Source organism: Flavobacterium sp. PLA-DH12, from assembly GCF_059511845.1.
The window spans coordinates 57,672-115,342 of record NZ_JCAMPD010000014.1 but is presented as its reverse complement, the minus strand read 5'-3'; the positions used below and the strand labels follow the sequence as shown (position 1 = coordinate 115,342).

Annotated in this window: 58 protein-coding genes (1 of these 58 only partly in view); 39 read left to right on the top strand and 19 right to left on the bottom strand. The window is 33.5% G+C overall.

Annotation, left to right across the window (positions count from 1 at the left end):
* From AC5ZCW_RS21595 to AC5ZCW_RS21525, 15 genes are all read left to right on the top strand, one after another.
* A protein-coding gene (locus AC5ZCW_RS21595) for an NADP-dependent malic enzyme (protein WP_343543132.1) crosses the window boundary here: on the top strand, positions 1-893 show its 3' end. It extends 1,399 nt beyond the left edge of the window; 893 of the gene's 2,292 nt are visible here — the last part of the coding sequence; the start codon falls outside the window, past its left edge; its stop codon occupies positions 891-893.
* Positions 894-970: 77 nt separating this feature from the next.
* Positions 971-1,552, top strand: coding sequence for a Holliday junction branch migration protein RuvA (ruvA, locus tag AC5ZCW_RS21590; RefSeq protein WP_177210942.1), 582 nt, complete (start codon positions 971-973; stop codon positions 1,550-1,552).
* Positions 1,553-1,577: 25 nt separating this feature from the next.
* Entirely contained in the window at positions 1,578-8,807 is a 7,230-nt protein-coding gene (sov, locus tag AC5ZCW_RS21585) for a T9SS outer membrane translocon Sov/SprA (RefSeq protein ID WP_496121664.1), read from the top strand.
* An 86-nt stretch (positions 8,808-8,893) separates the two neighbouring features.
* Positions 8,894-9,274, top strand: coding sequence for a glycine cleavage system protein GcvH (gene gcvH, locus AC5ZCW_RS21580; RefSeq protein WP_177210940.1), 381 nt, complete (start codon positions 8,894-8,896; stop codon positions 9,272-9,274).
* On the top strand, positions 9,267-9,650 hold the full coding sequence (locus tag AC5ZCW_RS21575; RefSeq protein WP_281631156.1) for a VanZ family protein: 384 nt from the start codon (positions 9,267-9,269) through the stop codon (positions 9,648-9,650). Before gcvH ends, AC5ZCW_RS21575 begins: the two co-directional genes overlap by 8 nt.
* Before the next feature lie 114 nt (positions 9,651-9,764).
* Positions 9,765-10,508: a deoxyribose-phosphate aldolase gene (deoC, locus tag AC5ZCW_RS21570; protein WP_496121661.1), complete on the top strand. Its 744-nt coding sequence runs from the start codon at positions 9,765-9,767 to the stop codon at positions 10,506-10,508.
* A 19-nt stretch (positions 10,509-10,527) separates the two neighbouring features.
* On the top strand, positions 10,528-12,651 hold the full coding sequence (locus AC5ZCW_RS21565; protein ID WP_496121660.1) for an energy transducer TonB: 2,124 nt from the start codon (positions 10,528-10,530) through the stop codon (positions 12,649-12,651).
* A 158-nt stretch (positions 12,652-12,809) separates the two neighbouring features.
* Positions 12,810-13,712 carry a heme o synthase gene (gene cyoE, locus AC5ZCW_RS21560; protein WP_281631159.1) on the top strand — a complete coding sequence of 301 codons (903 nt, stop codon included), beginning with the start codon at positions 12,810-12,812 and terminating at the stop codon, positions 13,710-13,712.
* Between the two features lie 2 nt (positions 13,713-13,714).
* Positions 13,715-14,302 carry a cytochrome c oxidase subunit 3 gene (locus AC5ZCW_RS21555; protein WP_177210935.1) on the top strand — a complete coding sequence of 196 codons (588 nt, stop codon included), beginning with the start codon at positions 13,715-13,717 and terminating at the stop codon, positions 14,300-14,302.
* Positions 14,303-14,344: 42 nt separating this feature from the next.
* Complete coding sequence (locus AC5ZCW_RS21550) at positions 14,345-15,328, top strand: cytochrome c oxidase subunit 3 (RefSeq protein WP_177210934.1); 984 nt, start codon at positions 14,345-14,347, stop codon at positions 15,326-15,328.
* 19 nt (positions 15,329-15,347) lie between these two features.
* On the top strand, positions 15,348-15,698 hold the full coding sequence (locus AC5ZCW_RS21545; RefSeq protein ID WP_177210933.1) for a cytochrome C oxidase subunit IV family protein: 351 nt from the start codon (positions 15,348-15,350) through the stop codon (positions 15,696-15,698).
* Between the two features lie 79 nt (positions 15,699-15,777).
* Positions 15,778-16,419, top strand: coding sequence for a hypothetical protein (locus tag AC5ZCW_RS21540; RefSeq protein WP_496121658.1), 642 nt, complete (start codon positions 15,778-15,780; stop codon positions 16,417-16,419).
* Positions 16,420-16,430: 11 nt separating this feature from the next.
* Positions 16,431-17,117, top strand: coding sequence for an SCO family protein (locus AC5ZCW_RS21535; protein WP_496121656.1), 687 nt, complete (start codon positions 16,431-16,433; stop codon positions 17,115-17,117).
* A 2-nt stretch (positions 17,118-17,119) separates the two neighbouring features.
* Positions 17,120-17,662 (top strand): DUF420 domain-containing protein, encoded by a 543-nt coding sequence (locus AC5ZCW_RS21530; protein WP_496121655.1) that lies wholly within the window; start codon positions 17,120-17,122, stop codon positions 17,660-17,662.
* Positions 17,652-17,915, top strand: a complete 264-nt coding sequence (locus tag AC5ZCW_RS21525; protein ID WP_496121654.1) for a hypothetical protein — start codon at positions 17,652-17,654, stop codon at positions 17,913-17,915. Before AC5ZCW_RS21530 ends, AC5ZCW_RS21525 begins: the two co-directional genes overlap by 11 nt.
* Positions 17,916-17,937: 22 nt before the next feature.
* On the opposite strand, the gene AC5ZCW_RS21520 is transcribed toward AC5ZCW_RS21525, so the two are convergent.
* Positions 17,938-19,344 (bottom strand): DUF4403 family protein, encoded by a 1,407-nt coding sequence (locus tag AC5ZCW_RS21520; protein ID WP_496121653.1) that lies wholly within the window; start codon positions 19,342-19,344, stop codon positions 17,938-17,940.
* Between the two features lie 177 nt (positions 19,345-19,521).
* Here AC5ZCW_RS21520 and AC5ZCW_RS21515 point away from each other — a divergent pair, with 177 nt between their 5' ends.
* The 8 genes from AC5ZCW_RS21515 to tsaB all read left to right on the top strand — a co-directional run bounded on the left by AC5ZCW_RS21515 (position 19,522) and on the right by tsaB (position 27,702).
* The gene (locus tag AC5ZCW_RS21515; RefSeq protein WP_177210927.1) at positions 19,522-20,223 is read left to right on the top strand and encodes an ABC transporter ATP-binding protein; all 702 of its coding nucleotides are present in this window, start codon (positions 19,522-19,524) and stop codon (positions 20,221-20,223) included.
* On the top strand, positions 20,216-21,460 hold the full coding sequence (locus AC5ZCW_RS21510; protein WP_281631164.1) for an ABC transporter permease: 1,245 nt from the start codon (positions 20,216-20,218) through the stop codon (positions 21,458-21,460). The genes AC5ZCW_RS21515 and AC5ZCW_RS21510 overlap by 8 nt, the downstream gene beginning before the upstream one ends.
* 2 nt (positions 21,461-21,462) lie before the next feature.
* Entirely contained in the window at positions 21,463-22,728 is a 1,266-nt protein-coding gene (locus AC5ZCW_RS21505) for an ABC transporter permease (RefSeq protein WP_177210925.1), read from the top strand.
* A gap of 37 nt (positions 22,729-22,765) precedes the next feature.
* The gene (locus tag AC5ZCW_RS21500) at positions 22,766-23,887 is read left to right on the top strand and encodes an efflux RND transporter periplasmic adaptor subunit (RefSeq protein WP_066032780.1); all 1,122 of its coding nucleotides are present in this window, start codon (positions 22,766-22,768) and stop codon (positions 23,885-23,887) included.
* Positions 23,888-23,971: 84 nt separating this feature from the next.
* Positions 23,972-25,423, top strand: a complete 1,452-nt coding sequence (locus AC5ZCW_RS21495; RefSeq protein ID WP_343543115.1) for a TolC family protein — start codon at positions 23,972-23,974, stop codon at positions 25,421-25,423.
* A gap of 6 nt (positions 25,424-25,429) precedes the next feature.
* Positions 25,430-26,722: an efflux RND transporter periplasmic adaptor subunit gene (locus AC5ZCW_RS21490; RefSeq protein ID WP_496121651.1), complete on the top strand. Its 1,293-nt coding sequence runs from the start codon at positions 25,430-25,432 to the stop codon at positions 26,720-26,722.
* 13 nt (positions 26,723-26,735) lie between these two features.
* A complete protein-coding gene (locus AC5ZCW_RS21485; protein WP_343543112.1) occupies positions 26,736-27,005 on the top strand; it encodes a hypothetical protein in 270 nt (89 codons plus the stop codon).
* 22 nt (positions 27,006-27,027) lie between these two features.
* Positions 27,028-27,702 (top strand): tRNA (adenosine(37)-N6)-threonylcarbamoyltransferase complex dimerization subunit type 1 TsaB, encoded by a 675-nt coding sequence (gene tsaB / locus AC5ZCW_RS21480; RefSeq protein ID WP_343543111.1) that lies wholly within the window; start codon positions 27,028-27,030, stop codon positions 27,700-27,702.
* 6 nt (positions 27,703-27,708) lie between these two features.
* On the opposite strand, the gene AC5ZCW_RS21475 is transcribed toward tsaB, so the two are convergent.
* The 3 genes from AC5ZCW_RS21475 to AC5ZCW_RS21465 all read right to left on the bottom strand — a co-directional run bounded on the left by AC5ZCW_RS21475 (position 27,709) and on the right by AC5ZCW_RS21465 (position 30,063).
* Entirely contained in the window at positions 27,709-28,521 is an 813-nt protein-coding gene (locus tag AC5ZCW_RS21475) for a mechanosensitive ion channel family protein (RefSeq protein WP_177210921.1), read from the bottom strand.
* A gap of 87 nt (positions 28,522-28,608) precedes the next feature.
* A complete protein-coding gene (locus AC5ZCW_RS21470) occupies positions 28,609-29,019 on the bottom strand; it encodes a YtxH domain-containing protein (RefSeq protein WP_343543108.1) in 411 nt (136 codons plus the stop codon).
* A 144-nt stretch (positions 29,020-29,163) separates the two neighbouring features.
* Complete coding sequence (locus AC5ZCW_RS21465; RefSeq protein WP_111376655.1) at positions 29,164-30,063, bottom strand: NifU family protein; 900 nt, start codon at positions 30,061-30,063, stop codon at positions 29,164-29,166.
* 143 nt (positions 30,064-30,206) lie between these two features.
* Between AC5ZCW_RS21465 and AC5ZCW_RS21460 the strand changes: the two genes are divergently transcribed.
* Positions 30,207-31,196 (top strand): PorP/SprF family type IX secretion system membrane protein, encoded by a 990-nt coding sequence (locus AC5ZCW_RS21460; RefSeq protein WP_496121649.1) that lies wholly within the window; start codon positions 30,207-30,209, stop codon positions 31,194-31,196.
* A gap of 11 nt (positions 31,197-31,207) precedes the next feature.
* A complete protein-coding gene (locus AC5ZCW_RS21455; RefSeq protein WP_496121648.1) occupies positions 31,208-31,726 on the top strand; it encodes a gamma carbonic anhydrase family protein in 519 nt (172 codons plus the stop codon).
* Positions 31,727-31,840: 114 nt separating this feature from the next.
* On the opposite strand, the gene AC5ZCW_RS21450 is transcribed toward AC5ZCW_RS21455, so the two are convergent.
* The 6 genes from AC5ZCW_RS21450 to AC5ZCW_RS21425 all read right to left on the bottom strand — a co-directional run bounded on the left by AC5ZCW_RS21450 (position 31,841) and on the right by AC5ZCW_RS21425 (position 36,683).
* On the bottom strand, positions 31,841-32,554 hold the full coding sequence (locus tag AC5ZCW_RS21450) for a LytR/AlgR family response regulator transcription factor (protein WP_343543104.1): 714 nt from the start codon (positions 32,552-32,554) through the stop codon (positions 31,841-31,843).
* A gap of 107 nt (positions 32,555-32,661) precedes the next feature.
* Positions 32,662-33,372 (bottom strand): dioxygenase family protein, encoded by a 711-nt coding sequence (locus AC5ZCW_RS21445; protein WP_343543103.1) that lies wholly within the window; start codon positions 33,370-33,372, stop codon positions 32,662-32,664.
* A gap of 11 nt (positions 33,373-33,383) precedes the next feature.
* Positions 33,384-34,499 carry a sensor histidine kinase gene (locus tag AC5ZCW_RS21440; protein WP_496121646.1) on the bottom strand — a complete coding sequence of 372 codons (1,116 nt, stop codon included), beginning with the start codon at positions 34,497-34,499 and terminating at the stop codon, positions 33,384-33,386.
* Positions 34,500-34,829 carry a DUF4907 domain-containing protein gene (locus tag AC5ZCW_RS21435; RefSeq protein ID WP_496121645.1) on the bottom strand — a complete coding sequence of 110 codons (330 nt, stop codon included), beginning with the start codon at positions 34,827-34,829 and terminating at the stop codon, positions 34,500-34,502.
* Positions 34,819-35,826 carry a Kelch repeat-containing protein gene (locus AC5ZCW_RS21430; RefSeq protein ID WP_496121644.1) on the bottom strand — a complete coding sequence of 336 codons (1,008 nt, stop codon included), beginning with the start codon at positions 35,824-35,826 and terminating at the stop codon, positions 34,819-34,821. Before AC5ZCW_RS21430 ends, AC5ZCW_RS21435 begins: the two co-directional genes overlap by 11 nt.
* A gap of 14 nt (positions 35,827-35,840) precedes the next feature.
* Entirely contained in the window at positions 35,841-36,683 is an 843-nt protein-coding gene (locus tag AC5ZCW_RS21425; RefSeq protein ID WP_496121643.1) for a DUF6268 family outer membrane beta-barrel protein, read from the bottom strand.
* A 231-nt stretch (positions 36,684-36,914) separates the two neighbouring features.
* Here AC5ZCW_RS21425 and AC5ZCW_RS21420 point away from each other — a divergent pair, with 231 nt between their 5' ends.
* Together AC5ZCW_RS21420 and bamG are read left to right on the top strand one after the other, a co-directional pair.
* Positions 36,915-38,240: a DUF4270 family protein gene (locus AC5ZCW_RS21420; protein WP_496121642.1), complete on the top strand. Its 1,326-nt coding sequence runs from the start codon at positions 36,915-36,917 to the stop codon at positions 38,238-38,240.
* Entirely contained in the window at positions 38,241-39,476 is a 1,236-nt protein-coding gene (gene bamG, locus AC5ZCW_RS21415; protein ID WP_496121640.1) for a BamG family beta-barrel-assembly machinery protein, read from the top strand. It abuts the gene before it with no gap.
* 4 nt (positions 39,477-39,480) lie between these two features.
* Here bamG and murI read toward each other — a convergent pair whose 3' ends face one another.
* The 8 genes from murI to AC5ZCW_RS21375 form a co-directional block, all read right to left on the bottom strand.
* A complete protein-coding gene (murI, locus tag AC5ZCW_RS21410; RefSeq protein ID WP_177210904.1) occupies positions 39,481-40,257 on the bottom strand; it encodes a glutamate racemase in 777 nt (258 codons plus the stop codon).
* 149 nt (positions 40,258-40,406) lie between these two features.
* Positions 40,407-40,910, bottom strand: coding sequence for an OmpH/Skp family outer membrane protein (locus AC5ZCW_RS21405; protein ID WP_170830271.1), 504 nt, complete (start codon positions 40,908-40,910; stop codon positions 40,407-40,409).
* 14 nt (positions 40,911-40,924) lie between these two features.
* Positions 40,925-41,962, bottom strand: a complete 1,038-nt coding sequence (locus AC5ZCW_RS21400) for an OmpH/Skp family outer membrane protein (RefSeq protein WP_343543092.1) — start codon at positions 41,960-41,962, stop codon at positions 40,925-40,927.
* Between the two features lie 42 nt (positions 41,963-42,004).
* Complete coding sequence (locus AC5ZCW_RS21395) at positions 42,005-44,752, bottom strand: BamA/OMP85 family outer membrane protein (protein ID WP_343543091.1); 2,748 nt, start codon at positions 44,750-44,752, stop codon at positions 42,005-42,007.
* Positions 44,685-45,425 carry an undecaprenyl pyrophosphate synthase gene (uppS, locus tag AC5ZCW_RS21390; protein ID WP_343543142.1) on the bottom strand — a complete coding sequence of 247 codons (741 nt, stop codon included), beginning with the start codon at positions 45,423-45,425 and terminating at the stop codon, positions 44,685-44,687. Before uppS ends, AC5ZCW_RS21395 begins: the two co-directional genes overlap by 68 nt.
* Position 45,426: 1 nt before the next feature.
* Positions 45,427-46,119, bottom strand: coding sequence for a type IX secretion system protein PorG (porG, locus tag AC5ZCW_RS21385; RefSeq protein ID WP_343543090.1), 693 nt, complete (start codon positions 46,117-46,119; stop codon positions 45,427-45,429).
* A 173-nt stretch (positions 46,120-46,292) separates the two neighbouring features.
* Entirely contained in the window at positions 46,293-47,177 is an 885-nt protein-coding gene (locus AC5ZCW_RS21380; RefSeq protein ID WP_281631182.1) for an NAD kinase, read from the bottom strand.
* A gap of 98 nt (positions 47,178-47,275) precedes the next feature.
* Positions 47,276-47,935: a CBS domain-containing protein gene (locus AC5ZCW_RS21375; RefSeq protein WP_281631183.1), complete on the bottom strand. Its 660-nt coding sequence runs from the start codon at positions 47,933-47,935 to the stop codon at positions 47,276-47,278.
* A 115-nt stretch (positions 47,936-48,050) separates the two neighbouring features.
* Here AC5ZCW_RS21375 and AC5ZCW_RS21370 point away from each other — a divergent pair, with 115 nt between their 5' ends.
* The 8 genes from AC5ZCW_RS21370 to AC5ZCW_RS21335 all read left to right on the top strand — a co-directional run bounded on the left by AC5ZCW_RS21370 (position 48,051) and on the right by AC5ZCW_RS21335 (position 54,696).
* Positions 48,051-48,764 (top strand): pyridoxine 5'-phosphate synthase, encoded by a 714-nt coding sequence (locus AC5ZCW_RS21370; RefSeq protein ID WP_496121638.1) that lies wholly within the window; start codon positions 48,051-48,053, stop codon positions 48,762-48,764.
* 26 nt (positions 48,765-48,790) lie between these two features.
* Complete coding sequence (locus tag AC5ZCW_RS21365) at positions 48,791-49,555, top strand: alpha/beta fold hydrolase (protein WP_496121637.1); 765 nt, start codon at positions 48,791-48,793, stop codon at positions 49,553-49,555.
* A gap of 54 nt (positions 49,556-49,609) precedes the next feature.
* Complete coding sequence (locus tag AC5ZCW_RS21360) at positions 49,610-49,954, top strand: phage holin family protein (protein ID WP_177210895.1); 345 nt, start codon at positions 49,610-49,612, stop codon at positions 49,952-49,954.
* Between the two features lie 113 nt (positions 49,955-50,067).
* On the top strand, positions 50,068-51,390 hold the full coding sequence (locus AC5ZCW_RS21355; protein ID WP_496121636.1) for a trigger factor: 1,323 nt from the start codon (positions 50,068-50,070) through the stop codon (positions 51,388-51,390).
* Positions 51,391-51,712: 322 nt separating this feature from the next.
* Positions 51,713-52,387, top strand: a complete 675-nt coding sequence (gene clpP, locus AC5ZCW_RS21350; protein ID WP_201998525.1) for an ATP-dependent Clp endopeptidase proteolytic subunit ClpP — start codon at positions 51,713-51,715, stop codon at positions 52,385-52,387.
* A 168-nt stretch (positions 52,388-52,555) separates the two neighbouring features.
* A complete protein-coding gene (gene clpX / locus AC5ZCW_RS21345; RefSeq protein WP_177210893.1) occupies positions 52,556-53,788 on the top strand; it encodes an ATP-dependent Clp protease ATP-binding subunit ClpX in 1,233 nt (410 codons plus the stop codon).
* 124 nt (positions 53,789-53,912) lie between these two features.
* Positions 53,913-54,563 carry a murein L,D-transpeptidase catalytic domain-containing protein gene (locus AC5ZCW_RS21340; protein ID WP_496121634.1) on the top strand — a complete coding sequence of 217 codons (651 nt, stop codon included), beginning with the start codon at positions 53,913-53,915 and terminating at the stop codon, positions 54,561-54,563.
* Positions 54,564-54,567: 4 nt separating this feature from the next.
* A complete protein-coding gene (locus tag AC5ZCW_RS21335) occupies positions 54,568-54,696 on the top strand; it encodes a hypothetical protein (RefSeq protein WP_496121632.1) in 129 nt (42 codons plus the stop codon).
* Positions 54,697-54,724: 28 nt separating this feature from the next.
* Here AC5ZCW_RS21335 and AC5ZCW_RS21330 read toward each other — a convergent pair whose 3' ends face one another.
* Positions 54,725-55,690 (bottom strand): GlxA family transcriptional regulator, encoded by a 966-nt coding sequence (locus AC5ZCW_RS21330; protein ID WP_343543078.1) that lies wholly within the window; start codon positions 55,688-55,690, stop codon positions 54,725-54,727.
* Positions 55,691-55,831: 141 nt separating this feature from the next.
* Here AC5ZCW_RS21330 and AC5ZCW_RS21325 point away from each other — a divergent pair, with 141 nt between their 5' ends.
* The 4 genes from AC5ZCW_RS21325 (at position 55,832) to AC5ZCW_RS21310 (ending at position 57,656) form a co-directional block, all read left to right on the top strand.
* Positions 55,832-56,242 (top strand): VOC family protein, encoded by a 411-nt coding sequence (locus tag AC5ZCW_RS21325; RefSeq protein WP_343543076.1) that lies wholly within the window; start codon positions 55,832-55,834, stop codon positions 56,240-56,242.
* 36 nt (positions 56,243-56,278) lie between these two features.
* On the top strand, positions 56,279-56,683 hold the full coding sequence (locus AC5ZCW_RS21320) for an SRPBCC family protein (RefSeq protein ID WP_343543075.1): 405 nt from the start codon (positions 56,279-56,281) through the stop codon (positions 56,681-56,683).
* A gap of 120 nt (positions 56,684-56,803) precedes the next feature.
* Complete coding sequence (locus tag AC5ZCW_RS21315) at positions 56,804-57,214, top strand: VOC family protein (protein WP_177210886.1); 411 nt, start codon at positions 56,804-56,806, stop codon at positions 57,212-57,214.
* Position 57,215: 1 nt separating this feature from the next.
* A complete protein-coding gene (locus AC5ZCW_RS21310; protein WP_496121631.1) occupies positions 57,216-57,656 on the top strand; it encodes an SRPBCC family protein in 441 nt (146 codons plus the stop codon).
* Positions 57,657-57,671: the final 15 nt, after the last annotated feature.

Here is a 57,671-nt window from a genome sequence, read left to right as displayed (position 1 = left end):
GATTCCCAGTTTTATTAGGAAACAAAGAAGTGATTTTAGAATTAAAAGCAGAACTTGGTTTTGATGCTGATCTTGAAATCATTGACCCTAAAACAGATGAAGAAACTGAAAGACGTAACAGATTTGCTAAATCATTTTGGGAAGCAAGAGGAAGAAGAGGGGTTTCTAAACTAGATGCAGAAAAATTCATGCGCGAAAGAAACTATTTTGCTGCAATGATGGTTAATGAAGGAGAAGCTGATGCAGTGGTTACAGGACATTCTAGAAGTTATCCTTCTGTTGTAAAACCAATGATGCAGTTAATTCCAAAAGCGCAAAATGCTTCGCTTATTGCAACCGCAAACATGATGCTTACATCTCGTGGTCCAATGTTTTTATCAGATACTGCAATAAACATTAATCCGTCTGCTCAAGATTTGATTAATATTGCGATTATGACTTCTAAAACAGCAAAAATGTTCGGAATTGAGCCTGTTATTGCAATGGTTTCATTCTCAAACTTTGGTTCTTCAACTAGCGAAAGCGCTTCAAAGGTTAGAGAAGCTGTAGCTTATCTGCATAAAAATCACCCAGAATTAATTGTTGATGGAGAAATTCAAGCAGATTTTGCTTTAAATCCAGAAATGCTTCAAGAAAAATTCCCTTTCTCTAAATTAGCAGGAAAGAAAGTAAATACCTTGATATTCCCTAATTTGGAATCGGCAAATATCACTTATAAATTATTAAAAGAATTGTATAAAGTGAATTCTATTGGACCAATTATGATGGGTATGGGCAAACCAGTTCACATTTTCCAATTAGGTGCAAGCGTAGAAGAGATGGTAAACATGGCAGCTATCGCTGTTATTGATGCACAAGAAAAAGAAAGTAAAAAGAATAAAATAACACAATAAATCTTCTAAGAGGGATTCAACATATTTGTCGTAGTTTTATGGCATTTTTGTTATATTTGATACTAAGAATTATATTTATGATAGCACATTTGCAAGGTAGATTAGTAGAAAAGAATCCTACAGAGGTTGTAATTGATTGTGGCGGAGTAGGTTATCAGGTAAACATATCGTTGCATACCTTCTCTTTAATTCCAAATTCTGAAAATATAAAATTGTATACGCATCTTCAAATTAAAGAAGATGCGCATACTTTATATGGTTTTGCCGAAAAATCGGAAAGAGAAATTTTTAGAATGCTGCTTTCTGTTTCAGGAATTGGAGCAGGAATTGCAAGAACAATGCTTTCGTCAATTGAACCAAAGCAAATTATAAACGCCATCGCATCTGGAGATGTAGGCGTAATCCAGTCTATAAAAGGGATTGGAAACAAAACGGCACAAAGAGTTATACTTGATTTAAAGGAAAAAGTTGTTAAATTATACGATATAGACGAAGTTTTTGCTGTTCAAAACAATAGAAATCGAGATGAAGCGTTATCTGCTCTAGAAGTTCTTGGCTTTGTGCGAAAAGCTTCTGAAAAAGTGGTAGAAAAGATTGTGAAAGAAGATCCTGAAGCTACCGCAGAAACAATTATCAAAAAGGCTTTAAAAAGTTTATAAATTTCATTTTATATAAAAGAATTCTATGCGTAAAATTTGTATTTTGTTGCTGGTATTACTCTGCGGTAATGTTTTGCGTGCACAGGTTACACCGGTAGCTCAAGATACAACAAAAACTCAATTTTCAGTAGGTAAGATAGATATCGAAGATCCGCCAAGTGTACTTTCGGCATATAGATACGATCCTATTACAGACCGTTATATTTACACCACTTCAGTAGATGGTTTTTCTATTAATTACCCTTTAATTTTAACTCCAAAAGAATACGAAGATTTAGTTCTAAAAGAATCGAGGCGAAATTATTTTAGAAAAAAATCGGATGCTATTGACGGTAAAAAAGCTGGAGCCGAAGCAGCAAAAAAAGATTTATTACCAAGATATTATATCAACTCGAGTTTATTCGAAAGCATCTTTGGAAGTAATACCATAGATGTAAAGCCCACAGGTTCAGTAGAAATGGACTTGGGTATGCGTTACACAAAACAAGATAATCCTTCATTTTCGCCAAGAAACAGATCTTCCCTAACTTTTGATTTTGACCAAAGAATCAGTATGAGTTTAATGGGGAAAATTGGAACCCGTCTTGAAGTAAATGCCAACTACGACACTCAATCAACATTTGCTTTTCAAAACTTATTTAAACTAGCTTATACACCTTCAGAAGATGATATTGTTCAGAAAGTTGAGGTGGGTAATGTGAGCATGCCTCTTAATAGTACGCTTATTCGAGGTGCTCAAAGTTTATTTGGGGTCAAAGCGCAACTGCAATTTGGTAAAACAACTGTTACAGGAGTTTTCTCAGAACAAAAGTCTCAAACCAAAAGTATAGTCGCAGAAGGTGGAGGAACTGTACAAAACTTTGATTTATTCGCATTAGATTACGATAATGACCGACATTTCTTCTTGTCACAATACTTTAGAAACAAGTATGATACTTCATTAAAAAACTATCCATTAATAGACAGCCGTGTTCAAGTTACAAGGATTGAAGTTTGGGTAACCAATAAGCAGAATAGAATAACGACAGGAAATAATAACTTAAGAAATATTATTGCGCTTCAGGATTTAGGAGAAGGTCAGGTTTCTGGGGTTCCGGACAACCAAGTGGTTGTAATTACAGATCCAACGGGTTTCTTTAATAATCCTGTTGACTCCCCTACAGATAACACGAACAATAAATATGATCCTGCAGCAATTGGAAAACCTGGAAGTTATTTAAATTCTAATATTAGGGAAATTGTAACAGCAAAATCAGGATTTAATAATGCCAACGTAAATGAAGGTACAGATTACTCTGTTCTAGAAAATGCTAGAAAATTAACAACACAAGAATATACTTTTAATGCACAGTTAGGTTATATCTCATTGCAACAGCGTTTGGCCAATGACGAAATTTTGGCAGTTGCGTTTGAATATACTGTTGGAGGAAAAGTGTACCAAGTTGGGGAATTTGGAAGTGATGGTGTAGATGCAACTGTGGTTACAGGAAACAACAATGCCAATCAGGCAATTGTTACGCAGAGTTTGGTATTGAAAATGCTGAAAAGCAGTTTGACAAACGTACAGAATCCAGTTTGGAACTTGATGATGAAAAACGTGTATCAAATTCCGCAGGCATACCAAATCAAACAAGAAGATTTTAGGCTGAATATTCTTTATACAGATCCTTCACCAATAAATTATATAACACCAGTTCAAGGAACTCTTTTTCCTGACGATGATCCTGTAAATCCTAATCCAAGTAATTATTACATTACAAAGACACCATTGCTAAATGTTTTTAACTTAGATCAGTTAAATTACAATAATGACCCACAAAAAGGCGGAGATGGTTTCTTTGATTATGTTCCAGGTGTTACCGTAGATGTGCAGAATGCACGAATTATTTTCACCACAAAAGAACCTTTTGGAGAACTTTTATTTAAGAAACTTCAAATTACTGGTTCAGCAGAGAATTATAACGATCCAACTACATATAACCCGAACCAGAAGAAATACGTTTTTAGGAACATGTATAAGAATACTCAGGCGGGGGCTTTGCAGGATAGTGATAAAAACAAATTCTTATTAAGAGGAAAATACAAATCTTCGGGCAGTAACGGTATTCCTATTGGTGCTTTCAACGTGCCGCAGGGATCTGTAGTGGTAACAGCTGCCGGAAGAGTTTTAGTAGAAGGTATTGATTATAGTGTAGATTATCAATTAGGAAGAGTGCAGATATTAGATCCATCACTTCAGGCTTCTAATACCCCGATTGAAGTTTCGTTAGAAAACAATTCAATCTTTGGACAGCAAACCAGAAGATTTATGGGATTCAATATTGAACATAAAATTTCTGAAAAATTTGTTGTTGGAGGAACGTTTTTAAAAATGACAGAACGTCCTTTTACGCAAAAATCAAGTTATGGGCAAGAATCTGTAAATAATACTATTTTTGGTTTCAACGGAAATTATGCAACAGAAGTTCCATTTTTAACAAGATTGGCTAATAAACTGCCAAATATAGATACAGATGTTCCTTCTAATCTTTCGATTCGCGGAGAAGTAGCATTTTTGAAACCCGATGCTCCAAAAGCAAGTGATTTTGAAGGTGAAGCAACTATTTATATCGATGATTTTGAAGGTACTCAGACTACAATTGATATGAGGTCTGCGTATGCTTGGAGTTTGGCTTCAACACCATTTATTACTTCAGCGACAGATAATACTTTCAATGCCAGCTCAAATACTTTAGAGTATGGTTATAAACGTGCTAAGCTGTCTTGGTATACTATTGATCCGATTTTCTATACTTCAAAACCTTCAGGAGTTTCAAATGATGATTTGTCTTTAAACTCAACAAGAAGAATTTACAGTAAAGAACTTTATCCAAATACAGATATTGCACAGGGACAAATTCAGGTAGTTAATACGCTCGATTTAACGTATTATCCTTCTGACAGAGGACCATATAATAATAACCCAAATTTTGCTTCAAGCAATCCGGCTGGCAATTTTGGAGGAATTATGCGTTCGCTTAACTCTACTAACTTTGAGCAAGGAAATGTCGAGTACATTCAGTTTTGGGTATTGGATCCTTATGTTGGTACAGGACAAGCTCAGTCAACTAATAACGGAAAAATCTATTTCAATTTAGGTGAGGTTTCTGAAGACGTTCTAAAAGACGGAAGAAAACAGTATGAGAATGGTTTGGGGCCAGATCAGATTATGGTGAACCCGCAACCTATTTGGGGAGACGTTCCAGCATCTCAATCATTGATTTACGCATTTGATACTAATCCAGACAATCGTAAAAATCAGGATGTTGGTTTAGATGGTCTGCCAGATGTAAAAGAAGGATCAATTTACACCAATTATGCAGGAGAACCAGATCCCGCTGCCGATAACTATAAATACTTCTTAAATGAAGAAGGAGGCGTTTTACAGCGTTATAAAAGATACAACGGAACAGAAGGGAATTCTGCTGTAAGCGTTGATGATCCAAACCGTGGTTCTACAACTCTTCCAGATGTTGAAGATATCAATCGTGATAATACCATGAGTACAATCAATGCTTATTATGAGTATAGTATTGATGTAAAGCCAGGCATGCAGGTTGGTGAAAATTATATCACAGATATTAGAGAGGTTCAAAACGTAGAACTTCCAAATGGAGGTTCAACCAATGCAAGATGGATTCAATTTAAAATTCCTGTTTCAAAACCTCAAAATACTATTGGGAATATTACCGACTTTAGATCGATTCGTTTCATGCGTATGTTCATGACTGGATTTAATGATCAAATGACAGTTCGTTTTGGAGCTTTAGATTTAGTTCGTGGAGAGTGGAGAAAGTATACAGGAACACTAGATGCAAATGATACAAATCCTGATGATGACGGAACCCAGTTTGATGTTGCGGCAGTAAACATTCAAGAAAACGGTACCAAATGTCCAGTTAACTATGTTATTCCACCAGGAGTTCAAAGAGAGCAATTGTATAATAATAATACGATTATCAATCAAAATGAACAGTCTTTAGCAGTTCGAATTGCAGGTACAGGATTAGAATATCAAGATTCTAGAGCAGTTTTCAAAAATGTAAGCGTTGACATGCGTCAGTACAAAAAATTGAAAATGTTCCTTCATGCTGAATCGCTTCCAAATGAAAATCAGCTTTTAGACGATGAGATGATCGGATTTATCCGTTTTGGTAACGATTTTACACAGAACTTTTACCAAGTTGAAATTCCATTAAAAGTAACGAGAACGGGCGGATCTTGTACTATTAGTCCAGATCAAGTTTGGCTTGAAGAGAATAATATTGATTTGGTTCTATCTCTATTGACAAGAATGAAGATTTTGGGAATGAATATAGATATTAATTCGCCAAAGAGAGATATAAATGGTATTTATTATCCAGACCGAGATCCAGATGTACAGGGTGGTGACCAAGACGCTAAGTTAACTTTGGGGATTAAAGGAAATCCTAATTTTGGATTGGTTCGAAATTTAATGGTCGGAGTAAAAAGTGCAGCAAACCATAAAGATATTATGGGAGAAGTTTGGTTTAACGAACTTCGTATGTCTGATTTAGAAAACAAAGGAGGTATGGCTGCATTACTGAATGTAGATACCAATATGGCCGATTTGATGACATTGTCTGCTTCTGGTAAAAAGAGTACAATTGGTTTTGGTTCTCTTGAGCAGGGAGCAAACGAAAGAGATCGTGAAGATATTCAGCAGTACAACATTGTAACCAATATAAATTTAGGAAAACTGTTGCCTCCAAAATGGGGCATTAATCTTCCATTCAATTATGCAATCGGAGAGGAAGTTATTACGCCAGAATACGATCCGTTTAATCAGGATATTAAGTTAGATCAATTGATCGCAGAGACTACAGATCCAGTAGAAAAAGAAAATATTAGAACACGTGCAGTTGATTACACTAAACGTAAGAGTATTAACTTTATTGGGGTAAGAAAAGATAGAGCGCCAGAACAGAAACCACATGTTTATGATGTAGAAAACTTTACTTTTTCTCAATCGTACAATCAGGTAGAAAGACACGATTATGAGGTTGAAAATTACAACGACGAACAATCGAATACTGCAGTAAATTATGCTTATACATTCCAGCCAAAAGAGGTAGTGCCATTTAAGCAGACCCAATTCATGAAAAAAAGCGATTATTGGAAAATGCTAAGTGATTTTAATTTTAATTATCTTCCTTCAAATATTTCGTTTAATACCAATATTTTGAGACAAAGTAACCGTCAGCAGTACAGACAGGTCGAAAACGTGGAGGGTATTGGACTTGACCCGCTTTATAGAAGAAATTTTGCGTTTAATTATCAATATGGTTTTGGATTTAATTTGACAAAATCATTAAAATTAAATTATACAGCAGCTTCTAATAATATTGTTAGAAACTTCTTAAATGACGATAATACACCAAAAGAAGATTTTAATATTTGGGATGATTATTTTGATATTGGTATACCAAATCAGCACTTACAGCAGTTGGTTCTGAATTATGATATTCCAATTAATAAAATTCCAATATTTAGTTTTGTAAAAGCCACTTATTCTTATACTGCTGATTACAACTGGCAGCGTTCTTCAACAGCAATGTCTCAATATGTTGATGACAGTGGAATGTCTTGGAATTTAGGAAATACGATTCAAAATGCGAATTCAAATACTTTTTCGACGACATTAAATATGAATACATTGTATAAATATTTGGGTTTAACGCCAGGCTCAAAACCAGCAAAAACTACAAAACCAGCTGCGCCACCAAAACCAGGAGAGAAGATTGTAAACACGGCTAAACCAGTTACAAGCAGTAATCCTTTTTATGATGGTTTAATCGGGGTTTTAACGAGTATTAAAAACGTTCAGATTAACTACACAAAAAATAGCGGAACAGTTTTACCAGGATATATTCCAGGTGTAGGTTTCTTTGGAACCTCTAAACCTTCATTAGGATTCGTATTTGGTAGTCAGGATGATGTGCGTTTTGAAGCTGCAAAAAATGGTTGGCTGACAAGTTATCAGAATTTCAATCAGAACTTCACGCAGGTAAGCAACAAGCTGTTGAAAGTAACAGCAAACGTAGATTTGTTGCCTGATTTGAAAATTGATTTAGCAATGGATCGCGCTTATTCTGAGAATTCATCAGAACAATATACGGTTAGAGATTCTATTGGAGGATTATATTATAAGCCATTATCGCCATATACTTATGGAATGTTTTCTATTTCAACGGTATTAATTAAAACGTCCTTCTCTACAAGTACAGAAACTGTGTCGTCTGCATTTGATGATTTTAGAAGCAATCGTTTGGTTATTGCAAATCGTTTGGCAGAGGAACACTATGGTGGAGGAGTAATTCCAAGATATGGAGATGCTAATAATCCAATTCCGGCTGAAACAGATCCTAATTATAAAATATATGTTGCCAATGAAGGGTATCCAATTGGTTTCTCAAAAAGTAATCAAGCTGTTTTGCTGCCTTCGTTTATGGCGGCTTATACAGGAGCAGATGCTTCGAAGAGTTCGACAGGTATTTTTAGAAGTTTCCCTATTCCGAATTGGAATATTAAATATAATGGTTTAATGCGTTATAAGTATTTTAAAGATCATTTTAGACGTTTTTCATTGCAGCACAATTATAGAGCATCGTATACAATTAGCCAGTTTAGATCTAACTTTGATTATTTAGAGAATCCAACAGGACAGGATGTAAATACTAACTTCTTTAATAAAACGATTATGTCTAATGTTAACTTAGTAGAGCAGTTTAGTCCGTTGATGAGAATTGATTTTGAATTGAAAAATTCATTCCGTTTATTGACCGAAGTTAAAAAAGATCGCGCTTTGTCTATGAGTTTCGATAATAATTTATTGACAGAGGTTAGAGGAGTAGAATACGTAGTAGGAGTAGGATATCGTTTTAAAGATGTGATTATTTCGTCTAGATTGGCAGATAATCCGACGGGAATTATTAAAAGTGATATCAATATAAAAGCCGATTTTTCATATCGAAATAACGAAACTCTAGTTCGCTATTTAGATTACGATAATAATCAGCTGGCAGCAGGACAGAATATATGGACGTTGAAATTGACGGCAGATTATGCTTTCAGTAAAAACTTAACGGCAATATTCTATTATGACCATTCGTTCTCGAAAGCAGTTATTTCAACTTCTTTCCCTTTAACGAATATCAGATCAGGTTTCACACTTCGTTATAATTTCGGAAATTAAATTTGAGTTTCTAAACTAGATTTTATTAGAAGATTATTACATTTGTGGCTTAAATTTTAAACAATCAATTTTCAAACACAACTATTATGAGCATACCAGCAAATTTAAAGTACACAAAAGATCACGAATGGGTTAGCATTGAAGGAGATGTTGCGACAGTAGGAATTACTCATTTTGCACAAAAGGAGTTAGGAGATATCGTGTATGTTGAAGTAGAAACTTTAGACCAGACACTAGATAAAGATGAGGTTTTTGGAACAGTTGAAGCTGTAAAAACAGTTTCTGATTTATTTTTACCATTAACAGGTGAAATCATTGCTTTTAATGAAGAATTAGAAAGTGCTCCTGAAACAGTAAATTCAGATCCTTATGGAGCTGGATGGATGATTAAAATTAAAATTGCTGATGCATCAGAAATTGACTCTCTATTATCTGATCAAGCTTATAAAGATTTAATCGGTGCCTAAACAACTCTTATTAATTTGGGCAATTATCTGCTCAGGAATTATTACTTATTTTTGTTTGACAGATTCAAGTAATATACCAGCGGTTAATTTTCCGAGTATTGATAAAATTGTTCATTTCTGTTTTCATTTTGGATTTACGATTTCGTGGATTTTATTTTTCAAAAAAGAATTAAAAGGAAAAGATGCAGATGACTATAAAGCATATTTGATTTCTTTCATATTTTCTGTCTTTTTTGGAATCACAATCGAAATTCTTCAAAGTGCTCTTACGGTAACAAGATCATCAGATGTTACAGATATATTAGCAAATGCGCTAGGAGCTGTTGTGGCAGTTTTTTCAGCAATAGCTTTTAAAAGGCAAATCGATAAAATATAATTTTAGAAACCCACTTCGGTGGGTTTTTTATTACAAGAAAATCAAGCACTTAAAAGCTATGTTTTTTCAATATAAAATGTACTTTTGTGCTGGTTTTGTGCAACTTCTATCAAAATGAATGTAAAGCAATATTTGGACTCAACGTATTTGAAAACTGCATCGCAAGCTGGTCTTTCGGAAGCAGAAAATACTATTGTGGTCAAAAATGCAATTGCCGAAGCAATTCATGAAGGTTTCAAACTAATTATGATTCGCCCAGAATATGTTGCTCTGGCAAAAAAAATGATTATCGAAGCCAATTCTGTTCTATTAGTCGGAACCGTAATTGATTTTCCAGAAGGGAAATCAAGTCTTGAAGACAAAATTAAAGAAGCTAATGAGGCTATTGCTAATGGAGCTGACGATTTAGATTTTGTATGCAACTACGAAGCATTTAAAAATGGTGATCTCGATTTAGTGAAAAAAGAAATCTTAATCGGAACACAGATAGGTTTAGCAAACGATAAAACCGTAAAGTGGATTATTGAAGTTGCTGCCTTAACAGATAAAGAAATTATTCAGCTATCGTCTTTAATAAAACATGTTGTAGTATCTAATTTTAAAGAAGACGATTTTGAATCTGTTTTTGTAAAATCTTCTACTGGTTTTTACAAAACAGACGATGGTGCTCCAAATGGAGTGACAGTCCCAACTATAATTATGATGCTTGAAAATGCTTCGCCACTTTCAATAAAAGCAGCAGGCGGAGTCCGTTCATTTGAAGAAGCGGCAGAAATGATTCGTTTAGGAGTAAAACGAATTGGAACTTCGGCTGCAAAAGCAATTGCTAATGGGGAAATTTCCCCAAACCAATATTAAATAAATACCCAGATTTTAAGTGAATAAGTTTTTTTTGTCCCTTGTTTTAATTTTTTCTTTTTTTATTCTTTCCGCTCAGCAAAATGGTAATTCTTCAATTCAGTCGGGTTTCACTGCAGAAATGTTTCCGGTTTTTCCTAACTGCGAAAATTTGGAAGCCAAAAAATTAGAAACCTGTTTTTATAAAGAAGTGCAGGATTTTGTATTTAACAATTTTCAAGTTCCTCAGAAATTAAAACAAAACAATTATAAAGGAGCAGTAAAATTGCTTTTTGAAGTAAATGCAGAAGGAGAATTTAAAGTGATTTATGTTTCTTCAGAAACGGAAGAATTGTCTGAAGAGGCAAAGAGAGTTTTTGGTACATTTCCAAAAATAAAACCTTCGACTTATAACGGAAAACCTACGTATTCTAAATATACGATTTCTATTGATATACCGCTAAAAAGTGCAGCACAGCTTGCCGCAGAAGCTCAAGCAGCAGCAGAAATTTTAAAACCAGCCGAAAAACCAATGACAGAGTTGGATAGTATTGTCTATAAAAAATACAATAATCCAGAATTTGATAGCCATTTAAATATTCCTTTTTCGCACAGTTATTATGCGCAGTTTGATGCTGCAATGAATCAGGTTGGAAGCAATAATCATACGGCATCTAAGCCTTATACTTATGCTGAGGTTTCAAAATATTATAATTTGAGAGCAGTAAATGAATCGTTACAGAAAAAAATATCAACTTGGCTGGGAAGAAAATGGTGGAATGAAAATTTAGTGCAGATTCAGGGAGAAGATTATTGGTTTGCCTTAAATCCAATTGTGGATTTACAAATGGGTAAAGCTTCAGATCTTGATGCGTCTTACACTTACGTGAACACGCGAGCGCTTAACTTTAGAGGTGGCTTAGGGAAACAAATCAACTTTACAACTACATTTTTTGAGAGCCAGGGAAGATTTGCAGGATATTTTAACGATTATGCGGAATCGATTAAGCCTTCAGGAGGAAACCCTGCAATAATTCCAGGAGTTGGAATTGCAAAAAGATTCAAGACAGATGCTTATGATTTTCCTTTAGCAGAAGCGAATATTACCTTTGCACCAGGAAAAATATTTGATTTTCAATTGGGTTATGGTCGAAATTTTATAGGGGATGGTTATCGTTCTTTGTTAGAAAGCGATGGAGCAAGTCCGTACCCATATTTTAAATTGAATACTAAATTTTGGAAAATCAAATACACTAATACGTATATGTGGATGAAAGACGTTCGTCCAGAAGTAACAGCTGAGAAAACGTATGCAACTAAATTTATGGCAAATCACTATTTGAGTTGGAATGTTTCTAATAGAGTCAATTTAGGTTTTTTTGAATCTGTAGTTTGGACGAATTCAAACAACAGAGGTTTTGATGCTAATTTTGTTAACCCGATTATTTTTTACCGTGCAGTAGAATTTGGTTCTTCATCTAAAAGCGGAAATGCGCTTTTAGGAATTACTGGAAAATACAAATGGAATAATAGTGTAAATCTGTATTCGCAATTCTTGATCGATGAATTTTCTGTTTCTGATGTTGGAGCGGGAAATCAAAGTTGGAAAAACAAATTCGGATTTCAACTTGGGGCAAAATATTTCAATGCCTTTAATGTAAAAGATTTGCTAGTGCAGGTGGAATTTAATAGAGTACGTCCTTATGTTTACTCGCATAGTGCTGTCATTACAAATTATGGACACAATAACCAGAGTGTTGGACACCAATGGGGAGGAAATTTTAAAGAACTTGTTGCAATTGCTAGATATCATAAAGGCCGTTGGCTTGCCGATGCAAAATTGACAGTTGGAACAAGAGGTTTGGATTTCGATACTGCGGAAGACTCTTATAACTATGGAGGAAATATTTATAAAATTTATGATGAGAAACGTCCGTATGATACAGGCGTAAAAATTGGACAGGGAAATAAAACGAATGTTTTTATTGCAGATATTCAAGGTGGTTATTTGATTAATCCGATGACCAATTTGAAACTGTTTGGAAGTTTGATCTATAGAAATTTTGATCCGACTCAAGAAACGGCAGCAACTTTTAAACAAAGTACCACTTGGTTTAGCATTGGTTTACGTTCAGATATTTTTAATTGGTATTTTGATTACTAGTATTTTTAATAAGATTTTTCGAAATAATAGTGTTAAAGAATGCTGAGATCTTAATTTGCAAAGGTTTTATTGAAAAAAATCTATTTTTATAGGCTTAAATTCTACAATCTAATTTGTACATTTGCACCACTCAAAAAAAATACACAAAAACAACGGTATTGAACGCTGCAAAAAATACATTATCAATCAAATCAATATTTCTAGATTTTAAAGAGATTACTAAAGCTGGTTTAGCTATTAGTGTATTATTCTCTTCTATCGCTGGATATTTATTAGGAGTAGATTCTGAGCATCCTTTCAAATGGAGTGTTTTGGCTGTTTTGGCAGTTGGAGGTTATTGTATGGTAGGAGCTTCAAACGCTTTTAATCAAGTAATCGAAAAAGATATCGATTCTTTGATGGATCGTACTAAAAATCGTCCAGTTCCATCAGGGCGTATGTCTCCAAAAGTAGCTCTTCTGGTAGCAAGTCTTTTGACAATTTTAGGAATCGCACTTCTTTATACTATAAACGCAAAGTCAGCAATGTTTGCTGCAATTTCTATATTTCTTTATACAAGTGTTTATACACCATTAAAAACAGTAACTTCGTTGTCTGTTTTTGTTGGAGCATTTCCTGGAGCAATTCCGTTTATGCTGGGTTGGGTAGCAGCAACTGGCGAATTTGGTATAGAAGCAGGAACTTTATTTTTAATTCAATTTTTTTGGCAGTTTCCTCATTTCTGGTCTATTGGGTGGTTTTTGTATGAAGACTATGAGAAAGCGGGAATTTTTATGCTTCCGACGGGTAAAAAAGATAAAGGAACTGCATTACAAATAATATTGTATACAATTTGGCTTATAATAGCATCGTTATTACCTGTGTTAGGTTTTACAGGGCAATTGTTTATTTCTCCAATTGCAGCGGTTTTAGTCTTTCTATTAGGGATTTGGATGCTTTTCTATGCAGTTCGTTTGTATCGATTAAGAACTGCGAAAGCAGCGAGAACATTAATGCTAGTAAGCGTTTCTTATATTTCGCTGTTGCAAATTGTATTTATAATAGATAAATTTTTAAGATAGTTATGGAAATGACATTAAAAACAAATGAAGAACAAGTAAGGAAATCAAAATCAGCAAAACTGATTCTGCTTTTCGCAATGGTTAGCATGACCATGATGTTTGCTGGTCTGACAAGTGCATTTGTAGTAAGTAAATCAAGAGCAGACTGGTTGAAGAATTTTGAACTTCCTTCGGCGTTCTATTGGAGTACAGCCGTAATCATTGCATGTAGTGTTACTTTTCACCTGGCAAAAAAAGCCATTCAAAAAGATAATAGAAGTGCAGTTACAGGATTGCTTCTTGGAACTTTGGCTTTAGGAATTTTATTTGTGGTATTACAATTCAAAGGATTTGGACAAATCGTTGCTGAAGGGTATTACTTTACTGGAGAAGGTAGTTCAATTACTACAACTTTTCTTTATGTGGTAACAGTTACACACCTGTTGCACTTAGCTGGCGGATTAATTTCACTTTTAATTATAATTTATAATCATTTTAAACAAAAATACAATTCGACTCAAACTCTTGGGATAGAGCTAGGTGCGATGTATTGGCACTTTTTGGATTTATTATGGGTATATTTATTTTTATTTTTATATTTCTTTAAATAAGAAAAAAACGTAAATTTGGGAACTTTTTAACGAATATCTTTTATGGGAGCGACAGTTACTACTGCAAACAACGACGAAAAAACTTGGGGAGGCGGTCACAATGAGCCTTTAGGAGCAAGTTATGGTAAAATGATGATGTGGTTTTTTATCGTATCAGATGCCTTAACATTCTCTGGATTTCTAGGAGCTTATGGTTTTTCTAGATTTAAATTTATTGAAACTTGGCCTTTGGCTGATGAAGTGTTCACTCACTTCCCATTTATGCATGGTGTTGCGGCTCCAATGTATTATGTAGCATTAATGACTTTTATTTTGATCTTTTCTTCTGTAACAATGGTATTAGCTGTTGATGCAGGACACCAATTGAAAAAGACAAAAGTTGCAATCTATATGTTCTTAACTATTATTGGAGGTTTAATTTTCGTTGGTTCTCAAGCTTGGGAATGGAAAAACTTCATTAAAGGGGAATATGGTGCAGTTGAAACAGTTGGAGGAAGTTTACTTCAATTCGTGGATAAAGATGGTAAAAGAGTAGCTTTGGCTGATTTTGCTGTTAAATTGCCAGAACAAAGAGAAGCTTTAACAAGAAGCCACTCAACTTGGTTTATGGAAGACGCTCAGTCTCTTCCAACTTATACAGTTGCTGAAGTGCAAGCTGGATTTAAAGCACATCCAGAAATCTTAATCAGAACAGAAAAACTTACAGATAAGAAGCAAAAGACAGTTTTGTCAAGAGAAGAATCTGAAAAGCATTTGGCTAGTGCTAAATATGTAGTAGAAGGTGCTAACTTGATTAGAAACGAGTACGGTAATAAATTATTTGCTGATTTCTTCTTCTTCATTACAGGTTTCCACGGATTCCACGTGTTCTCTGGAGTTATCATCAATATCATTATTTTCTTTAATGTATTGTTAGGTACTTATGAGAAAAGAAGAAGCTACGAAATGGTAGAGAAAGTTGGTTTATACTGGCACTTCGTAGATTTAGTTTGGGTATTTGTATTTACAGTTTTCTACCTAGTTTAATTTTTAGAATTTAATTATTATGTCACACGAGCACGTATCAAATACAAAAAGGATCTGGTTTGTTTTCGGATTACTTTCAGTAGTAACTACAGTAGAGGTTATTTTAGGTATCTACAAACCTGGAGTATTGGAATTTAACCATTTTGTTGGATTGAATCTATTAAACTGGATTTTCTATATCTTAACAATTTTCAAAGCATATTATATTGTATGGGCATTTATGCACATGGAAGGTGAAAAAAGCAACCTTAGATGGTCTGTAGTTTCTCCTGTTATCTTCCTAGTTTTATATTTATTGTTTATTCTGTTAACAGAAGGACATTATATTTATGGGGTTTTTAAAGATTCTACTATTAAATGGAATTTTTAACATGATATTAATTCGAAAAGAAGCTCCGATTTACGGAGCTTTTTTTATTTTTGTACCTCAATAATTCCCCGTTAATACAATGAAAAAAAATATAGTTCTCTTTGTACTTTTTGTATTGCCAATTGTAGCGTATTTATTTTTCGCTTCTGGTGTAAATAGTTTTACAACACTTCCTGTAATAACACCAAAAGTGGCCGACTTTGGAAACTGGAATTCATTAAACGGAAAAAAAATCTCCCTTGATAAGAAGATTACTGTACTAGGCTTTGCGGGTACAAATATTTTAGAAAATAGAGGTAATTATTTTAATCTAAATGAAAAGATCTATAAGCGTTATAACGGTTTTGAAGATCTTCAGTTTGTAGTGTTGTGTCCAAAAGGAACTGAAAAAGAAGCTCAAAAAATTGTTGATGCTTTATCTCCTTTTACAGATGTTAAGAATTGGAATTTTATTTTTGCTTCAAAAGAAGAAATTCAGAAGTTTTATGATGGATTGCATTTAAAGGAAAAATTGAATGAGAATCTTGGAACTTCTAATGTTTATATTATCGATAAAGAACGTAATCTAAGAGGTAGAAAAGATAAAGAGGAATATAAAGAGGGGTATGATACTTTTCATCCGTCTGAATTAAGCAATGAGATGCTTGATGATTTCAAGATTATTCTTTACGAATACCGCGCAGCTTTAAAGAAAAATCATAACGCTACAAAGCAACTTTAAAATCATTTATAATGTTTAAGAACAAATCATATATCGGAATCTCTTTTGTCATTTTGATTTTTGGGATTTACGCTATTCCAAAAATTGTTGATCGAGTTAAAAACGGTGACGTTGTAAAAGGAAATCGTTTGGATAATGTTGGGGTCAAATCTTCAAAGGAAGCTAAACTTTTAACAATTGGTCCAGCTCCTAAATTCGAATTGACGAATCAGGATAATATAAAAGTTTCTAATGAAACGTATAAAGGAAAAGTATATGTTTTGGAATTCTTCTTTACAACTTGTCCGTCTATTTGTCCAAAGATGAATATGAGTATGCTAGAGATTGAAAAGACCTTTTTCGGAAACCCGAACTTTGGAATTGTTTCTATTACAATCGACCCTAAACATGATACGCCACAAGTTTTAAAAGATCACGCTAAATTGTTAGGTGTAAAATCTTCAAACTGGAATTTCTTGACTGGAGACAGAAACGTAATTATGGGCTTGTCAAATAAAGGATTTAATCTCTATGCTGGTGAGAATGATAAAGTAAGTGGTGGATTTGAGCATTCTGGTTTGTTTGCTTTAATAGACAAAGATGGAAACATTCGTTGCAGAAAAGATGAATATGGAAATCCGAATATTTATTACGACGGTTTAGATAAAAAAGGAGTTCGCGATATTCAGGAAGACATTAAAATTTTATTAGAAGAATAAAAATGGAAGATAATACTTTAGAGAAAAAATACAGCAAGTTCATTATTGCAGTTTCAATTGTAATTCCAGTAGTTGTAGCAATTTTGTTTGGAGTTAAATTGAAAGATTTTGGTTTTAATGTAGAGCCTTTATCGTTCTTGCCTCCAATTTATGCAACTACAAATGGTATTACAGCAATTGTTTTGGTTTGGGCTGTTTTGGCAATTAAAAAAGGAAACCAAAAATTACATGAAAGATTAATGACTTTTGCTATTGCATTGTCAGTTGCGTTTTTGGTTATGTATGTAGCGTATCATATGACTTCAGATTCTACAAAATATGGAGGAGAGGGAGCACTACGTTATGTATATTTCTTCATTCTTGTAACGCATATTTTATTGTCAATTGCAATTATTCCACTTGTTTTAATCACCTATGTTAGAGCGCTTGCAAAACGTTTTGATAGACATAGAAAAATTGCTAAAATCACTTTTCCGCTTTGGTTATATGTTGCAGTAACAGGAGTGATAGTTTATTTAATGATATCTCCGTATTATGTGCACTAAAAAAAATAATGTTCAAATTTTAAAATCCAAATTCCAAGCTATAGTATTTGGGATTTGTATTTTTTTAATTGGAGTTTCTGCAAACGCTCAGTGCGCCATGTGCCGCGCGGCATTATCGGGAGATTCTAATACTAAAAAGGCCGAAGCAGTAAATGATGGAATTGTTTATTTAATGGTTATTCCGTATTTACTAGTATTAATAATAGGATATTTGATTTATCGAATGTATTCTAAAAAGAAAAAAGCAGTGTAGTTATTACACTGCTTTTTTTTTATTATTTAAGTCCGTTAACCGAGACATTTACCGTACCGTTTATTTTGATGAATGCTATAATCGCCTGATTGGTTAACTGTATTTTGTCAAACTGAATATCTTCCATTTTTCCATTAACGAATACACCTGGCATTGGTGAGTAATTCTTTAGGTATCCTGCCATGCTCTTTTTGCCTTCTTCAAGATTGGGCTGAATTGAATAGCGGCAGCTTTCTTCCATCTTTTTATGAATATATCCTTGCGCTAGCCAGTTTGCTGTTCGCATCAATTTGCTTTTGGTGTCTAAAACGTAATCTAGTTTTTCAAAGTAAATTTCTTTTGTCTGCACATTGTATGACGGAAAACCATTTAAATAAAGTGTTCCATTTATATATCCTAAAACATCTAATGCAATAATCATTTTTCCATCTTTATGCCAGATTGATACATTTTTTACCGTTACTTTTTTGCTGCCAGAACCAAATTCCTGACCGGCAAAATTCTTGGTCATAATTTTTGAGGCATCAACATAACTTGAAATGGCTGCGATATTAGCAGAAATCTGATTTGGGATTTTAGCAACTGGTTTTAGCGCGATTTTGCTTGCATTGTATTTTGAGTCTGGCTGTTTGCCAACAATTGTTTCCATATTACATTTCATGCCCATGTCAAGCAAAAATGAATCGTTTTTAAGTTTAGCATTTGTAGAATAAATTTCAATGGGAACAATTCGAAGCCAGCTTTCATAAGTGTCACTCATTTGAAAAGGAGTGCAGATTTTTTCGACAGCTTGAAGAACATTCGGCTTAAAATCCATTGATTTTTCAATTGCTCCATCAATTTCCTTTTCCAGTTTGCTTTTGAAAATAGAAATAGCAGGATTTATCAAATATGTAATTGGCATGTTTTTGCCAAATATTGACATGGTTGGACTTTCGTTCCAGTTTAGTGATTTAAATTCTGTTTTTGTGGAAAGCTTCCAGTTGGTTAGGGCAGTTTCGCTTGAAAGCGTGATAACTCCGTTTAAGTTAAATTCTCTTACGTCATACAATTCAACTCCAAGCTTTTTTGTTCCAATTCGATATTTGATCGTCGCTTTAAGGGGTAAAATTGTTCTAATTCTTTTATCAAGATTCGATGGATCATTTTGAATTTTAATTGGAGCTTGTTTCCAGATTTTCATTTCAATATCATCATCTTCGATATTGTTGTCTTCATAAATTAAACCGTTAAGCAAAGAGTTGGTCTGATTTTCAATATCGCTTAATTTGATGGTAATAGGGAGGTTTATAAAGGAGGGACTGCTGTCATAAATCAGCGGACTAGCATCGTCTGGTTCGGGTTTTAATGTTTCTAATTTTTGAGCCGATGAACAGTTTGATAGCACCGCAAGTGCTGTAAACATTGAAATAATAGAACTAAGCTTCATTTAAGATGATTTTTATTACGAAGTAAAATTACGAAAACAATCATATTTTATTAAAAAAGTGTAACAATAACTAAATTATGCAGTCTTATACAAAATAGGTAACAAAATTATTAACTTTTTATTATCATAAATTACTTAATAAAAATGTTATTATTGTCTAAAAAAATTAACAATACCATGATTGAAATAAAAGATTTACATAAATCCTATAAGATGGGAAGTTCAGAATTGCATGTATTAAAAGGTATTAATTTTAATATTGAAGAAGGTGAATTAGTTGCAATCATGGGATCATCTGGGTCAGGTAAATCTACACTTCTTAACATTTTGGGAATTCTAGATGAAGCTGATTCTGGAAGTTATATTTTAGATAAAACGCCTATAAAAAAATTAAACGAAACAATTGCCTCAAAATACCGTAATAAGTTTTTAGGTTTTGTTTTTCAGTCTTTTAACTTAATCAATTACAAAACAGCATTAGATAATGTTGCGATGCCTTTGTATTATCAAGGTGTTAAAAGAAAGGAACGTTACGATATAGCAATGAAGTATTTGGAAAAAGTTGGTTTAGGTTCTCACGTTCACCACTTGCCAAATGAACTTTCTGGAGGTCAGAAACAACGTGTGGCTATTGCAAGAGCATTGGCTTCAAATCCGAAGGTTTTGCTTGCCGATGAGCCGACAGGAGCTTTGGATACAAAAACTTCTTATGAAGTGATGGAACTTATTCAAGGGATTAACGACGAAGGAAAAACGATTTTGATTGTTACACACGAACCTGATATTGCTGCAATGTGCAAAAGAAATGTTGTCCTGAAAGATGGATTAATTATCGATGATAAAAAAGTAGAACAAGTTAGAGCTTCGTCTTATGTTTAATATTGAACGCTGGCAGGAAATATTTGAAGCCATTTCGAAAAACCGCTTAAGAACATTCTTAACAGGGGTTTCTGTGGCTTCTGGAATTTTTATTTTGGTAATCCTACTTGGTGCAGGTAAAGGTCTACAGAACGGAATTGAAAAACAATTCGAACGTGACGCAGCTGGAATTATCGAGGTTTGGTCTGGAACAACTACCAAAGAATACAAAGGGCTAAATCCAGGAAGACAGATTCAATTTCGCAATAGCGATTATAATCAATCGGTACAAAAATTTGAAGATAAATTAGATTTGAGAGCTTCAACAAATAATTACTGGGGGCAGGCTTTTGCTTATGGTAAAGAATCGGGAAGTTATCAGTTTAGAGGTGTAGATCCAGATTATGGAGGAATAGAAAATTTGACCATTGTTCAAGGCCGTTATATCAATGCAAAGGATTTAGAAAGTAACGCAAAAGTGGCTGTAATCGGGATGAAATTGAAAACTGATTTGCTTAAAGATAAAGAGGCAATTGGGGAAGAAATCCTAATTAACAACATCAACTTCAAAGTGGTCGGAGTTTTTACAGATCCAGGAGGAGAGAGAGAAGAAACTCGTGCTTATTTACCTTTGACTACGGTTCAGAAAACATTTGGCGGTGGCGATAAAATTAGCAACCTATTTTTTACCCTTAAAAAGACAAACGATTATGATGAAGCATTGGCTCAGTCTGAAAAATTTACACAAGATTTAAAAGATTTATTAAAGAGTAAAAATGTTGTAGCTCCTGAGGATGACGGTGGTGTTGGAGTTTATAATTCGGTTAAAGATGCTAAACAATTTTATGATTTAAACTTATATATCAGACTCTTTTTCTGGTGGGTTGGTATCTGTACGATTATCGCTGGTGTAGTTGGAGTAAGTAATATCATGCTGATCATTGTAAAAGAACGCACAAAAGAAATCGGAATTAGAAAAGCGCTGGGAGCTTCGCCTTTTTCTATTATAACGATGATTCTTCATGAGTCAATTTTTATTACGACGATTGCAGGTTTTGTTGGATTATTGGCCAGTCTTGCACTATTGGAATTTGTAGGGCCGATGGTTCAGAGCGAATATTTTAGAAATCCTGAAGTAGATTTTAGTGTTGCTTTAACTACTTTGGTATTACTTGTTTTTGCAGGGGCAATGGCAGGATTTTTTCCAGCCTACAGAGCAGCCAAAATTAAACCTATTGTAGCACTTAGAGACGAATAATTATGTTTAAAAAAGATAATTGGGACGAGATTTTACAGGCCTTAACCGCCAATCCTTTCAGGACTATCCTGACAGCTTTTGGTGTTTTTTGGGGAATTTTTATCTTGGTAATTTTACTTGCTGCAGGTAATGGTTTGGAAAATGGTATCAAAAAAGGTTTTGATGGAATCGCGACCAATACCATGTTTATGTGGAGCCAAACTACTTCCAAGGCTTATAAAGGTTTGCCAAAAACAAGACGTTATGATTTTAGAAATAGCGATGTAACTGCTTTAAAAGCGGCGTTGCCAGATTTATTATATGTTTCACCAAGAAATCAGTTAGGTGATTTTAATGGAACAAATAACGTAGTAAGAGGTACAAAAACTTCTGCATTTACAATTTACGGAGATTATCCAGAGCTTATTAAACAACAGCCAATGGATATCATTAAAGGAAGATTTGTAAACCAGCAGGATATTGAGCAAAGAAGAAAAGTCTGTGTAATTGGTAAAGGCGTTATCAGCGAACTTTATGGTAAAGAAGAAGAAGCCGTTGGAACCTATATCAAAATTAACAGTATCAATTTTATGGTTGTTGGAGTTTATAAATCGAAACAACAGGGAGGAAATGCAGAACAAGAACAGAAGAATATTTTCATTCCTTTTACAACTTTTCAGCAGGCCTTTAATTATGGGGATAAAGTGGGGTGGATGGCGCTTACGGCAAAAGACGAAACTTCTATAACCGATTTAAAACCTAAAATTTTAGAGATTATAAAAGCATTGCATTCTATAAACCCGACAGATGAGAGAGCAGTTGGAAATTTTGATTTGTATGAGCAATTTAATAAAGTGCAAAGCTTATTTAATATTTTAAAAGTAATTGCATATTTCGTAGGAACATTAGTTTTGATTTCGGGTGTAATCGGAATTTCGAATATTATGCTGATTGTGGTTAAAGAACGTACAAAAGAAATCGGAATTAGAAGAGCTTTAGGAGCGACTCCTGGAGCAATTAGAGGGCAGATATTATCTGAGTCAATATTTTTAACCATTATTTCAGGTATGCTCGGAATTGCTGTTGCTACAGGAGTTATAGCACTTTTAAATATGGTGCTAGATTCGATGCCTCCTGATCAAAATACTATGTTTGCCAATCCAACTGTAGATTTAGGAGTTGTATTTGTAGCATTAATTATATTAGTAGGATCTGGTTTGCTTGCTGGATTTATCCCAGCACAAACCGCAATCAATGTGAAACCTGTAGATGCATTAAGAACAGAATAAATTATCAATCAAAATAAATCGATTAAACCAAAAACAAATGAAAAAAGGAGTAACGGTAACCATTTTAATATTTATTGCAATTGTTTTTTTTGGCGCACTTTATTATTTGTATGCTAAAAACCAAGAATCGCCGATTGTATTTAAAACGGAAAAAGCAGAAATAAAAACCATCGTAAAAAATACTATTGCGACAGGTAATATTCAGCCTGATGAAGAAGTTTTAATCAAACCAAATATTTCAGGTATCATTGAAGAAGTGTACATCAAAGCTGGTGAAAAAATCAAAGCTGGTGATATGATTGCTAAGATTAGAGTTGTAGCGAATGTTTCGAACGTAAGCAATTCTCAGAATCAAGTGCAGACGGCTAAAATAGCATTAGATAATCAGGAAAAAATTTACAAAAGACAGAAAACATTATTTGAAAAAGATGTTATTTCTGCAAATGATTATGATGCAGCTTTACTTGCTTATAATCAAGCAAAACAAAACTATTTAGCGGCAAAACAAGGTTTGGATATCGTTAAAACAGGGACAACTTCTTCTTTAGGTAGCTATGCCAATACCTTAATTCGCTCGACTGTGAACGGAATGGTATTAGATGTTCCAGTAAAAGTTGGTAACCAAGTTATCGAAAGTAATAATTTCAACGAAGGAACTACAATTGCAAGTGTTGCCGATGTTGGAAGAATGATCTTTATTGGAAAAATCGATGAATCTGAGGTTGGAAAGATCAAAGAAAAAATGCCAATTGAGATTACAATCGGTGCCATTGAGAATAAAAAGTTTGATGCAGTTTTAAATTATATTGCTCCAAAAGGAGTTACAGAAAATGGAGCAATCCAATTTGAGATTAAAGCACAAATGGTTAACAGAGACGATACTTTTATTAGAGCTGGTTTAAGCGCAAACGCTTCTATTATTTTAGAAAAAGCAGAGAAAGTTCTAGCAATAAAAGAATCTTTGGTTCAATTTGACAAAAAAACACAAAAGCCTTATGTAGAAGTTGAAACTGCTCCACAAAAATTTCAAAGAAGAGATTTGGTTCTCGGAGTTAGTGACGGAATCTATGTTCAAGTTAAAAGTGGTGTAAATGATACAGACAAAATTAAAATCTGGAACCAGGGCTTGATTAACGAAGGAGACAAAGAAAAAAAATAAGCTAATTTGAAAGGTTAGGGATCTTTTGGTTTTAAAAATGTTAAATTTGCGTAGTTCGGTTTACTGCGCCTTCATTAAAAGTATATGAAAATAAATAAATATAATAGTCTGATTTTTGCAGTGTTATTCGGATTCGGATTAACTGGACAGGCACAAACTAAGAAATGGACTTTAGAAGAGTGTGTGAGATACGCACTCGAAAACAATATCACGATTAAGCAATCGGAACTGGATTTAAAAAATGCAGATATTGATAAAAAAGCTGCATTAGGAAATTATCTTCCATCTGTAAACGGAAATGCTTCTCATTCTTGGAATATCGGTTTGAACCAGGATGTAACAACGGGTATTTTACGTAATCAAACTACACAATATTCTTCTGTTGGTTTGAGTGCTGGTGTAGATATTTACAAAGGTCTGCAGAATCAAAATACGATGAGAAAAGCGAAGTTAACAATTATTTCTTCGCAATATCAGCTGTTAAAAATGCAAGAAGATATTTCTCTGAATGTGGCAAGCGCATTTTTGCAGATTTTATCTAACAAAGAAGATTTGAAAGTAAAAAAAGAACAGTTAACAATCGACGAGAAGAGATATGCGCGTTCCGAAGAAATGGTAAATGCGGGGACTATTCCTCGTGGGGATTTGTTCGATTTGAAAGCAACTGTGGCAACAGACAAACAAAATATCGCCGTTTCTGAAAATAATTTATTGATCTCTAAATTGAGTTTGGCACAGCTTTTACAATTAAAAGAATTTGCAGATTTTGATGTTGTTGATGATACCAATGCAATGGATGAAAACAATATTCTAGCTCAGAGTCCAATTGAAATTTACAATAAAGCTAAAGAAACTAGAACAGAGTTAAAATTAGCGCAGACCAATCTTGAAATTGCTGAGAAAAATGTTGCTATCGCAAAAGGAGCCTTTCAGCCAACTTTAAGTGCTTTCTATAACTTTAATACTAGAGCAAGTTACAGTGATGTTATAAGAGGTACTACACCAAATCTAGCAAACCCAACTTCACAGATTGGATATGTTCAGGGTACCAATCAGCCAGTTCTTCAGGATAATTATACGCCAGTTTTGGGTAAAGCAGATCCAATAATGGACCAGTTTAGTGATAATAAAGGACAATCTTTTGGATTTCAGCTTTCTGTTCCTATCTTTAATGGATTCTCAGTTAGAAATAATGTAGAGCGTAATAAAGTAAGTTTAGAAAAATCTAAAATAGATTTAGAGCAAAAAAGTTTAGATTTGCAGCGTAACGTTTATACTGCGTTTACTGATGCAAGAGGAGCTCTAAATACATACGAATCTTCTACTGTAACTTTAGAAGCAAGACAGCAGGCTTACAATTATGCAAAAGAAAAATACGATGTTGGGTTAATGAACTCATTTGATTTCACACAAGCTCAAACATTATTGACCAATGCGCAGTCTGATGTTATCAGAACAAAATACGATTACATGTTCAAAATTAAAATATTAGAGTTTTATTTCGGAATTCCAATTGTTCCAATTATTACAAAATAATTTATTATGTCAAAAAAAACAGTTTATTTCTTACTAGGTGGTGCAATAGTTCTAATTGCAGCTTTGGTTGGTCTTTCTAAGGCTGGAGTAATAGGAAATAAGGACGAAGGAAAAGAAGTAGAAACTGCAAAAGTGATGGCTTCAACAATTGTTGAAACAGTATCTGCAACAGGTAAAATTCAGCCTGAAATTGAGGTTAAAATTGCGTCGATGGTTTCGGGCGAGATAATTTCATTAAATGTAAAAGAAGGACAGGTAGTAAAAAAAGGTGATTTATTAGTCAAGATAAATCCCGATTTATATACCTCTGGATTAGATAGATCTGTTGCAAATTTGGCCGGAACAAAAGCAAGTCTTACTCAATCTGACGCTAGTTTTAAAGAAGCAAAAGCAAATTATGAGCGTAATAAAATATTATATGATAAGGGTGTAATTTCAAAATCAGATTGGGATAAAGCCATTTCTACTTATGAAGTTGCCAAAGCAACAAAACAAAGTGCCTATTATAATGTTCAAAGTGCTTCGGCGTCTGTTACCGAAGCTCGAGACAACTTAGGCCGTACAACGATTTATTCTCCAGCAGATGGAACTATTTCTGTATTAAATGTAGAATTGGGAGAAAGAGTTTTAGGAACGCAACAAATGGCTGGAACTGAGCTTTTGCGCGTAGCCAATTTAAACAATATGGAAGTTGAAGTTGATGTAAACGAAAATGACATTGTAAAAATTAAAATTGGTGACGAAGCAAATGTTGAAGTTGACGCCTACTTAAAAAAGAAATTTAAGGGAGTAGTAACGAGTATTTCAAACTCAGCAAGTACAACTTTGACTTCAGATCAGGTAACGAATTTTAAAGTTAAAGTTCGTATTCTGAAAGATTCTTATCAAGATTTGTTAGAAGGAAAACCAAGTACATATTCTCCTTTTAGACCGGGAATGACGGCTACAGTTGATATAATTACAACAACAAAAACAAATGTTTTGGCCGTGCCAATTAGTTCTGTCGTTGTAAAATCGGATACTACTGCTGTAAAAGATTTTAAGGTTGAAGATCCAAATGAAGATAAAAAAGCGGCTCCTAAAAGTGATAAAAAATTCGAATGTGTTTTTGTGAAAGTTGGAGATAAAGCTAAAATTAGAGTCATTAAAACTGGAATTCAGGACGATACTAATATTGAAGTGATGTCTGGTCTAAAATCGGGCGATGTAGTTATTACGGGGCCATATACAACAGTTTCTAAAGATCTTAATTCTGGAGATAAGGTAAAACTTAAAAAAGCTGAAGCTCCAAAAAAATAAAAATTGATGCTATATGATTGCATTGCATGGTGGTTTTTCTGAAGAAATGCTTTATGGATTAGGAGGAGGATTTATTGTTGCAGTTTTCTTTCTTATAGTTATACACTTTAGAATCTATCAGAGTTCATACTATAATGAAGAATATGTATATTTTTCATCAGGTAAAAAAATTGCTCTTTATTTGGGGTTTATCACTGTTAATCTTATTGTAGCGTACTTTTTGTTTTTTGTTTCTACACTTTTAATTGGTGGAATCTCAAACTATTTTATTAGAAAATTTTAATAACATTATAAAATTATAAACATTGTCTTTTATTCTCAACATCGAAACAGCTACTAAAAATTGTTCTGTATCTATAGCAAAAGATGGTAAGACCATTGTTTGCAGTGAATTGGCTGATGAAGGATATTCACACGCCGAAAAACTGCATGTTTTTATTGAAGAAGTAATCGCAAAAGCGGGAATTTCGGTGCATGAATTAACGGCTGTTGCTGTTAGTCAAGGGCCAGGATCATATACAGGTTTAAGAATTGGTGTTTCGGCAGCAAAAGGCTTGTGTTATGCTTTAAATATTCCGCTGATTGCTGTTGATACGATGCAGACTTTAGCATCGCAAGCAGGAATTGCTGACGGAAAAATTGTACCTATGTTAGATGCACGTCGTATGGAAGTGTACAGCGCTGTTTTTAATTCAGATTTGACGCTGGAAAGAACTATAAAAGCTGAAATTATTGATGAAAATTCATTTCAGGAATATACCGACAAGCTTTACTTTGTTGGCGATTGTGCTGATAAATGCAAACCTGTTTTGACTAAAGACAATTTTGTGTTTGTGGAAAATATTAAATATCCTTCTGCACAAGCAATGAGCAAAATCAGTTTTGATAAGTATCAAAAAAGCGACACTGTAGATGTCGCTTATTTTGAACCTTATTATTTAAAAGATTTTATAATTACAGCTCCTTCAAAAAAGGAATAATGCTTTTTATTTCTGTATTGTGTATGGCTGAATTGCAATTCCAGCCTCATCCAATGCTATTTTGCAATTCTCTAAAGTTTCAGAAAATACAGCTCCGTAATTGGCATTTTTAGCCCAAGGACGAACAGCAAAATCAATAGAACTTGCAGATAGATTTTTCACAAAAACCTCTGGAGCGGGCTTCTTCAATACTTTAGGGTTTTTATTCAAAACATCTAAAAGAATTTCTTTTGCTTTTTTAATGTCTGAGTCGTAAGAAATGGCAAAAGTTAGATCGGCTCTTCTTTCTCCTTGCATAGAGTAATTAATGATATTTCCATTAGACAAAGAACCATTAGGAACAAATACAGTCTGGTTATTTGCCGTAAGCATTTTGGTTACAAAAATCTGGATTTCGAGAACTGTTGCAACAACGCCTTGTGCTTCTATCGTATCTCCAACTTTAAATGGCTTAAAAACAATAATAAGCATTCCGCCGGCAAAATTAGAAAGTGATCCTTGCAATGATAAACCAACAGCAAGACCCATTGCTCCTAAAATGGCAACGAATGATGAAGTTTCAATTCCTAATTTAGAAATAAAGGTTACGAATAATAATATTCGCAGCGCCCACAATAAAATATCGGATAAGAATTTTGTCAATGTAGGATCTAAATTTCGCTGAATCATTACTTTTCTAATGATTCGGTTAATCAATCTGATGGCGTATAAACCAACAAATAGGATTAAAAAAGCAGAAATCAGTTTTGGTGAATAATCAACTAAAATGTCAATAAAACGGCTTATGTATTTGCTGACTTGTTCTGGACTAAGATTCATGATTTAAAAATAAAAAAACCTTCTCATTAAGAGAAGGTATATTAGTAGTGCAAATATAAAAATATTTACATTATTCGAAAAGTGTGTTTATGCTTTCTCAGCAGCGTCATCAGCTATTTCTTCTACTTCTGCTACTGTTTTCTCGCTTTCGTCAACAACAGTTTCAGAAATGGTTTCTGGCGTGTCGCTGGTTGCTAATGAAGCTGTTTTTTCTTTAACAGAACCTACTACATCATTTACTACTTTAGCTGCTTTATCAGCATATTCGCTTACCGTATCTTTTGCTTTTTCAGCATAATCGGCTGCGTTGTCAATAATTGGTTCCGAAACTTCTTTTACTTTTTCAATTGTTTCTTCTGCAAAAGCTTCTGCTTTCTCGATATAAGGTGCTGCAGCTTCCTTTGCTTGTTCAAAAGTCTCTTCGGCATTATTTGCCAATTCAGTTACAGACTCTTTGGTTGAGCCGAACAAATTTTTAAAAAATGAAGATAATCCCATGGTTTTTAATTAATTGGTTAAGGATACAATATTAATTAATTTTATAGAATTACTCGTTTTTTTAATGGTAAATAATTGAAAGCTAGTAATTAATAATAAAAAAAAGCGCCTCAATGAGACGCTTTATATAATAGTTTTGCCAGATTAAGCATTAGAAGCTTCTACTTTTATAGCGTCATCGTTTAGCATGCTTTTCAACATATTTTCAATACCGCTCTTTAAAGTAAATGTAGAAGAAGGGCATCCGCTGCAAGCACCTTGCAATAATACTTTTACCGTTTTATCATCTTCATTGTAAGATTCAAAAGCAATGTTTCCACCATCGGCAGCTACTGCTGGTTTTACGTATTCTTCTAAGATGTTAATAATTTGCTGTGATGTAACATCTAGTTTGTCAAAAGCCTCATCTTTTGTAGCTTCAGTTTTGGCTTTAGTTTCAATTAAGCTTTCATCTAAAACAGTTCCTCCGTTTTCTATAAATTGTTTAATGAAAGTTCTTAATTCTAAAGTGATTTCATCCCAGTTATTGATCTCATATTTTGTAACCGAAATATAATTTTCATCAATAAAAATTTCTTTCACATAAGGGAATTTGAATAATTCCTGAGCTAATGGAGAAGAAGCTGTCTGGTCAATATTTTTGTATTCTACTGCATTACGAGTAAGCATTCTGCTTACAACAAATTTTAATGCAGAAGGATTTGGAGTTGTTTCTCCGTAAACTGTAATAGGCTGTTTTTTTGGTTTTGTTTCATCAATTTTAATGATAACACCACCTTTATCAACAAAAGCACTGATTTGTTCAGCAACAGCATCTTTAACATCATCCCAATCTACAATACTATATCTTTCGATAGCGATAAAGTTTCCTGAAATATAAACTGTTTTAACAAACGGTAAATAGAATAATTGCTGAGCTAGAGGAGAAGCTTGTGCTTCGTCAATATTTTTAAACTCAAAGTTCTGGTTTTGAGTAATGAAATCCTCAAATTCAAACTTTAAAATAGTTGGATTTTGGGTTTCTTTTATAGTGATTTTAGTCATGGTAATATATTTTTCGCAAATTTACTAAAGTTATTTTCTACTAATGGCTATATTTGATTTTTTAATAAAATAATTAAGACTCTTTTCAAATAAATCGTGTTAAATTGCAAGAGTGAAAATTATATAGAAACAATATTGTCTTTATGAAATTAAAAATCAAGGTTTTATTAATTTTTCTCATTACTGCTTTTCATTCCTATTCCCAAGAGGGAATTCCTGTTTATTCAGATTATTTGTCTGATAATTATTATCTTATTCACCCTTCGATGGCTGGTGCGGCAAACTGTGCCAAGATTAGATTAACTGCTAGAAAACAATGGTTTGGGCAAGACGATGCGCCATCTTTGCAAACACTAAGTTTTAACGGAAGAATAGGCGAACGCTCGGGAGCTGGTGTTATTCTTTTTAACGATAAAAATGGATATCATTCTCAAAAAGGGTTAAAAGCAACCTATGCGCATCATATAATGTTTTCGAGAGATGAGATAGACTTAAATCAGTTGTCTTTTGGTATAAGTGGAGGAATAATGCAGAATCAGTTGGATGAGACTAAATTTGGTCCTACACTTGATCCTTTAATTACTAATTCAGTGCTTAACGATACTTATTTTACAATGGATGTTGGAGCTTCATATAATTTTATGGATTTTTATGCTCATGCTACTGTTCAGGGTCTAATACAAACTAGGAGAGATCTTTATTCAGATTATGAAAATAACAATTTAAGAAAGTTTTTATTTAGCGCGGGTTATGTGTTTGGCAAGAATGATAATTGGACATGGGAGCCTTCTATCCTTTTTCAGTTTTTTGATCAGACCAAAGAAAAAACAATCGATCTGAACATGAAAGCTTATAAAAACATGGATTTTGGAAGCCTTTGGGCAGCTTTGTCTTATCGAAGAGGTTTTGAGGGCACAGATTATTTATCGGGAACTAGTGTTTCTTCTCAAAAACTACAGTATTTTACTCCTATTGTAGGAGTTAATTTCAAGAACTTTATGTTTGCTTATACTTATACTCAAGTCGTAGGCGATGTAAAGTTTGATACAGGCGGTTACCATCAAATTACATTAGGAATTAACCTGTTCTGTAAAAAAGAACGTTACGATTGTAATTGTCCTGCAATTAATTAAAATTTATTTTTATGCTGATTAAATCTGTAAACGGAAAATCGCCTCTTATTCCAGAGGATTGTTATGTGGCCGAAAATGCTACTATTGTTGGAGATGTTACTTTTGGAGAATCTTGCAGTGTTTGGTTTAATGCTGTTGTGAGAGGAGATGTTCATTTTATTAAAATCGGAAACAAAGTAAACATTCAGGATGGTGCAGTAATTCATTGTACATATCAAAAACATCCTACGATTATAGGAAATAACGTTTCAATAGGCCATAATGCAATTGTGCATGGATGCACAATTCATGATAACGTTTTAATCGGAATGGGAGCAATTGTAATGGATAATTGCATAGTAGAAAGCAATGCTATAATTGCTGCTGGTGCTGTGGTAACTCAGAATACAGTTGTGACTTCAGGAAGCATTTATGCTGGTGTTCCGGCAAAAAAGGTGAAAGATATTGATCAATCTGATTTTGCTGGCGAAATTGGGCGTATTTCAAATAATTACGTGATGTACTCTAGTTGGTTCAAAGAAGAAAAATAAAAATATAAAAATTCCAAAACAGAAAATTGCTTCGCCCGTTCGCTATCGCTCGGGTCCAAATTCCAAAGGTTAAGTCTTGGAATTTGGAATTTTTTATTATTGGAATTTCATAAACTAAAGGTTGATTTTTTCGAAGAAAGTATTTTTATAGCTTTCGCTGATTGGAACTCTTTTATCGCTTATTAATACCTTGTTTTTCTGAATTGATTTAACGTGTTTGATATTGATAATATACGATCTGTGAATTCTAGCAAAACCTTTGCTCGAAAGTAAATTTTCAAGTTTGATTAAACTGATTAACGTCAGCGTAAATTTATTGTCTGTAGTGTAAATTTTGACATAATCTTTAAGGCCTTCAATAAAAAGAATATCAGCAAAATTTAATTTCACATTTTCATATTCAGCTCGAACAAACATAAAATCTTGGTCGATTTCTGGAGCATTGTTGTTTTCAGCAAGTGTTTGAGTTGTAACAGGCTGTAAAACCTGCTGTGCTCTAACAACTGCTTTTAGAAATCGATGAAACGGAATTGGTTTCACTAAATAATCTACTGCACCAAGATTAAATCCTTCTACAGCATAATCAGAATAAGCCGTTGTAAAAATTACTAGGGGCTTTTTTTCTATGGTATTTAAAAAATCAATTCCTGAAAAATGAGGCATTTGAATATCAAGAAAAATCAAATCGACATTATTCTGATTGATAAACGAAACGGCATCAATAGCATTATTGAAAGTGTTTATTAATTCAAGAGTGTCTACTTTTTTGACAAAATCCTGTAAAAGTTCTACAGCCAAAGGTTCGTCATCAATAATTACACATTTCATCTTTTCTAAATTAGTTTTTGAAAATTTATTTTGCAGTCAAAAGTAGTTTGAAACCAGTAAATTAAGTTTTAAAATTTTCATAAAATACTGGTTTTTACAAATCAACATTATGCGTTAACGGTTATTGTTTTTGTAAGCGTATAACCATCAGTTAAGTTTCCTGTAAGCGTAGCAAGTTCCTCAGATAAGCTGTCGGCAAATACATTGTCTTTTGCATTTGCAGTATCTGCTTGTCCGTGTGCCACATAATTGGTGCTGGAGTAAACCTGACTCGAAATAGTTTCTGGAAATGCGATCTGAGTTACAAGTAAAGAAGTTCCTGCACTCGATAAAACTTCAACATGCACATGCGGGGCTCTTCCTTGGTACCAGCCTGGATAAATAGAGATAAAAGAAACTTCTCCGTTTGCGTTTGAAGTCTGTCTACCTCTCAGGAAATGAACAGAGGTATAATCGGTCTGCTGCATTTGCGTGCCTCCATATTCAGAATAATTTCCGTCTTTGTCACAATGCCAGATGTCTACTAAAACTCCCGAAAGAGGTTCGCAATTATTCTTTTTATTTTCAATTTTTAAATTAATCAATAGCGCAATTCCTATACGGTCAGACTTGATGTTTTCTAAAACCAGCTGACTTGGCGTTTTAATCGGGAACGGACCTTTTGTTTCAGATGGAGAAACAGTACAGCTTCCGTCTCCAGAATTGCTTGTATCAGTTTCGTCATTATCGCTTTTAGAACAAGATTCTAAAAATTTTGAAGCAGTTGCCAATGATGCAATGCCCAAAATACCATTTCGGATGAATTTTTTTCTGTCCATAATCGGTTTTTTTAATGTATTGCGGTTTTAATTTCGTCTAACTTTAAATTTAAATGAACTCGGTAATATTCATTATCCTGAGTAATGGTCAGTTCGTGTGCGTTTGGATAAAGAAGGTCAAGGCGGCTTTGAATGTTTACCAATCCAATTCCTGAGTTTTCAGGGTCTTTTACATAGTTTTCAATCGTATTTTCGATCCAAAAGTCAAGATTATGATCTGTAATAAGAATCTTGATCTTTACGTGAGCGGCGCCTTTATAATCAGTTCCATATTTAAAGGCATTTTCAACAAAAGAAATCAACAGCAAAGGTTCAATAAACTTGTTTTTAGTATCACCGTGAACATTGATTATAATGTCTTCAATATTGTTTAATCGCAGTTTTTGCAATTCAATATAATTCTGGATATAATTGACCTCTTTTTCTAAAGCCACCGTTTTATTGTCTGTCTCGTAGAGCATATAGCGCATAAGCTCAGACAAGGTTACGATGGCATCAGGGACCAAATCAGATTTTTTGTGTGCCAGCGAATAAATACTGTTTAAAGAATTAAATAAAAAATGCGGGTTGGTTTGTTTGCGCAAATAGATCAATTCGGTATTTGTTCGGTGTGTTTCGGCAATCAGTTTGTTTTGCTGATTGTTATAAAATTCAGTTAATGTTCTAATGATTGCAGAAACTGTAATAATTAGGATATAGAAAAATGAAGGGGCAATTTTAAAAAAAAACGGCTGTCTCATTTCTATTCTGTGATGCATCCTGTCGCCTTTTGGGAAAAAATGGGGGTCACGAATAATGGTTTCAGAATGCATCATTTTTTCGGGCCTTAAATGTCTAAATTCAGGAATAAAATAGTTTAGCCTTATTGCCATAAATAGGACTATCAGACCAATAGCAAATGTGCCATAGATCCAATATTTTTTTTGCAGTAGATAATTTGGAACCAAATAAAAATAGTTCAGATAAAACAACAAGATTCCAGAAAGCCATTGGGCATAAAAATCGTTGTCGAGTTTAAATGGGCTTTCATAAAATTGAATTAGAGAAGTCAAAATAAAGAAAATCCATATCATAAAATGAAATAGTATTTTGTTGTAGCCTGTATTTTTAATGGTATCGATCTGCATTTACAATTTTATTTTTAATAAAATTAATTCATTTTTGGTTACCGTAGGAGATAAGTTTTCTTTGAGTTTCTGCTTAACAAGATCAGCAACTTTTAGGGCATCGTTTTCTGTTTTAAAGCTTTTAGTGTCGCTTATTACGGGAATGATAGACTGTTTAATTAAAATTTTTTCTTTGTAGGCTATTGTGTAGCCCCATCCCGAATTTGTTTTAAAAGATGCTGTTGTTAAAGCTTCTTTTTTTGTGCAAGCAGTAAAAAGTAAAAGAAGTGCAAAAACGATTAAAATCTTCTGGATAGTGCTCCAGAAGACTTTTTTAATATTAGTTATCATCGTCACTTTGTTCGTCTAATGGTTTAAATTCCCATGCATCGTCAAAGTAAGTAGAACCAATTCGACCTAACATATAGAATCCGCGATTATTGATGGCAAAACCAACTGCATCGGTTCTTGTAGCTCCTTCCATTGGAGTTCTTTCTGTCCATAAGTCGGATGCTGGGTTGTATTCCCAAACTGTTTTTACGTTTTCGCCTCCTACAACATATCCTAAACCATTCATAGAAAAGCTTGATGCATTAGAACGTACAATAGCATAATCGTCGTTGTAGCTGTAATCGTCGTCTGTGTCTTTGTCAATATCACGTTTTCTTGTCCAAACATCTGTTGCTGGATCAAATTCCCAGAAATCTTCCTGATATACGCCATTGTTTACACCAGTCACCAAGTACGCCTTGTCTGCAATTGTAAAAACAGTCGCGTTACGTCTTTTATTTCCGCTGAAACCATTTACTAGAGTCCAAGTATTTGCTTGGTCATCATACTGATAAAAATCTTTCAAATAATTTCCGTCATAACCTGTTCCAAAATAGGCTTTACCGCCAACCTGAAAACCTACTGCGGCATAACGCGCTGTTCCAGCAAAATCTGTTTTTTGTGTCCAGCTGTTTGCAGACGGATCATATTGATAAAAATCTTTCAGTTTGTTTGTTCCGTCATAACCAAGACCTACATAGCCTTTGTCGTTTAATGCAAAACTAGAAGCAGAACTTCTTCCAACACCGCCAAAATCAGCTTTCTGTTCCCAATAATCTCCAGTTGAATTGTAAACCCACAAATCTTTCAAATAAACATCGCCTGTATATCCGCCTACTACATAAGCATAATCTCCGATAACAAAACTTGTGGCACTAGATCTTGCAGGGCCATCAAAGGCTGATTTTTTAATCCAGTTCCCTACCAAATCATCGTCATCATTATCATTGCTGCAGCTTATAAAAAAGAGGCTCGAAAAAAGCGCTGTGAATAAAATTCCTTTTTTTAGATTAATCATAGTGTATTTAATATTTATTGTTTGTATTTGATCCCTATTCCTAAAACGTAACCATTGCCGGTATTATAGTCGTAAATTTTATGGTCACTGTTGTCTAGTAAATTGTATTTTTTGTTGAAATCGTAACCTGCTTTAAAATTTAAAAACCAATTGCCTGCAACATTTCTTTCATATTCTAATGCCGAAGTCATTTGCGATAAAACTGCTTTTACGGCTTTGTTATCTGCATCAACCGTTTTGTCTAGATGATAAAAGTTTCCATTAAAACTATTCGTCAGACCAAATTTGTTTCGATCATTATTAGAATAAGAAATTTTAGAATCTGGGAATCCGATTCTAAAATCGATTCTCTCATTCATTTTATAATCAAAAGCGGCAATCGCTGTAATTTTAGGAGCTCCGAAAATAGAGGTACGTCCCGCTCCAACTATTACATTTACTTTTGAACTTAGCCGCTGGCTTATCTCTAAATTTCCTAAAACAGTAATAACAGAAAAATCTAGTTTGCTCTGAAAATTCGCTGTTGGAATTATAGAAAACCTCCATTTTGTTTTTTCTTCTATTTCAGATGAATATTCAATTTTGTTTTGAACTTGGTTGAACTTATCCTCATCTGCATAAAAGTTATAGGGATTTAATTCGTAATTCACCTTCAAATTAGAATATTCTAGTGTGTTTGCTATTTTGCTTTTTGCTCCTAATTTTTTCTGATAAAAAACAGCAATGTTTGTTTCATTAAAATTTATCTTTTCTGTCGGCTCGGTTTTAAAATTTATAGTAGCGCTAAAATTCTCCTGAGCTTTTAAACCTAAAAATGAAATCAAAAAAAGAGAACAAACTAAAAACCTTACTTTCATTATTTATTTTATTGGCTCAAAATTAGACGGATGACGCTCTTAAAAAAAAGAAGATATATATATGACGTGTTTTGATAGACAAAATCGTTGTTTTTAAGGTCGAATTAAGATTTTAGAATAGAACTTAGATTATAGATTGTTTTGTACAGTCTGTAGCTTAAAAAAGCGCGGTAGTATATGTTATAGTGTGTTGCCAAGGAGCACAATTTATATTTGCCCAAAAATTAAATTATGCGCAAGTTTATATTGATGCTACTTTTTGTACTAACCTTATTTTCATGTGGTACAGATACAGATACTGGAGAATTTACTGTTGGGTCTGATTATTTGGCTTTGAGTAATAAAGTGATTTTGATTGATACGATGACAGTCAATATGTCAACGATTAATTTTGATTCATTGGCAACTTCTAGCCGAGGTAGAATTCTGATAGGAAATTATGATGATCCCATTTTCGGAAAAGTAAAATCGGATAGCTATTTTCAGGTTTCTACAGATATTTATGCATTAAACAGTATTGGATCAGATACCGAATCTACAAATTATGTTTTTGATTCTATTTCTATGATTCTTAAGTATGATAGGTACTTTTATGGAGATACGACAAAAGTTCAGACGTTTAATATTCACAGATTAACTCAAAAAGTTAAGCCAAATAAAGAGGATAATAATTTCTATAATAATTCGACGCTGACTTACAGCTCGGAAAGTTTGGGTTCAATATCATTTAAACCAAGGCCAAAGGAAAAAGATTCTATCAATATTCAAATGAGTAAAGAATTTGGAGAAGCTCTTTTTCAAAAAATAAAGAAAAGAGAAGTTACAGATTTTGATAGTTTTACAGAATATCTCAAAGGATTTGTATTGGTTCCCGAAAATTCAAGTTCGTCCAATGTTATCGGATTTAGTGTTTCGGAAAGTAAGGTTCGGTTGTATTATTCGAAGTATCAGACAGATAATGAAACGCCATATATAATCGATTTTTCGATTTTAGACACTTCTAAACAGTTTAATTCTATTTCGCTCGACAAAACAGGAACGATCCTGCAAAATCTCCCCGTGTCTACTGGTACATTATCAAGTACACTAGTCAACAACCAAGGATTTATACAATCTGGAACAGGTGTTGCTTGTCGGGTCGATTTTCCAAATATAAAACAGTTTAAGAATATTTCGGCAAACGGCGCTATTGTCGATGCAGAATTAGTTCTTAAACCAGTTAATAATACTTATTCAGAAAAATATCCTTTGGCTGATTCGCTAACTGTTTATGTGGGAGATAATTTAAATAGAATAAGCGGAACTCTTGTCAATGCCGCTGGCGCTTCAGTTTATGGAAGGCTGAGTAAAAGCAGTGATGAATTTAACGAAAATGTAGCATATTCAATTTCGGTCGGAGCCTTTCTTCAAAAGGAAATGCTAAAACAATCTGATTCAAGATCATCGCTTATTTTGACACTGCCTGGAATTGCACAATCTGTAAACAGAATCGTTCTGGGTGATCAAAAACATTTCAACAATAAAATTCAGCTGAAAATTTATTACATCTCTTATTAAATGAAAAATAAAATTGTTTTATGGAGCTGCTTCCTTTTAATGTCGCTGACTTCGTTTTCTCAAAGTATTTCAAGTTCTCCATATTCGCTTTATGGTTTAGGAAGTCTGTATGATTCAGATTTTGGCTATTTGCCTTCAATAGGTGGTTCTGGAATTGCTTTACCTTCAGATACTTTTATCAATAATTTAAATCCGGCTTCTTTAGGATTTATGTATCAGAATCATTTTCTTTTTGATATTGGAGGAAAAGCAATTGCTACAACATATCAGAGCAGTAATCGTACAGAAAAGCGAAATAATTTTCAGTTTTCTCATTTGGCTTTTGCTTTTCCAGTCACAAAAAACTCTGGCTTTAGTTTGGCGCTTCGCCCATATTCAAGTTCGGTATTTAAAATCTCAAATTTAAAACTTCCAATTGCCGATAGTCAGGAATATTATTACGTTACGGCACAAGGATCTGGAGGTTTAAACAATCTAGATTTTTCATACGGATATCGATTTGGAAAAAAATTAACAGTAGGAGCAACTGGAACGGTACTTTTTGGAAACACCGTTGATGATCGTGCTTTCTTGATTTCAAATGCTATTACCACTGTTCATAAGCAAACAGATTATAGAGGCGTTCGTGCAACATTAGGAGCCCAGTTTAAAATAGATTCTACATTTACAATTGGAACAACGTTTAAAGTTCCAACAAGAATAAATGCTTCCAAAGTACAATCTGTAACAAGTATTGCAGATGAAGTAGAATCTTCTATAGAAACCAATAAAGCTTCAGATACAGATGATTATTATATGCCACTAGAAATTGGTTTTGGAGCAAGTAAACGATTTAAAAATAATTTGAGTGTAACTTTAGATTATGAAAAAAGCTTCTGGAGTAATACAAACCAATCCGATCTTTATGGTGAATTTGTAAATCAAGATCGTTTTGCATTAGGAGTTACCTATAGCACTAAAAAGAATGTTAGGAAATATTGGGATAGGGTAGGTTATGCTGCAGGTATAAACTTTGATAATGGCTATCTGGAAATTGACAAACAGCGTGTCAATAGCGCATCTATTTCTGTTGGATTAAATCTTCCAATCGAAAATACATTTTCATCACTTAATATTTCTTATTCTTACGGACAGAAAGGCAGAATTGCAAATGATCTAATAAAAGAAAACTACCACAAAATATCACTTAATCTATCGTTGGACGGAATTTGGTTCGTCAAGCGAAAGTTTGAATAATGCTTTAAAAGTCTTTTTTGATTACCGGATATTTATACTCTAAAATTGACTCTAAAACTTTTGGGTCAGAATTGACATAAAATACTGGGTCAATATCTGTACTTTCAGAAAAGCCAACTTTGTCTTTAAGTAGATTTTTAGTTTGGCGCGCAACAGCTTCTCCTGAGTCTATTATTTTAATATGATCTGGGAGAATTTTTTTTATCTGAGGAATTAGATAAGGATAGTGGCTGCATCCTAATACCAAGTAGTCAATATTAGCTTCAATCATTGGCTGAAGGTATGACTCTAACAATTGTGTCATTTCTGGTGAGTGCAAATTGCCATCTTCAATCAGCTGTACAAGTCCGTGTCCAACCTGCTCTATGATTTTTGTGTTATGAAACATCTCGGCAGTTTTATTAAACAACTCACTGTTTAGCGTTCCCTTTGTAGCTAGAATTCCAATAACCTGAGTTTGGGAATTGTTTGCGGCAGGCTTAATGGCAGGTTCAATTCCAACAAACGGAATATCATAATCTGCACGTAGTTCTACTATAGCATTTGTTGTAGCTGTATTACAGGCAACAACAATTAGTTTGCAGTTATTCTCTAGTAAAAACTCTACATTTTTTTTGCTTAATGCAACAATTTCATCTTTGCTTCTTTGACCATATGGCGCATTTTTACTGTCAGCCAGATAAATGGTTTTTTCATTTGGAAGAAGATCATGAATGGCGCTCCAAATGGAAGTTCCGCCAATACCAGAATCAAAAACGCCTATAGGATTATTGTTTGTCATAAAGCAAATTTACTATTTTTTAATAAAAATTCGATATTCTAAGTTAAGTGAAATCTTGAAATAATACCAAAGATTAGCTTTAATTTTTTGTAAAAAAAAACTGCTCAAATTATATAAATTGAGCAGTTTAAATTATGAGATTTAATTTCTTAGAATCCTAAATCTTTTTTAACATCAGCAGTGATGTTTGGACCATCAGCTAATAATAAAGTAGAACCGTCTAAAACGTATTGGAAACCTTTAGCTTTTCCAACTTTTTGGATAGAAGCTCTAACTTTTTCCATTAATGGTTTTACGATATCTGTTTCTTTTTGTTGCAATTCTTTTTGAGCATTGTCTCTGTAATCAACAATTCTCTTTTGCATATCTTGAACTTCTTTAGAACGCTCACCGTTTACAGCATCTGTTACAGTTGCAGCTTCAGCTTCGTACTTTTTAATTTTTACTTGATATTCGTCAACCATTTTTTTGTATTCAGCATCATATGTACCACTTAATTTTTGCAGTTGATTTTGAGCATCTAGCATAGCAGGCATTTTAGACATGATCTCGCTTACATCAACATGAGCTACCTTCGCTTGCGCGTTCATTGTGTTACTTGCTCCTAAAATAAGAATTGCAGCAATTAGTAAAGTTTTGATTTGTTTCATCATTTTTAAAATATTAATTAATTATTGGTCGTATTTGTTTTTTGTGTTTCGGCTTCTTTTGCTTTTTTAGCCGCTTCTCTTTCTTCTAAAATCTTCTTTCTTCTTTCTTCCAATTCTTTTTTACGCTGTTCGTAAAGTAATTGTCTTTCCTCTGCTTTCGTCATTGCCGGCTGCTCAGTAGCTGGAGTTTCTCCAGTTGATGTTGGCGCTGTAGTTTTAGCAGTCGAGCTAGTTTTAGCAGCATCCGTTGCAGCAGCAGGAGCTACTGTTGCTGGTGAGGCTGTTCCAGAAACCGTGCCATTTTTTTTAGCATCTCTTTCTTCTTGTAGAGCTTTTCTTCTGTCTTCATATTCTTTCCTCTTAGCATCTTGCTCTAGCTTTCGGTCTTGGATCAGTTTTTCTCTAGCAGCTCTTTTTTCATCTAGTGCTTTTTGTCGATCGGCCATTGCTGGATTTTCATCAATTGCGTTCTCAATGTTTTCTTTAGCTTCCTGTTCTTTCAGTTGTTTTTTACTTAACTGCTCACGTTTTTCAGTACGGTTTAAAATTCTTAAAACCTGATCGCTGATATCAAATCTTTTATTGCTGAAAAGCATGGTAAGATCTGATGATTTATCAAAAACAAAATCATAATTTTTTGCTTCTGCGATATCTTGCACAGCTGTAAAAACCTGGTCTTGTATAGGTTTTGCCAAAGCTGCTTTCTGTCTCATTAGATTTCCATCAGAACCAAATTGTTTCTGTTGATAATCCATCATTTCTTGTTCAAGAAACTTAATTTCTGTTTCTCTTTCTTCTATTAATTCTTTAGTAAGTAAAGCTTTTTCTGTTTTTAAGCTTTCTTTCAAATTATTTATATTTAATTTTTTAGCCTCAACTTCTTGTTTCCACTTTTGAGCTTTTTGCTCTAATTGTGATTTAGCTTCTTTATAATCGGAAACATTTTCTAAAATATATTCCATGTCGATGTAGCCAATTCGAGTAGTCTTACCTTGCGCCTGACTTGTATTTGCTACAATCAAGGCTAAAAATATAAATAAAAATTGTTTTCTCATAACATAACTTTATTTGATGATTTTTAACCAAACGTTATTTCACTAAAATTGTTGTCCAATAATAAAGTGTGTTTCCCATCCATTAGCTTTTGTTTGCCCTGGAAGAGCATCAAATCCGTAACCAAAGTCAATACCCAATAATCCAAATGCAGGCATGAATACACGTAAACCAGCTCCAGCAGAACGATTTAAATCAAATGGGTTGTAATCTTTGAACGTTGGATAAGATGAACCTGCTTCTAAGAACGTTAAGGCAAAAATAGAAGCCGATGCTTTTAATGTAATTGGGTAACGTAATTCCATAGAGAATTTGTTGTAAATCGTTGCTCCAATTGCATCACCATTTGCATTTACAGGAGTCAAAGAGTTGTTTGGATAACCTCTCAACTGAATTGTCTCTCTACCATCCATTGAGTATTGTGCCATACCATCACCTCCTAAGTAAAAACGCTCAAACGGAATTACACCTCTTTCTTGGTTATAAGCCCCTAAGAAACCAAATTCGGTAAGTGTTCTTAATACTAATTTTCCATAAACTTTAGTATACCAATCTCCTTTAAATTTAATTTTATAGTATTCTAACCAGTTGTATTTTTTCTGATCGACTTTTGCTACATCTGTATCAGCGCTTGAATAATCAGATCCAACACTTACATAACCAGTTTGCCCATTTACAGTCTCTGTTTTTACATAGTCACCATTGTTAAGTGGTTTTCCATCTACACCACTTCCAGATGTTCCTGTGTATTGTGTTTTATAATCTTTTTGGTTATGTAAATCACCATAATCAATTCCATTAAATAATGAATATGGAGGTGTAACTTTTGCCGAAATACTAAATTCAGAACCATACGTTGGGAATATTGGGTTTACCCCTTTATTGCTTCTTGAAAGTCCGATTGTATAAGCTAAGTTTCTTGATGCACCATCACCAAAAGTAAACAAACCTGTATTATAATTGTTCAAGTCGTAGTGCTGATAACTTACAGACTGTGATAATACGAAGTAGTCATCTGGCACGGTTAGTCTTTTTGCTAAACCAACTTGGATTGTAAAAATATTAAAACTTTTGCTTTTATCAACAGTTCTAGTGATGTAATTGTTAAGAAATTGCTTACTGTATGAAATAGATGAACTAAACTGTACGGGTTTCTTTCCTCCAAACCATGGCTCTGAGAAAGATAAACTATAGGTTTGGAAATATGTACTTCCTTGCAAACGAAGCGAGACTTTTTGTCCGTCTCCCATTGGTAAAGGCTTATAAGCTTCTTTATCAAATATTTTACGCGCTGAGAAGTTGTTAAACGAAAGTCCCAATGTTCCAATGAAACCACCACCTCCGTAACCTCCTTGAAGCTCAACCTGGCTAGATCCTTTTTCTACTACATTGTATTCAATATCAACTGTTCCTGCTCCAGCATCAACATTTTTAAATTTAGGATCGATTGCCTCAGGATCAAAGAAACCTAATTGTCCAATCTCACGAATCGTTCTAACTAATTGTTCTTTGCTATATTTTTCGCCTGGTTTTGTTCTTAACTCTCGGTAAATAACATGGTCGTTTGTTTTATCGTTTCCAACAACCGTAATTTTGTTGAAATAAGCGATAGGACCTTCTGTAACTCTAATCTCAAAATCGATAGTGTCATTAACTGTTTTTACCTCTACAGCATTAATGTTTGAGAACAAATAACCGTTGTTTTGGTATAAGTTGGTAATATCTTCTGCGTCTGGTTTAGACTTATCGGCAATTCTTTTTTCAAGTAAAACTCCGTTATAAGTTTCTCCTTTTTTGATTCCCAAATAACGGCTTAAAAGCTGATCTGAGTAAACTGTATTACCTAAGAATTTAATGTTTCCGAAGTAATATTTGTTTCCTTCTTCTACATCAATTTTAATAGCAAGTGTATTTTTCTTCTTATTATATTGTACAGAATCATAAATAATACGAGCATCGCGATACCCTTTTTCTTTATAGGCTGCGATTACTTTTTCTAAGTCAGTTTTATATTTTTCTGGAATAAATTTCGATGCTTTAAATACGCGAATGAAGTTTTTCTGTTTTGTGTCTTTCATTGCACCTCGCAACTGAGTGTCTGTGAGTTGTTTGTTTCCAGTGAAGTCAATGCTACTGATTTTTACTTTGTCTCCCTTGTCTATCCTGACAAGCATATTAACTTGATGCCCGTTTATAGTATCAGGAGTATTGGTGATTGTAACTTTAGTGTTATAAAAACCTTCTTTTTTGTATTTATTTTCGATGTAATTCTTAGTCGTAGTAATTAAGTTTTCGTTGACAATTTTATTCTTTGTCAAGTTGTTATCCTTAATTAAGGCTTCAACTTTGCTTTTCTTAACACCAACAATTTTAACCTCGTTTAATTTAGGAAGTTCGACGATATCTAGGTCTAAATAGATACTGTCATTTTCTACTTTATTAACATAGAAAGCGATTTCATCAAAAAGCCCCAGTTTTCCTAATTTTTTAATTGCGCTACTGATTTCTTCTCCAGGTACAGTTATCTCTTGTCCTTTCTGAAGTCCTGAAAAGGTTACAACCGTTTGTTCATTGAAGCTTATTTTACCAACAACAGAAACTTTAGCTAGAATATATTTTTTCCCTTGATCAAAAGGAACTCTTTCTTGTGCTTTAATTTGTGAAAAACTACCCAAAAGTAAAAGGGTAAGGACTATTTGTATTTTTTTTTGCAACACTAAAAAATTATTTAATTTGTTCACTGGTTTTTCCAAATCTACGTTCTCTTTTTTGATAACTAATAATAGCCTCATATAAATCTTGGTCTTTAAAGTCTGGCCACAAGACATTAGTAAAATACAATTCTGCATAGGCAATCTGCCACAGCAAAAAATTACTTATTCTATGTTCTCCACTTGTTCGTATTAATAAATCTACGTCTGGTAAATTTTGCGTGTAAAGATGCTCATTTATAATTGAATCGTCAATAGTGTCTATTGAAATTATATTATTTTTAACTTTATCACTAATTGACTTTACAGCATTTACCAGTTCCTCTCTGGAGCCATAACTTAAAGCGAGGGTAAGAGTTAAACGAGTATTGTTTTTGGTTTTTTCCATAACATCCAAAAGTTCTTTTTGGGCTGTTTTTGGTAATTTATCAAGATTTCCAATTGCATTAAGTCTGATATTGTTTTCTTCAAGGGTTACAAGTTCTTTTTTTAATGAATTAATCAATATTTTCATTAATGCCTGCACCTCCAGTTTAGGACGATTCCAGTTTTCTGTAGAAAAAGCGTATAAAGTTAAATACTCAATTCCAAGTTTAGCCGAGGTTTTGATTATTTCTTTTACAGATTTTGTTCCATTTTCATGGCCAAATGCACGCAGGAAGCCTTGTTGTTTTGCCCAGCGTCCGTTGCCGTCCATGATAATGGCAAGGTGTTTAGGTAAGTTTTTGTGATCTATTGATTCTATTAAATTCATTTTATTCTGGGCAATAGCAAGGTTTTTGTCCAAAGGTATACGTTAAAGTAAGACCTGAGAAAACATACCAGTCATTATTATTTAAATTTCCAAATTTTAGGATTTGTGTATTGCTTGTATTAGGATTACTTCCGTCAATGTTGTCTGTAAAGGTATAACGTGCTCCGACTTCGGCTCCTAAAACAAAACGAGGCGAGATATTAGATTTTATACCTAATATAATTGGTATTGCTGCAGAACTACGGTTTTTTTGAGCGTATATTACGTTTGGGTTTGAAGTATATCTGTACAAGTTGTCAAAAATAAAGTAATTTAAACCGGTAAAGACATAAGGAGTTATCTTAGTATGGTAATCATGCAGATTAAAATCGAAAAAATTGAATTCTAGTCCAGCAGAAAATTCTTTAATATCATTGTCAAAGCGATAGCCTCTCTGATTTCTTCCTGTTTCATCTGATTTAAAATCATTTCCGCTAATGTTTGATTGCATGTAAGAAAATCTCCAAGCATGTCTTGGGCTTCTATTCCACTTGTAAAGAACACCAAAAGCTGGTTTTTCTGGGGAGATGTAAGTTGTTTTTCCAACATCGCCTACAAAGTTACTTCCGCCAAAAAAGACACCAATCTCATTGATTTGAGCATTTAGTGTAATAAGGGGGAAAAAACATAACAATAAATTAAAAATTTTCTTCATTTAATTCAAAATTGCGTGCAAATATAATAATTATCAATACGAATCAAAGTTCCTTTAGTTAAATGTGCTTTTTTTTTAATTTACGTTATGATTTTGAGCCATTTAATGATGATTCACTACATGCAGAACGAGAAAATGTGGTATTATCGTATAGTGAAGAATCAGAAAAGAGTTTAATTTCTTTTATCTTCTCCCCATAGCAGTTTGTTTCTTAACGTCTTTAAGAAAGTTTCGCCTGGTATTTCGACCATTTTAATTTTGTAATCTGTTTTTTTAATTTTTAAAATAGACTCGTTTTTCACAGAAGAAATTCTTGAGTCTAAAGAAACCAAATACTGGTCTTCTCTTCCTGATACGCGCAATGTAATTTCTGTGTCGTCTGGAATAACTAGAGGTCTGGCGGTTAAATTATGTGGTGCAATTGGTGTAATAACTAAACTTTTGACATCTGGTGTTAAAATTGGTCCACCGCAACTTAAAGAATATCCTGTAGAACCTGTTGGTGTTGAAATGATTAAACCATCAGCCCAATAAGAATTTAGATATTCATTATTTAAATATGTTTCGACAGTAATCATCGAAGTGGTATCTTTTCTACTCACAGTAACTTCGTTCATTGCAAAATTAAGTTCTTCAAAAGCTTTGTTATAAGGTTCGCAAGTTAAGCCTAATAAGGTTCTTTCAGAAGTTGTATAATTTTGGCTAATAACATATTGAAGTAAAATGTCAATGTTTTCTTTCTGAACTTTAGCCAAGAAACCTAATCTTCCAGCATTAATTCCTAATAAAGGAACGCCAGAATTTCGAACAAATGCAGCGGCTCTAAGAATCGTACCGTCACCTCCAATACTTATCAGCATTTCGAAACTATTGTCTAAAGCAGTACTCGGCGAAAAAGTTTTGTATTCTTTTTTTACAAGCTGTTTTTCATAAAGCATGTTCAAGAAGTTTTCTTCAATTACCATTTCGACGTTGTTGGCATTGAAGAAATTGAATATGTCTTTTATAATAGGTTCGGTACTGTTCTGATAATATTGTCCGTAAATGGCTATTTTCATTCGTTGTAAATTAGATAATTTGTCAATGTGTAAATTAGATAATTTGGAAATGCGAAAATTATCTAATTAACTAATTCTCCCATTGGCACATTCATAATTTATATGTTGAGATATTTGTCTAAATAATCTGATCGCTCTTTTAGACTGTTAATATAGTTGTCTTCCTGATGTTCTGAAATAATTTCATATCCATATCTTCTATAAGTCTGAATGATTTCATTGATTGCTCCTAAACCAATTTTTACAGTAATTTGAACATTTTCTGTATCAGCTTCAGAGACAAAACATCCTAAAACTTTTCCATTATTACTTTCTACAATTTGGGTCACCTCGCTCATAGAATAATCCAACAGACCTTTTTGCACAATAATAATAGCGCCAGGTTCTTTTAAAAATGGAGTTTCTTGAAAAAATTTCATGATATCTTCCATTTCATAATAACCTACGTAATTATTATTCTCATCAAGAATTGGGAGAAGATTGGTGTGGTTTTTTGCGAAAACTTCTAGAACATCTAGCCAGATCATCGATTTTCTGGCAAAAAAACGTTCTAAAGTATATTTATAATCAACTGCTTTTTTTTCAGTGTCAAATGTTTCAACATCGTCAGAAGAGATGTTTCCAATAAAAACACCGTCTTCCAAAATCGGAAAATGAGAAAAATTTACATCGATAAAAAAGTCCTGAATCGAGGCTATCGTTTCCTGACTGTCAATCGCTCTGAAATCGTTTGTGATATAGTTTGTAATTTCTGTCATAAATCAATTGAAGATATTTGATGCAAAATAATCAAAAAATACCGAAAACCGCTCTGTTTTACTTTGTATTTTTGTCGTAACAAATATAATGTTACTAGAATTAATATCTATTTATATGACAAAATTAAGTGTAAATATCAATAAAATAGCAACGCTTCGAAATGCCCGTGGCGGAAATGTTCCAGATTTATTAAAAGTAGCTGCAGATATTCAGCGATTTGGAGGGCAGGGAATTACCATTCATCCACGTCCAGACGAGCGTCATATTCGTTATCAGGATGCGCGCGATTTGAAAGCAGTTGTTACCACAGAATATAATATTGAAGGAAATCCGCAACATAATTTTATTGATTTGGTTTTAGAATGCAAACCAGATCAGGTAACCTTAGTTCCAGATGCAATTGGAGCAATAACTTCTTCTGCAGGTTGGGATACGATTAAAAATCAAGAATATTTAACTGAGGTTATCCAAGAGTTCCAAAAAAACGGAATCAGAACATCAATTTTTGTTGATCCAATTTTAGAAATGATTGAAGGAGCAAAAAAAACAGGGACAGATAGAATTGAATTGTATACGGAATCTTTTGCGCACCAATATAGTTTAGGAAACGAAAAAGGGATTGAGCCATACACTAAAGCTGCAGAATTGGCAAACGAATTAGGTTTAGGAATCAATGCCGGACACGATTTAAGTTTAGATAATATTAAATTTTTCAAGCAAAATATTCCTGGTTTATTGGAAGTTTCTATTGGTCATGCCTTGATTTCAGAGGCACTTTACCTTGGGTTAGATAATACAGTAAATATGTATCTGAATAAATTGAAATAATTTTTCAAAGTAAAACTAAAAAGTAAATGTTATACTCAAAAATAGAAGGCGAAGGAAAACCGCTTGTCATCATGCACGGATTTCTTGGAATGTCTGACAATTGGAAAACTTTGGCAGGGCAATATGTAGAAGCTGGATTTCAAGTTCATATTTTAGATTTAAGAAACCACGGTCGCAGTTTTCATTCAGATGAATGGAGTTATGAAGCCATGGTTCAAGATGTTTATGAATATTGTAAGGCAAATAATCTAACACGAATTGATATTCTCGGACATTCAATGGGAGGGAAAGTAGCAATGCTTTTTGCAACCACACATCCAGAGATTGTAGATAAATTAATTGTGGCAGATATTGGCCCGAGATTCTATAAACAGCATCATCAGGAGATTTTGGCAGGATTAAATGCTGTCGATTTTTCGGTAAAACCAAGCCGGAATGATGTAGAGGAAATAGTGTCTCAATATGTTCCGGATTTTGGAACAAGACAATTCCTATTGAAAAATCTATATTGGAAAGAGCCAGGACAATTGGCCTTTAGATTTAATCTTGAAGCATTTAATAATAATCTCGATGCTATTGGAAAACCTTTGGCTGATCATTTAGTTTTTAATAATCCGACATTATTTATTAGAGGAGGAAATTCTGGCTATATTCAAGATGCTGATCTTGATGGAATTCGCAAGCATTTTCCAAATCTAAAATTAGAAACAATTCCAAATGCAGGGCATTGGCTTCATGCAGAAAATCCGAAAATGTTTTTTGAATTGACTGCCACCTTTTTAAAAGAGTAGTTATTTTTGATTAAAAAATTAGTACTTTTAAATAAATTTTAAACCAGAATAACTATGAAATTATTACTTAGACTCCTTGTTACTGCTGCCTTGGTTTTATTATTATCTAATATTTTGACTGGGGTTCATGTTGCTAGTTTTGGTACGGCTGTAATTGTTGCAGTAGTTTTAGGATTGCTGAACGTTTTTATAAAACCAATTTTAGTGATTTTAACCTTGCCGGTTACTTTTGTTACTTTAGGTTTGTTTTTACTGGTAATCAACGCGATAATTATTTTGCTGTGCACCAATATTGTGGGCGGTTTTGCAGTAAATTCATTTTGGACAGCATTACTATTCAGTATTATTTTGTCTATACTTCAATCTATTACTTATAAAATACTTGGAGATGATAAATAAAACAAATGTAGCAGATTAAAACTGCTTCAAATACAATAGATTAAAAACTTGGTTGGGTTGCAAAAATTTTATAATTTTGCAACCCAATTTTATTATGTAAATTAAAGAAGAAGATGGATATTAAAAGAGTAGCAATAGACGCTGTAAACGAGACAATCGTTATGAACGTTGTTCATATGGATTATAAAGGTCAAGTAGCAAAAAGAATTAACGAAAAAATGCCTTTAGCGCAAGTAAAAGGATTTAGAAAAGGGGCAGTGCCTAAAGATCTTGTTGAAAAACAATACGGAAAAGCTATTAAGCAAGAAGAGATCAAAAAAGTAGTTGATTTGGCTTTAGAGCGTTATATTCAATCTGAAAGATTAAATCTTTTAGGAACTCCTCTTGCTAAAGTAAACGAAAATTTTAACTGGGATGCTGAAGAATTAACTTTCGAATACGAAATTGGTTTAGTGCCAAATTTTGAAATTGATCTTGAAGCTAAAAATAATATCGTAAAATATATTGTTACTGCTGACGATAAATTAATCGATGGACAAGTTGAGCGTATCCAAAAACAATTTGGAAAAGCAGTTCCTCAAGAAGTTTCTGATGCTAAATCTGATTTAACTGGAACTTTCTCAAACGAAGCAAACGGAATCAACAATACAACTACAATTTCTGTAGATGCATTCAGCAAAAAAGCTCAAAAACAATTCACAGGTAAAAAAGTTGGAGATGTTGTTACAGTAAGCACAAAAGGTTTATTTGAAGACGATCACCAATTAATGGATTACTTAAAAGTAGGTCACGAAGGTGTTCACGGTTTAGATGTTGAAGTGAACTTTACTATTGAAGCAATCAACGGTTCTGAGCCAGCTGAATTAAACCAAGAATTATTCGACAAACTTTTTGGTGAAGGAAAAGTAGCTTCTTTAGAAGATTTAAAAGCTAAAATTAAAGAAGACGCTGAATCTCAATTCGCTCAGCAAGCTGACCAAAAATTATTATTAGATGTTCAGGATTTCTTGATCGAAAACACAAAATTCGATTTGCCAGCTGAATTCTTGAAAAAATGGTTGCAAACTGTTGGAGAGAAAAAATTAACTGCAGAAGAAGCTGAAGTTGAATACGCAAGATCTGAAAAAGGTTTACGTTTCCAATTAATCGAAGGAAAAGCTTTAGCTCAAAGCAATATCCAAATTACATTTGATGACTTGAAAGAGTTTACATCAAACGCAATCAGACAGCAAATGGCTCAATTTGGTCAAACAAACCCAACTGACGAAGAAGTTCAAGGAATCGTGGCTAGAGTTTTATCTAACCAAGACGAAGTAAAAAGACTTTCTGAGCAAGTTGTAGCAGCTAAAATGTTAGATATCTTCAAAGAAAAAGCTAACCCAACTACAAAAGAGGTTACTTACGAAGAATTTATTGCAGCTTCTTACGGAGAATAAATTTTAGTCTGAAAGTTAAAAGTTGTAAAGTCAAAAGTTAAGAGATATACTTTTTAAAAATTAAGATTTTATTACAGAAACTGAAAGATAAAAATAATTATATTTGAACGTCAATGGAATTTTTGATTCTGTTGACGTTCTTTTTTTTGTTTCAAGTTTAAGGTTTCAGGTTTCATGTTTTCTTCAGTTAACTTGAAACCTTAAACTTGAAACAAAAGAAACGTTTCAGACAAATTGGCATCTCTTATAAAAAGGTATGAACTTTGTTTAATTCGTTTAAGTCACATGCTGACTTTAGACTTTTCAACTTTAAACTAAAAATATGAACTACGGTAAAGAATTCAAAAAATTTGCTACAAAGCACCAAGGAGTAAACGCAATGTATTACGATAAAATCGTAGCAGCGATGACACCAACAAACATGACTCCATATATTATCGAAGAGCGCCAATTGAATATTTCTCAATTAGACGTTTTCTCAAGATTAATGATGGACAGAATTATCTTTTTAGGAACAGGTATTGACGATCAGATTGCTAATATCGTTCAGGCTCAGTTGTTATTTTTAGAAAGCGCTGATGCTTCAAAAGATATTCAAATTTATTTAAACTCTCCAGGAGGAAGTGTTTATGCAGGTTTAGGAATTTACGATACTATGCAGTACATCAAACCTGATGTAGCAACAATCTGTACAGGAATGGCAGCTTCTATGGGAGCAGTTTTACTATGTGCAGGAGCTGCAGGAAAACGCTCTGCATTGCCTCACTCAAGAGTAATGATTCACCAGCCATCAGGAGGAGCACAAGGTGTTGCAACAGATATGGAAATCAACTTACGCGAGATGTTGAAATTAAAAGATGAATTGTATAACATCATTTCTCAACATTCAGGACAAACTTTTGACAAAGTGCACAAAGACAGTGAGCGTGATTACTGGATGAAAGCTGACGAGGCGAAAGAGTACGGAATGATTGACGAAGTGTTAAGAAGAGGATAATCTTTTAAGCTTCTAAGTTGCTAAGACACTAAGGTTCTAAGTGTTCTTTGTGATTTAAATTTTAAATAAAAAAATAAAAATATTAAGCTGTAAGGAGTTAAGTTTTAAAGTTTTAATTGAAAAGCTTAGAAACTTAGTATCTTTGCAGCTTAGTAACTTAAATAAAGAATGGCAAAAGTAGTATTAGAATGTTCGTTTTGTGGAAGAAAGAAGCCAGAAACTAATTTATTAATTGCAGGTATCAATGCACATATTTGTGATAAGTGTATTGAACAGGCACACGGAATTGTTTTAGAAGAATTAAAATCTAGCGGAAGCGCGAAACTAGTTGGTGACTTAATTTTAAAGAAACCAAAAGAAATTAGAGCTTTCCTAGATCAATATGTTATTGGTCAGGACCAGACAAAAAAAGTAATGTCGGTTGCGGTTTACAACCACTACAAGCGTTTAATGCAACAGCAATTAGACGATGAAGTAGAGATCGAAAAAAGTAACATTATCATGGTGGGTCAGACAGGAACAGGAAAAACATTAGTAGCAAAAACTATTGCTAAAATGTTAGATGTTCCATTGGCTATTGTTGATGCGACAGTATTAACAGAAGCTGGATATGTTGGAGAAGACGTTGAAAGTATTTTAACTCGTTTGCTTCAGGCTGCAGATTATGATGTAGCAAAAGCAGAAAGAGGAATAGTATTTATTGATGAGATTGATAAAATTGCCCGTAAGAGCGATAATCCATCAATTACTCGTGATGTTTCTGGAGAAGGTGTTCAGCAGGCATTATTGAAGTTATTGGAAGGAACAGTGGTAAACGTACCGCCAAAAGGTGGACGTAAACACCCAGACCAGAAATTTGTTGAGGTAAATACTCAAAATATCTTATTTATTGCTGGAGGTGCTTTTGATGGAGTAGAGCGTATTATTTCAAAACGTCTAAACCGTCAGGCAGTTGGTTACTCAACTTCTAAAAATGTAGATAATATAGATAAAGATAATTTATTGCAATATATCATTCCAAAAGACATTAAAGACTTTGGTTTGATTCCTGAGATTATTGGACGTTTACCAGTTTTAACGCACATGGATCCTTTGGATAAAGCAACGCTTCGTGCAATTTTGACACAGCCTAAAAATGCGTTGATCAAACAATATCAGAAATTATTCTTAATGGATGATGTTGAGTTTACAATTACCGATGAAGCTTTAGATTTTATTGTAGATAAAGCTTTAGAGTACAAATTGGGTGCGCGTGGTTTACGTTCTTTATGTGAAGCTATCTTAACAGATGCCATGTACGAACTGCCAACATCTGACGATATCAGTTTGACAATCGACAAAGAATATGCAGAACATACGTTAAGTAAAAACTTATTGAAGCGTATGGAGATTGCTTCTTAACTTTAAAAATAGCTTTTAAACTTTGATAAAGTTCAATTATAGAACCTGCTCATTTATCTGAGCAGGTTTTTTTATACACTTTTTTAACCTTATTTTCGTTTGTGCTTTTGAGTAAATATTTGATATGAAGAAAACGCTTTTTATAATTTGTCTGGCTTTTGTTTTTTCTTGCAGTAGAGAAAGTAAAAAAATAGTTGTTTCTGAAAATAAGCATAAAAATGAAGTGGCTTCATTAGAAAAACCTCGTGTTGAAGTTGATTACAGCAATTATTATAAAGAAGCAGCATACTATTGTAAAGTCAATAATTTAAATCAAGATAAATTTATTTTGATTGACCTCGGATTGCATTCTGGTTATAAACGATTTTTTGTTTACGATTTTGAAAAGAAAGAAGTTTCGAAATCATATATGGTGAGTCATGGTTGCGGAGATAATCAATGGGGAGGAACTTATTCTAAAGATAACGCAAAGACGAGTAACGAATTTGATTCGCATTGTTCTTCGGTTGGAAAATATGTTGTTTTGGATCGTGGTGTAAGTCAGTGGGGAATAAAGGTAAATTATATTTTGCAAGGAAAAGAAAAAAGCAATTTTAATGCACGAAAACGTGCCATTGTTTTGCATTCTTGGGAAGAGGTGTCAGATAATGAAGTTTATCCAAAAGGAACACCAGAGGGTTGGGGTTGTCCTGCAGTTTCAAACGAGAGCATGAGAGAAATCGATGAACTTTTGAAAGCCAATAAAAAAGTACTCCTTTGGATTGTTAGGTCTTAGAGTAATGCTGAAAAACAAAAGTTCTATTTTAGCCCTGATCGAAACGGCATCTCCCGATTTAGAAAAACAAGGCTTTTTAGCCGTAGTTTTTGTTTATCCGGAATACAGTGTAGAGCAGGACAAAACGTTCTGATGAAAATGAATTGATCTGCTTCTAAAAATTACTGCACTCTAAATTTTTCTCGATATTCAATTGGTTTCATGCCGACCATTTTATAAAACACTTTTCTAAAAGCTTTTGGGTCATTATAGCCGGTTTTTTCTATAATTTCTGAAATTGAAAGCTGCGTTTGTTCTAGGTATTTCTTCGAACTTTCGACTCTAATATTTTGCAAATATTCGATAGGAGGAATTCCTGTCACTTGTTTGAAACGACGTGTCATGTTTCGAGCACTTGTTGGGATATCTTTTGTGATCTCTTCCAGTTTTTCGATAGAATGATACTGATTTTCTATTTTTTGCTGCAATAGAGCAACTAAAGAATCATTGTGTAAATGATTGGGTCTGAAGGTGCTGAAATAACTTTGTTTGTATCGGTTCAAATCGATTGAGAATATTTTAGCAATTTTGACCGCCATTTCGTTACCGCAGAATTTCTGAACCAAAAGAATCAATAGATGGAAGGTTGAAGTCGATCCTCCACTGGTATATAAACTTCCGTCAGCAGTCAAAGTTTCCTCAGGTTTTAATTTTACCATCGGAAAAGCTTTGGTAAAGGCGCTGCAAGCGTCAACATGTGTTGTGGCTAACTTTTCGTTCAATAAACCAGAAGCGGCAAACAAAAAAGCTCCTGTGCAAAAACTGGCTAATTCAGCTCCAGCCTTATGCTGTTTTTGAAGCCACGGAATAAAGCTTTTATTCTTTTTAATCATCTCGCTCATATTATCTGTTGTAAAAGCGGGAATTAAAATTAAGTCTAGAATAACTTCTGAAGTTTCAATAGCGTTGCTTTTATATCCAAACAAATTTCCCTGATCGTTTTGTTCTTGCGATTGAAAAATCATGATTTCAAATGGTTTTTCAGTTTCAGGAGTAAGTTTATTAGCAGTTTCGAATACCTCTAATATGGCTGCGATGCTTAGTAATTTATAATCGTGAGGTATGATTAATCCTAGTTTCGTGCTCATGATATTTTGGTTTTTTGGAATTTCAGTAAGATGCAAAAATAAGCAAATTGTCTCAAATGCCCCTAAAAATGACTTTTATTGGTATTTTTAAGTAATCTTAAAAAATTAAATTTGTTTTAATTAATTCGTAATTTTATAAAGATGAAAACAAAAATCTTCTTAAATCTTGCTGTAAAAGATTTAAACAGGGCAGTGTCTTTTTACAATGGACTTGGTTTTTCGACCAATCCAAAATTCTCAAATGAAAAAGGAGCTTGTTTGGTTATTGATGAAAATATATTTGTGATGATTTTGGTAGAAGAGTTTTATCAAACCTTTACCAAAAAACAAATTTGTGATTCAACAACAACTAGTGAAGCTCTTATTGCTATTTCTGTAGACACTAGAGAGCAGGTTGATGAAATGATGGACAAAGCGATTAAATCGGGTGGAACAGATTATAATCAGACAAATGATTATGGTTGGATGTATCAAAGAACTTTTCTAGATGTAGATGGACATCACTGGGAAGTTTTCTTTATGGATGAAAGTCAGATTCCAGAGAACATGTAGTAATTAAGTAAGAACAAATCAAACAAAAAATAAAAAATGATAACAATAAAGAACACCGTTAATGCATCTCTTGATAAAGTTTGGAATTTTTGGAATACTCCAGAACATATTACAAAATGGAGCTTTGCTTCTCCTGATTGGCACACGCCTTATGCAGAAGCAGATTTGAGAGAAGGAGGAAAATTTAAATCGACTATGGCTGCAAAAGACGGAAGCATGAGTTTTGATTTTGGAGGTGAATTTACTTTAGTAAAGCCAAACGAAGCGTTATCTTATGTTTTGGGAGACGGAAGAAAGGTTGAAATCACTTTTACAGAAACGGCAGATGGTGTTGAAATTGTTGAAAGTTTTGACCCAGAAACACAAAATCCAGAAGAAATGCAGCGTGCTGGCTGGCAGGCGATTTTGGATAATTTTAAAAGTTACGTTGAAGCTAATTAATTTTAGGTTCATAGGCTCAAAGTAACAAAGGTTCAAAGATTACAAACTTAAAATTAACTTACATCACTTATATGGTTTAAAAAAGAAATAAATATCTAACCCAACAAAAAAAAACAAAAAATGACAAAACAAATATGGTTGAATCTTCCTGTAAAGGATGTGGCAAAAGCGAAAGATTTTTTCTGGAAAATAGGTTTTTCGTTTAATGAACAGCATGATACGCCAAGTTCGACGTGCATGGTTGTAGGTGAAGGACATTTTGTGATAATGCTTTTTGAAGAAATGCTTTTTTCAAGTTTTTCTAAAAACAGCGTTACAGATACGAATTCAAGCTCTGAAGTCTTGATTTCTATCGACGCAGAAAGCAGAGAAGAAGTTGATGAATTAGCCGAAAAAGTCAAAGAAGCTGGAGGAAACGTTTTTGCTCCTCCTGCCGAAAGTCAGGGCTGGATGTACGGCTGCGGTTTTACCGATTTGGACGGTCATCGTTGGAATGTTTTATTTATGGATTTTAGTAAATTACCAGATTAAGATGGAAAAATTAGTGTTTAATGTTGAGATAAAGGCTTCTAAAGAAAAGATCTGGAAAGTCTTATGGGACGATGAAACGTACAGAAAATGGACAAGCGTTTTTGCCGAAGGAAGTTATGCCGAATCGACTTGGAATGAAGGGGACAAAATTTATTTTTTAGGACCTGGCGGAGCAGATGGAATGAATAGTTTGATTGAAACTAAAATTCCGAATGAATATATGGCTTTTAAGCATCTTGGCGAAATCAAAGATCGTAAAGAAGTGCCACCAAATGCGGAAACTGAAAAATGGAGCGGTGCAATGGAAACTTACAAATTAACTCAAAAAGGAGATGTTGTAAATCTTCATGTTGAAGTAGATGTAATTGAAAAACATATTGATTATTTCAAAGATGCGTTCCCTAAAGCGGTGGAATTGATTAAAGAATTGTCTGAAAAGTAAATGAGAAGAAAAACA

Excerpts from the sequence above, each read along its gene's own strand:
- clpP (WP_201998525.1), top strand. The coding sequence starts at position 51,713 with ATGAACTACGGTAAAGAATTCAAAAAATTTGCTACAAAGCACCAAGGA.
- AC5ZCW_RS21315 (WP_177210886.1), top strand. The coding sequence starts at position 56,804 with ATGACAAAACAAATATGGTTGAATCTTCCTGTAAAGGATGTGGCAAAA.
- AC5ZCW_RS21535 (WP_496121656.1), top strand. The coding sequence starts at position 16,431 with ATGTTTAAGAACAAATCATATATCGGAATCTCTTTTGTCATTTTGATT.
- bamG (WP_496121640.1), top strand. The coding sequence starts at position 38,241 with ATGAAAAATAAAATTGTTTTATGGAGCTGCTTCCTTTTAATGTCGCTG.
- AC5ZCW_RS21440 (WP_496121646.1), bottom strand. The coding sequence starts at position 34,499 with ATGCAGATCGATACCATTAAAAATACAGGCTACAACAAAATACTATTT.
- murI (WP_177210904.1), bottom strand. The coding sequence starts at position 40,257 with ATGACAAACAATAATCCTATAGGCGTTTTTGATTCTGGTATTGGCGGA.
- AC5ZCW_RS21520 (WP_496121653.1), bottom strand. The coding sequence starts at position 19,344 with ATGAAGCTTAGTTCTATTATTTCAATGTTTACAGCACTTGCGGTGCTA.
- AC5ZCW_RS21430 (WP_496121644.1), bottom strand. The coding sequence starts at position 35,826 with ATGATTAATCTAAAAAAAGGAATTTTATTCACAGCGCTTTTTTCGAGC.
- AC5ZCW_RS21365 (WP_496121637.1), top strand. The coding sequence starts at position 48,791 with ATGTTATACTCAAAAATAGAAGGCGAAGGAAAACCGCTTGTCATCATG.
- AC5ZCW_RS21510 (WP_281631164.1), top strand. The coding sequence starts at position 20,216 with ATGTTTAATATTGAACGCTGGCAGGAAATATTTGAAGCCATTTCGAAA.
- AC5ZCW_RS21325 (WP_343543076.1), top strand. The coding sequence starts at position 55,832 with ATGAAAACAAAAATCTTCTTAAATCTTGCTGTAAAAGATTTAAACAGG.
- AC5ZCW_RS21475 (WP_177210921.1), bottom strand. The coding sequence starts at position 28,521 with ATGAATCTTAGTCCAGAACAAGTCAGCAAATACATAAGCCGTTTTATT.
- AC5ZCW_RS21340 (WP_496121634.1), top strand. The coding sequence starts at position 53,913 with ATGAAGAAAACGCTTTTTATAATTTGTCTGGCTTTTGTTTTTTCTTGC.
- AC5ZCW_RS21540 (WP_496121658.1), top strand. The coding sequence starts at position 15,778 with ATGAAAAAAAATATAGTTCTCTTTGTACTTTTTGTATTGCCAATTGTA.
- AC5ZCW_RS21505 (WP_177210925.1), top strand. The coding sequence starts at position 21,463 with ATGTTTAAAAAAGATAATTGGGACGAGATTTTACAGGCCTTAACCGCC.
- sov (WP_496121664.1), top strand. The coding sequence starts at position 1,578 with ATGCGTAAAATTTGTATTTTGTTGCTGGTATTACTCTGCGGTAATGTT.
- AC5ZCW_RS21450 (WP_343543104.1), bottom strand. The coding sequence starts at position 32,554 with ATGAAATGTGTAATTATTGATGACGAACCTTTGGCTGTAGAACTTTTA.
- AC5ZCW_RS21395 (WP_343543091.1), bottom strand. The coding sequence starts at position 44,752 with ATGAGGCTATTATTAGTTATCAAAAAAGAGAACGTAGATTTGGAAAAA.
- AC5ZCW_RS21335 (WP_496121632.1), top strand. The coding sequence starts at position 54,568 with ATGCTGAAAAACAAAAGTTCTATTTTAGCCCTGATCGAAACGGCATCT.
- uppS (WP_343543142.1), bottom strand. The coding sequence starts at position 45,425 with ATGAATTTAATAGAATCAATAGATCACAAAAACTTACCTAAACACCTT.
- AC5ZCW_RS21320 (WP_343543075.1), top strand. The coding sequence starts at position 56,279 with ATGATAACAATAAAGAACACCGTTAATGCATCTCTTGATAAAGTTTGG.
- AC5ZCW_RS21445 (WP_343543103.1), bottom strand. The coding sequence starts at position 33,372 with ATGGACAGAAAAAAATTCATCCGAAATGGTATTTTGGGCATTGCATCA.
- ruvA (WP_177210942.1), top strand. The coding sequence starts at position 971 with ATGATAGCACATTTGCAAGGTAGATTAGTAGAAAAGAATCCTACAGAG.
- AC5ZCW_RS21500 (WP_066032780.1), top strand. The coding sequence starts at position 22,766 with ATGAAAAAAGGAGTAACGGTAACCATTTTAATATTTATTGCAATTGTT.
- AC5ZCW_RS21375 (WP_281631183.1), bottom strand. The coding sequence starts at position 47,935 with ATGACAGAAATTACAAACTATATCACAAACGATTTCAGAGCGATTGAC.
- deoC (WP_496121661.1), top strand. The coding sequence starts at position 9,765 with ATGAATGTAAAGCAATATTTGGACTCAACGTATTTGAAAACTGCATCG.
- AC5ZCW_RS21360 (WP_177210895.1), top strand. The coding sequence starts at position 49,610 with ATGAAATTATTACTTAGACTCCTTGTTACTGCTGCCTTGGTTTTATTA.
- AC5ZCW_RS21530 (WP_496121655.1), top strand. The coding sequence starts at position 17,120 with ATGGAAGATAATACTTTAGAGAAAAAATACAGCAAGTTCATTATTGCA.
- AC5ZCW_RS21490 (WP_496121651.1), top strand. The coding sequence starts at position 25,430 with ATGTCAAAAAAAACAGTTTATTTCTTACTAGGTGGTGCAATAGTTCTA.
- AC5ZCW_RS21470 (WP_343543108.1), bottom strand. The coding sequence starts at position 29,019 with ATGGGATTATCTTCATTTTTTAAAAATTTGTTCGGCTCAACCAAAGAG.
- AC5ZCW_RS21455 (WP_496121648.1), top strand. The coding sequence starts at position 31,208 with ATGCTGATTAAATCTGTAAACGGAAAATCGCCTCTTATTCCAGAGGAT.
- AC5ZCW_RS21420 (WP_496121642.1), top strand. The coding sequence starts at position 36,915 with ATGCGCAAGTTTATATTGATGCTACTTTTTGTACTAACCTTATTTTCA.
- AC5ZCW_RS21495 (WP_343543115.1), top strand. The coding sequence starts at position 23,972 with ATGAAAATAAATAAATATAATAGTCTGATTTTTGCAGTGTTATTCGGA.
- AC5ZCW_RS21425 (WP_496121643.1), bottom strand. The coding sequence starts at position 36,683 with ATGAAAGTAAGGTTTTTAGTTTGTTCTCTTTTTTTGATTTCATTTTTA.
- AC5ZCW_RS21555 (WP_177210935.1), top strand. The coding sequence starts at position 13,715 with ATGGAAATGACATTAAAAACAAATGAAGAACAAGTAAGGAAATCAAAA.
- AC5ZCW_RS21545 (WP_177210933.1), top strand. The coding sequence starts at position 15,348 with ATGTCACACGAGCACGTATCAAATACAAAAAGGATCTGGTTTGTTTTC.
- AC5ZCW_RS21355 (WP_496121636.1), top strand. The coding sequence starts at position 50,068 with ATGGATATTAAAAGAGTAGCAATAGACGCTGTAAACGAGACAATCGTT.
- AC5ZCW_RS21370 (WP_496121638.1), top strand. The coding sequence starts at position 48,051 with ATGACAAAATTAAGTGTAAATATCAATAAAATAGCAACGCTTCGAAAT.
- AC5ZCW_RS21380 (WP_281631182.1), bottom strand. The coding sequence starts at position 47,177 with ATGAAAATAGCCATTTACGGACAATATTATCAGAACAGTACCGAACCT.
- AC5ZCW_RS21400 (WP_343543092.1), bottom strand. The coding sequence starts at position 41,962 with ATGAGAAAACAATTTTTATTTATATTTTTAGCCTTGATTGTAGCAAAT.
- porG (WP_343543090.1), bottom strand. The coding sequence starts at position 46,119 with ATGAAGAAAATTTTTAATTTATTGTTATGTTTTTTCCCCCTTATTACA.
- AC5ZCW_RS21330 (WP_343543078.1), bottom strand. The coding sequence starts at position 55,690 with ATGAGCACGAAACTAGGATTAATCATACCTCACGATTATAAATTACTA.
- AC5ZCW_RS21515 (WP_177210927.1), top strand. The coding sequence starts at position 19,522 with ATGATTGAAATAAAAGATTTACATAAATCCTATAAGATGGGAAGTTCA.
- clpX (WP_177210893.1), top strand. The coding sequence starts at position 52,556 with ATGGCAAAAGTAGTATTAGAATGTTCGTTTTGTGGAAGAAAGAAGCCA.
- gcvH (WP_177210940.1), top strand. The coding sequence starts at position 8,894 with ATGAGCATACCAGCAAATTTAAAGTACACAAAAGATCACGAATGGGTT.
- AC5ZCW_RS21460 (WP_496121649.1), top strand. The coding sequence starts at position 30,207 with ATGAAATTAAAAATCAAGGTTTTATTAATTTTTCTCATTACTGCTTTT.
- AC5ZCW_RS21550 (WP_177210934.1), top strand. The coding sequence starts at position 14,345 with ATGGGAGCGACAGTTACTACTGCAAACAACGACGAAAAAACTTGGGGA.
- AC5ZCW_RS21435 (WP_496121645.1), bottom strand. The coding sequence starts at position 34,829 with ATGATAACTAATATTAAAAAAGTCTTCTGGAGCACTATCCAGAAGATT.
- AC5ZCW_RS21525 (WP_496121654.1), top strand. The coding sequence starts at position 17,652 with ATGTGCACTAAAAAAAATAATGTTCAAATTTTAAAATCCAAATTCCAA.
- AC5ZCW_RS21405 (WP_170830271.1), bottom strand. The coding sequence starts at position 40,910 with ATGATGAAACAAATCAAAACTTTACTAATTGCTGCAATTCTTATTTTA.
- AC5ZCW_RS21465 (WP_111376655.1), bottom strand. The coding sequence starts at position 30,063 with ATGACTAAAATCACTATAAAAGAAACCCAAAATCCAACTATTTTAAAG.
- AC5ZCW_RS21310 (WP_496121631.1), top strand. The coding sequence starts at position 57,216 with ATGGAAAAATTAGTGTTTAATGTTGAGATAAAGGCTTCTAAAGAAAAG.
- AC5ZCW_RS21485 (WP_343543112.1), top strand. The coding sequence starts at position 26,736 with ATGATTGCATTGCATGGTGGTTTTTCTGAAGAAATGCTTTATGGATTA.